Genomic DNA, 57,671 nt, shown 5'->3' on the forward strand with positions numbered 1-57,671 from the left:
GTTATTGATTTGATGTTTTCCATCTCGCCACGTACGGCATTTGATGTCAGAATCACTTGCTCAACAGTGGTATGTATCTTACTAACAAACTTGTTAAACGCTGCACTTAAACGAGCAATCTCATCAGAACCGTCAACTTTCATTCGCTGAGACAAGTTACCGTCGCCCGATGCGATCTCATTCATCGCTTTCTCTACGTTCTGGATTGGTTGGACGATAAAACGGTTAGATAACCACATCGCAAAAAGCGCAGCGAAAACAGCAACCGCCATACCCACCTCGATGATCACTTTGCTTTCTTCAATTGAATCATCAGCCTGCTGACGAAGCTCTTTTTGCTTCATTTCAATCACAGCTCTAACATCACGAAGTTGAGCGCGAATAATCGCAAACTCAGCTTCCAATATCGGCGCGTATTCGATGTTGTATTGAAGAGCGTTGGCAGGGTCAGCAAACATTGGTTCATGCAACGCTACCCACTTTTTCATCGCCTTCACCAGTTTCGCTAGCTCGTCTTGAGAAGATGAGTCTAAGACACCTGCGGTATATAGGGTTTGAACGCTTTCAAAGCGTGGAACGGCTTTGTAAGCGTTATCTTTAAATTCGAATTGTTGATATTCAATTGCCTCTTGATCTTTCGCAAGCAACAGACCTTGAGCAGATGCGATGACTTGATAAATGTCACGATACCCGTCTTCCAAATTATCAAGGACAGGCTGAAGCACATTATTGAGCTCATGGTTAATTGCGGCTTGGGCGTTAGATTTAATTACGTTGAGCACAGTAACCGTTGAGAAAACAATCACGATAACCATTAGCGGTATCGCAATCTTGCTTTTAATAGAAAGATTTTTGATATTCATAAAGACCAAATAACCACACATAAAATAAGGACGCGCGAATAATATACGGTATTATTGAAAAAGCCAGATAAAGCCTGTGAACCCAGTCGCATATTGAACTCAACCATCGAACAAGCGATTTGTATTTAACCAGACGTCAACCTGAAAAAGTTAAAGTGGACAATATTGAATTTATTTACCTTAGACATGTTCTATTACTGGAGAAGTCGTCGAAATAACACCATAATATAGGGCTCTAAAATAAGTAGGTAAGAACATGAAAATTTGTGGTGTTGAAATCAAAGGTAACGATGCAGTCATCTGTCTTCTATCTCTATCAGACGGTGTATTTAACATTCCTGATTGCCGAGTTTCTAAAGTTGCGATTAGTGACGCAAACGACACACAGAATATGAAAGATTTTCAATTTTCTTTTGCAAAGTTAATGGAAGATTACCAAGTAGAAAAAGTGGTAATTCGTCAACGCCAAACTAAAGGCAAATTTGCTGGCGGTGGCTTCGGCTTCAAACTAGAAGCGGCAATTCAGTTGATCGACGGCCTAGACGTAACCGTTGTATCTCCGAATGAAATCAAAGAAAGCCTTAAGCGCAACCCTCTTATGATGAAGTTCAAAGAAACAGGCCTTAAGCAATACCAAGAAGCACCGTTTACCACGGCTTACGCTTGTTTAATGCAGCGCTAATCAATAGTCGCTAGCCAATATTGATACAGAAAGAGCCTGAATATTCAGGCTCTTTTTTGTTTCTATCACTCGGCTTTAAACCCAGTTAATTTTGATGAAATACGCTTACCGCTCTAACGCTGTTTGCCTGCGAGCCTTAATCCATTCCGGCTTTTTCACCACCAGATAAACCGCAGCGGCAGACAAGGCGAAGCCCGTCGCGCCGTAGATATCGAATGACTCTCCAAAAATGAGCCACGCTTGAATGGCAGTTGTGGGTGGAACGAGGTAAAACACCGATGCCACACTTGAAGAAGCGCCATGCTCTACCATGTAAAGCAGCAATAAAATAGCAATGCACGATAGAACAATCACTAGCCAAGCCAGAATTAACGTGAACTCGATAGTCCAGTTCACCTGCATAGTTTCGTAACGCATTGCAAAAGGTAAGAACAATGCTGCTGCTGCCAAGTACTGCACCATCGCGCCACCGACCATATCTGTACCCTGGCAAAAGCGCTTCTGATACAAAGTACCGACCGTAATACCCACCAAAGAAACCAAACACAGCAAAGTTGCCAAGCCTTTTTGGTCGTCTGACTGCCACTCAATATTGCCCATTAGCACCAAGCTAATACCTGCGAAACCAAGGGCTAAGCCTAGCCATTGTGCGAAGTTAAAACGCTGCGAGGTACAGCTGATCATTATCAATGCCGTCAGAATCGGTTGTAAGCCAACAAGCAGAGAACTCAACCCGGCGGGCATACCCATATCAATCGCGAGATAAGTGCCACCAAGGTAGAAACCATGAATCAAGATACCCACCACACAAGCGTGGAAAAATGCTCGACCACGAGGAATACGACGCTTAAGGATTGAAATCAAAACCAAGAATAGCGCCACGTTGGCTACCATCCTAAGTGAAAGTAACGTTGCGGGTTCAGCGTATTCAACACCAAGACGGGCGCCAACAAAGCCTGACGACCACAATAGTACAAACACAAACGGAATCATTTTAATCAGCATTACAAACCTCTGGTCAACTCTTCATCAATGCTGTTACCTTAGTTGGGTACAGATAACTAATAAAGATACAGATATAACACTTTAAATGGTTACAGATTAAGTGTGAGTAACAAGGGGGAAACATGGAAGCAGAACTCAGCGGCAATAAATATCTCGCTATAGAACAACACATTAAGGCTCAGATCGATAAAGGGCTCTTTCACCCAGACGACCGCTTGCCTTCCATTCGTCAACTCAGTGAACAACTCGGTGTGAGCAAAAACACCGTGATTCGCGCTTATCAAGAATTGGAAGCGACGGGTTGGGTTTATTCTGTGCCTAAATCAGGCTATCGTGTGAAAGCACCGAACACCACCATCTGGGATGCACCGAGCCAGCCTCAAAAAGTCGATCTCTTGTCGGTCACCAAATCTGTACTCTCCCGTCCGAAAGGTCGCTTGAAACTGCTTGCTGGTTCTGCACACCCGAACATTAATAACCCTGCCATTCGTAGCTTGTATGCCGAAATCGGTCGCCATAGCCGTTTGCAAACTCAGCTTCCCGGTTATTACCAATTACCTCCCGGCGATGAGCAATTAGTAAAGCAGCTGTTAAAGATCACCCATGATCTAGGCGTACCTGCGGGATCGAATGAGATTGCGATTACACATGGTGCTCAACAGGCGATCAGTCTGGCTTTACGTGCATTAACCAAACCGGGAGACATCGTGGCGGTCGAATCGCCCTGTTACTTCGGCAATCTGCTTTTACTTGAATCGCTTGGTTTGCAAGCACTAGAAATTCCAAGCAGTGTGAGCCACGGCATTGATATTCCATCACTACAAAGTTCGTTGAACAAATGGGAAGTAAAAACCTTACTGCTAACACCAAACTTTACCAATCCAACGGGTTCACGAATGCCATTGGCTAATCGAAAGGCGTTACTGGAGATCACAGGATCTTTGCCGATTATCGAAGACGATGTATTCGGTAGCTTGGCATTCGACACACCCATTGCCAGCCTCAAAGAGCTTGATAACCAAGATCGAGTCATTTACGTCAACTCCTTGTCTAAAACCTTAGACTCACGTTTACGAATCGGTTGGTTACTGTCGGGGCGCTACCAACCTTTGGTCGAAAAGTACCTTTTATGCGACAACATGGGCAGTTCAAACCTGATGCAATCCGCGGTGGGTCAATTCCTCACCACAGGCAAATACCGCAGTCACTTATCCAAAATGAAACGACTCTACCAAACCAATCAAAAGCAGTTTCAAAGCTTGTTAATACAAGCATTGGACAGCTATCCTCATCTTGAAGGGCGTTATCATTTATCGAAGCCAGAAGGCTCTTTTTTAAACTGGATAACGTTGCCAGAGTCGGTCGATAGTTATGCCGTCTACCAAGATTGTTTAAAGCATAAATTGGGAATTTTACCCGGTACTGTGTTTGGGACGAATGACCAATATAAACACTGCTTGCGCTTCACTGTCGCCAATATTGAAGAGAGCAAAGAGTGGAAAGAAGGGGTTGTGACATTAGCGAAGATAATCGCTAAACATACACCTTAACCAGATTAGGCCCACATAGCCCAAACAACAAAGCCCTACTCAACTGAGCGGGGCTTTCATCATTATCAGGTTTTGATTTGGTTAACGGTAATTAACCTTGCCAAGCGAACTGTTCAAATATTTTGTCTACTGGCGTTTTGGCAACGTGGTTTACGTAGTTGCTGATCACTTTCTGAGACAAGCCAAGAATCACTTCTAACACCTGTTGCTGACCGTAGCCCGCTTCGAAAAATGCTGCCATTTCACTTTCAGGTACATTGCCGCGGTTACGCACCATGCTCAGCGTAAAGTCATGCAGTGCTTGCAGCTTTTCAGTAGGTAGAGCCGTGCGATTACGAAGTGCTTCGGTGATTGCAGGATCAACCTTCATAGAATGTGCAATGCCAGTGTGCGCAGGAACGCAGTAGTGGCATTCGTGTTCAACGTTGATGGTTTGCCAAACAACCGTCAGCTCTTCAGCATCGAAAGATGAGTCACTAAACGCCTGATGAAGCTGAGTGTAAGCCTTAAGTGTGTTTGGAGATTCAGCCAACACACCGAAAAGACCCGGTACTCTACCCATCTGCTTTTTAGCACCTTCAAGAATAGGTTGGCTTTGCTCTGGCGCTGATTCTACTGAATGAATTTTGAAGTTGATCATTGTTTTATCCCTATCAATTTATGATTCTAAAGTTATTCAATCACGGAGCAATTTATGACTATTCTCCGTTGGTGTGAAAACAATATAGAACAAACCAGAACGATCGTTCAAGTGTTATTTTGAACACTCGTTCAATTTGGTCGTATTTATCGAATCAACAATTAAGAAAAAACCGATTTTATTTTAGAGGGATCAGCGCTAACCCCATGATTAAAAGTAGAAAACCCGCCAGGTATCAACTGGCGGGCTCGCTTATAAGTCTGCATTCTTATTTCAATCAACGATCAATGCTAACGGAACAAGCCTTCAGAACATCTAATCTCATCACAAGGTTAGACACTTTTCCCTTCAAATTGATAAAGCTCTCTGAGCGTGTCTTTTAACCATAGAACGATGGGATTGTAAGCATTGCGTTTGTGCCAAATCATAGTGAACGGGATCAGCAGCTTTTTGACATTTTCTTCATCTAAAGGGATGGGTAGACAAGTAAGATTGGGGTGGAGTTGTTCAACGTAACGTCGACAGTAATTCGGCGCAACGGTAGTCATGGTGTGGTTTGATTGAGCTGTCATAAATAACGACTGCTCAAAACCAGCTAAAGTCAGTACGATATTTCGGTCTAGTTGTAGGTCAGTAAGCACTTCATCTAGCGCCCATGTTTCACTTTTCTCCCACACAATATTGATGTGGGGATATTTAAGGAAAGCCTCTAGATTCCACTCTTCTTTCAAGGCAGGATGATCTTTTCTCAAATACACAACCGGCAAGTCGTGAAACAGAACCTCGAAGTCGATGAAATAAGGTAGTGAGTCTAGGGATTCTTTCGAACGCGGATGGCTTTCTCTCCCTGAAAATCCAATATCCGATTCGCCACGTACGATGGAATCTATCGAATCGTAGTCCCAATTGCGCATTTTGATTTTCGCGTTGGGGTAACGTTGAGACACGCTTTGCGTCAACTCATTAAGCATGATCAGAGATAAAGGAGACTCCGCCTCTAAATTCAAACGCACATCTTTTGGCGCTTCGTCACCACGAGTCGTCAGTATTTGGCTTCCAATCTGCAGCCAGTCTTGAAGATCTTTTACCATGCTCAGTGCAAGTGGCGTTGGCGTTAATCCCCTTGGCGTTTTCACAAACAAAGGATCATCAAACCAATCTCTAAGCTTGGTCAGTGATTTACTCACCGTAGAAGGCGTGACGTTCAGCTTTTTCGCAGCTTTTGAAACACTCTGCTCCTGCAGAAGCAATTGCAGAGTGAACAACAGGTTCAGATCAAGACGGGCTAGTGGCTTCTTCATAATCACTTTTAACTTGAGAGGGACCTACCCATAGTATTAGAGCAATACTGATAACTCCACCAGCAGCCAGTATAAATACCAACATATTCAATGCACTGAGTCCGATCACGCCCATCAACCAGATAAACAGTGCCGAAGTGCACACCTGAGAAACGCCCAATATCGAGCTCGCAACGCCTGCTCGTTGTGAATAACAACTTAATGCTTGGCTCATCGCGACACCAAAACCGAGCGAGAAGCCACCACACACAAAAGCAAAGCCTAGCAGGGTTACATAATGCCCTAGCCCACCATCAATCGATGTAAACAACAAGATAGCCGCAATCACAAAGCACGTTTGAGATGTCAGCATGAGGCTTTTTTGTTTAAACACATTCAAGGCAAACGGCGCGGAGAACGACACCAGCATACTGACTAATGCTGTGAGAGCCATGGTATAGGAATATTGACCACGGTCGAAGCCAAGCTCAGTCATGATCAACATTGGAGAAACATTCACGTAAGTCAGAATCGCCGTCACACCCAAGCTGGTCATGATCACTCGGCTGATAAACAAGGGCTCCTTAAAAGTTTCAGTTGGAGTCGATTGAGATAAAGAAGCTTTTGTTACTTTCGAGCCTACGTTATTCGACTTGGTTTCTCTTAGCACTAACACCGACAGCAAACACACCACTACCCCCATACTTGCCATGGTCGTGAACAGACTCGGCCAAGGGTATACCGTCATGATTAAGTGGCCGATCACCGGTGCAAGTACTGGCACTATGCAGGTAATGCCATTCATCATCGACAACACCTTGGCGCGCTTTTGGTCATCTAACACATCTCGTAAGATGGCGAACGCCACCACATAACAAGATCCAGCACCAACACCTTGGAAAAAACGCACAATAAGAAACGGCTCAGCACTGCTCACAACCCCGCCCAAGGTCGACGAGAGAGTAAAAACAATTGCACCGAAAATGGCAACGGGCTTCCTCCCTACGCTATCGGCAAATTTACCCGCGAACAACATAGTCGTTGCCATACCGGCCAGATAGATAGAAAACGCGGCATGGAGCTGAGCCTCAGAGGCATTTAAGTCCGCGGCGATTTGAGGTAACCCAACCAAATACAGATCAATGGCCGTTGGATACAAAAGCACAAGTGCGAAACTACAAAATAGAAAACGATACATAACACCCCACATAATTGATGTGAGGATAATAAGAGCGAAATGCAAAACTACCGAGTGGCATCTACGACAACGGATCTTTCCATTTACGACAAACCATCAGTATGTGGCACAGGCGACATACAAGAATTAACGAAATAAGCAAGGTTTTGATCGTATTTCGATGAAATTAAGAGGCAGATTTGTCAGTCATAAACTGCAGGTTATTAAGCAGAGAATAATTTGTAAAAGTTATCAGAACGCTAAAACCAATCACTAAGTGAATACTTAAATCAACCACACATATACACCAGAAATTCCTGCTTAAATTTTTTAGAAAAATTCAAAATTTATTAGAAATTAACCCCTAACTTTACTGAGTAATTTGTTAGGCTTGGCAACAAATATTTACAATCCAAACAAAAATTAATTGGATCGCTAGAGGTTGTTTTTTTGAATATGAAATTATTCGGCAGTTCCCTAATCCTTTCAGGAACTGCATTAGGGGCAGGCATGCTTGCTATTCCCATGGTGTTGGCCCAGTTTGGCTTCATGATCAGCTCAGTGCTGATGCTACTCATCTTTATCGGCACCACCTACTCTGCACTCCTACTGGCAGAAGCGTGTACCAAAACGAAAGACAACAGTGGCATGAGCAGTGTTGCTTACCTAACTCTGGGCAGCAAAGGTAAACACTTTATCAATGCACTCTTTTACTTGCTGCTGGTATGCATGCTGATCGCCTATATCTTGGGTGTTGGCGACATCATTCATAAGCTATTGCTCGACGTCGGCGTAGACATCTCTGCATCCGCTGCTTATACCGTTTTCAGCCTATTGATGGGTGTGATTGTAGTCGCGGGTAAGTCTTATATCGATAAATTAAACCGTGGTCTATTCATCATGATGGTGGTAATGCTGTTTATTGTAATTGCCTCTCTGTTTAGCAATATCCGTCTAGATTACCTAACTCAAACTAGCCAATACACGGCCAATGACGTGGTGCAGTACAGCGCGGTTATCTTTACTAGCTTTGCCTCTATGGTGGTGGTCCCGTCACTGGTTATCTACAACCGTGAAGCGACTCAAAAGCAGATCCGTAATATGATTCTGCTAGGCTCGGTGATTCCACTAATCTGCTACCTAACTTGGTTGTTCGCGATTATCGGTAACCTTGGTACAGACGCGATCAGCCAGTTCCACAACATTTCAGAACTGATCTCTGCGTTTAGCGGACAATCTGCTTGGTTAAAAGTCGTGATTGCGCTGTTCTCAGCGCTGGCACTGGTGACCTCTTTCCTTGGTGTATCCATGGCGTTGTATGACCAAAACAAAGACGCAGTCACCAACAACAAAGCATTAGCTTATGCTCTGACCTTTGTATTGCCTTTGGTATTAGCAGAGCTGTTCGCAAGCCAGTTCGTGAGCATGCTGGACTATGCAGGCATGGTGTTGGTGTTCCTAGCTATCTGGGGACCACTCGCAATGGTGGTTAAGGTTCGTAGGCCTGACTTCCCTCACCTACAAACCGAAGGCAGCTATACAGCAGCCGGTGGCGATACGGCACTGATGGCAACATTCGGTTTTGGGGCTTTGATTTTCGTATCTTGGTTTATGGGATAAATCCCAATTGAATACACTATCTGCTGCCATTTAAACGACAGCAGATACAAAAAGCCCGTTAACCTTACTTGAATTAGCGATCGCAACTAATTAACAGTAGGGCTAACGGGCTTTCTTATTTTCTGATTACCATGGCCAAAAACTAAAAGTGCTTACTTGGTCAAATTGCCAAGCAATTGCTCACACTGTGCTTTTAGCGATTTAAGCTCATCTTCATTCATCTTAGAAAGACATAGCATTTCAACTGGCACGGTCTGCGCTTGCTCTTTGAGATCTACCCCTGCAGGCGTCAGTGTAATAACCCGAACTCGTTCATCTTCAGCACTGCGAGTTCTAAGCACGTAACCTTTCGTTTCCAAACGCTTGAGTAGTGGCGTCAACGTACCTGAATCCAAATGCGTTTTTGCGCCTAGGGCTTTGACATTTATCTCTTTTTCTTCCCACAGCACCATCATCACAATGTACTGCAAGTAAGTAAGGTCAAGCGCTTTTAGTAAAGGTTGATACGCTCTACTCATTGCATTCGATGCACTATACAGCGCAAAACACACCTGATTATCCAGCTTTAGATAGTCATCTTGGTCGCTCATGATCACCTCACCAATAAATTAAATTGCGCACAATATACTTGCGCGCTCGAATTTTATCAATTAAACTAGCTTTAAAATTAAGTTGCACGCAATTTAACTTTACACAATTTAAATAAGGACTAAACCAATGACAACACTCTACACAACTTCTGCTACAGCTACAGCAGGTCGTAACGGCCAAGTTTCTACTGATGACAATCTGCTTTCAGTGGCGTTGAGCTACCCTAAAGAAATGGGCGGAACAGGTGAAGCAACCAACCCTGAACAACTGTTTGCTGCGGGCTACTCGGCGTGTTTCTCAAATGCTCTGCTTCACGTTGCAAAAGAGATGAAAATCAAAATCGCATCGGCGCCAACGACTGCAACAGTGGGTATCGGACCAAATGAAAACGGTGGCTTTGCTTTAACTGTTGCTCTATCGATTGAACTGGCTCTAGAGCAAGAACAAGCTGTGACGCTTGTGAAAACGGCTCACCAAGTTTGTCCTTACTCAAATGCCGTTCGTGGCAACATTGATGTGAAATTGTCGGTTAACGGACAAGCGCTTTAGCCGCCTCATCTCCCTCACCAAAAAAAAGAAAAAGTACCCCGCTAAAAAAATGTCCCGCACTAGGCGGGACATTTCGTTATATAACTCTTAACTTCAAGCTCTTAGCTCTTAGCTCTTAAAGGTATTCGAAAGCTCTTTCAGTGACGTAGCCAGTTCTGCCTGCTCTTTAGCTGTTGCAGCAATTTGCGTCGCACCCGTCGTAGATTCTGTCGACTTCTGCTCTACCGCCACAACGTTCTGAGCAATATCTTGAGTTACTACTGCTTGCTCTTCAGTTGCGGTTGCGATCTGCTCTGCCATGCTGAATATTTCGCTCACCGACCCAGAAATATCTTGCAGGGTCTGTTCTACTCCTCGTGAGTCTTCAACCGCTCTTGAAGACATTTTCTTACTGTTATCAATCACGTTGAACGCGGTTTGCACATCCGACTGTAGCGAGTTAATGAAGCCTTCAATTTCAGAAGTGGACTGTTGCGTACGCTGAGCCAAAGTACGAACTTCATCGGCTACGACAGCAAAACCACGACCTTGTTCACCAGCACGAGCGGCTTCAATCGCAGCATTTAACGCTAACAAATTGGTTTGTTCGGCAACCGATTTAATTACATCAATCACACTGTTAATGTTGTTGCTGCTTTCGTGTAGATGAGTGATTTTTTCAGCGAGGCCGTTAATCTCAGAAGCCAAGGTTTCTATCGACTCATAAGATTGTTGAACCGTGCTTAAGCCTTGCTGTGATTGTTCATCAGCGATCTTCGCTGAGCTTGCCGTTTGCTGTGTTTTAGCCGCGACTTCATTCACCGTCGCTGATAGCTCTTCTGTTGCTGTCGCAATCAAGCCAATCTGGTCTTGCTGCTCAACTAAGGTGCTTGAGTTGTATTGGCAAGTTTGCGCCGTCTCTTCTGCTGCTGAAGCAAGTGTCAGGCTAGATTGAGATAGGTTATCGATAACTTGAGAAAACTTCTCTAATGTTTCATTAAGCGACGATGAGATTTGACCCAGCTCACTATTACCTTCGTAAGTCGCACGAACGGTTAAGTCATTGTCATTTCGGACTTTAGAAAGTACTCGCGTTAGATCTTTAACTCGAGTCGTTAAATCAGTAATGGCTTTGAAGCTAACAAAAGTTGCGAACAAAGTGATCACAACAAACATCACAATGCTGCCCATCATTGCTGATTGAGCTTGCTGAGTTTTCTGATCCGTCAGTGTAATAAGAGACTCTGCTAACTGATTTTCGGTCTTCTTCAGCTGAACAATTCGTGCCGTCGATTGAGCAAACCAATAAACAGGATCGACATCAAAACCACTCATTTTCGATTCAGCCACATCACGAAGTTTTTCCACTTCAGCCACCGAGCGATCATTCAGTTGCTGTTTAAAGAAATCAACGTTATCTGGGTTACCCAAAACTTCAAAGTTCGCAAAATATGTATTTTGCTCGGTTACCAAAGAGATGAATTTAACCAGCATACCCGGGCCAAATTCATTTTTAGAAAAGGTGTTGTTGAGAACCGCACGTTCGATACCCGCACGCTCTTTGCCTTGTAGAAAGTTATAGTAGGCGATGGTTTCTGTCGTGATGGTGGCATCAGTACTTAGCTCAGCAATTAATGCAGATACACTCAATAACTTAGCATTAAGTTTGGTGTAGTAACCTAATGCTTCAGAAAGCGGAATTGATTGAGAATCCACTCTATTGCGAATCGAAGTAATTTGGTTGAGGCTTTGGCTGATTTCAGTATTCAGACGCGTGATCTGCGATAGATCGATTTCTTCAGACTGCCAGTACTCGGTTCTTTGATTGCGTTTGCTGTCTGCGTTAATTCTTTGTGCTTTTAGCTCACTGCCAAACTTGTTTCCCTGTGAGCCAATAAAGCCAGCCGTCATACCACGTTCTTTCTGTAACTCGTGCACCAACTCACTGTACACAACCGACAAACGCGTAAGTTGGTTTAATGACGACATTTCACTGGTGGTTTCTACGCCTTTTGAAATGGCAGAAACACTAAGCCATAAAAACCCTAAGATCGGTAAGATAAGCAAAGCGATGATTTTTTGCTTAAATGACATATCGGTTAAATTCATTATTATTTCCCCAACAACTAACAAATCTTTTTCAGTCACGAACTAGGCTTGTTCTAACGAACACGCCTTAATTGTGACTCTATAATTATTCGAAATGATCCATGTCAATCATGAGCTAACCACACTGATCACATGAGAGAACGGTAACATTTAAACCTATAAAACTCATTGATTTATCAATAAAACTGTTAACTATCTGACTTAACCTGACTAAAAATACGTGTAACAACATTTCTCTGACGTAGTGACTAAAAATTGACAGCACTTGCATAATCATAAAGTGGTAGGCCAGTATTCACTGAGTGACCCTTACCAAGCTGTTAACTCACGATCATCTATATATTCAGTATCAAATATGTATACTGCCGAGCCCTTAAATAGAGACTCGCTGTAAATATGCGATAACCACTGAGAGATATTTTTATGGATTGCCCCGTTTGCGAAGAACACATTGGTTGGGAATGGGTAGAAGAAGCCGCAATAGAACCCAATGAAGAATTCGATTGCCCAGAGTGCAAAGAAACGCTGATGTACACCATCGATGAAGGTACCTATTACGGCGCACAACATAAAACCGTCGAAGTTGTTGATGATTAGAGTTTTTATTACCGATTAATGCTATCGATCTTTGCGAGATTGCCAGAGTAACCAGACACTCCTTTACTAGAACGAGTGTTCATCTTAAAATATTGAACATATGTTCAGATTAATGAAGTAGATGTTATGGCCAAGACAGCGAAGTTCGATAGACAAGACGTAGTAGATAAAGCGACTAACCTGTATTGGGAAAAGGGCTTTCACGCAACTTCTATGCGCAATCTACAGGACGTGATTGATATGCGTCCGGGCAGTATTTATGCGGCTTTTGGCAGCAAAGAAGGCTTGTTTAAAGAAACATTAGCTCGTTATACCGAACTCGGCATCCTCAATTTGAACCGCTTTCGCAGCGAAACAGATTCTCCAATCGAAGCGCTCGAAAACTTCGTAAAACGTGCCGTTGTCGAATCGAAACAAAGCGCGCCTAACGGTATGTGTATGCTGGCTAAAACAGTAGCTGAACTGACGGATGAGCACGCTGAACTATTAGAAGAAGCAAAGAAATCACTGAAGATCATGGAAAGTGAGTTCGCTAAGTTGATTGCAGAAGCGCAAGAACTTGGTGAGATAAGCAAAGAGCGTGAACCCACTCAACTTGCTCGACATGTTCAAGTTCAGATCGCAGGCCTGCGTACCTACGCGAAAACCTGTGACGACATCGATTTGCTTAACTCAATGGTTGAAGACATATTTAAGTACCACCCTTTTTAGGTCTGAGCTTATATAAGCTCAGACCTAAAAAGACGCCCAAGTATTACTACCAATACTTGGGCGTCTTTTTATTTATCGTTTTTCAGCCAATCACAAAAGCCGATTGCTTTTATACTTTCCTCATGATCAATGCCTGAGCATTGAGCATCGCCTCTTTGGTGCTGACGTCTAAGGTTTTCACGTTCGCAAAGCGTTCGATCTCTTTAATTGCCACATCATGAGCAAAAATCACCAACCTCGCTCTTTCAATGTCTTTTGGGGTGATGCGATTGCCGATTCCGTTGGCACCCTGCGTTTCGACTTTAATCCGAACCCCAAGATGATGAGCCGCCTTTTCCAAAGACCTAGCCGCAAGAAACGTATGAGCAACACCAGATGGACAAGAAGTGATCGCCAATACATCCGCTTGTCCTTCTTCCGTTATCGAGCCACCCATGAACTGATTAGAATTTGCTTCGCCTTCGACCACGTTCTTTTTCAGTAGTATCACGATCAGAGCCGTCGTCAGTGCTCCTGCTAATGTCCCGACGATATAGCCAATTTTGCCATCAACCACTGGCAACACTATCCAACCACCCCATGGTGCATGGTTGATGACATGGAACATAAAGCCAACCACGTTACCGACAATGCCACCAGCAACAACAGCGGGCAGAACACGTGCGGGATCAGCTGCTGCAAATGGAATCGCACCTTCACTGATGCCGATCATGCCCATAATACCCGCTGCTTTTCCGGCTTCGCGTTCGTCTCGTTTGAATTTCTTAGGTGATATGAAAGTGGCAAGCGCCATGCCTAATGGTGGCGTACAAATGGCAATACCGACGCCCCCCATTAGCCAAGGTTGAGTGTTCACCTGCGTTTGAGCAAACAGCGTCGCCACTTTGTTGATTGGGCCGCCCATATCAAAGGCCGTCATCGCCCCTAAAATACTGCCCAACACCACTTTTCCTGAGCCCGCCATGCCAGTCAGCATTTGGTTCATCTCAAGCATCACATACGCGATAGGAGAACCAATCACCCACATCACCACCCCACAGGTTACAAAGGTGCCGACTAATGGATAGATGAAGATCGAACTCAGCGAGATCATACTGTCTGGCAGTTTGATCTTCTTGAGCACATTAACCACAAAGCCAGCGAAGAATCCGACCACAATTGCACCAAGGAAGCCGGTACTGTACTGATTCACTGCGAGCCAAGAACCAATCATGCCCGGTGCTAAGCCCGGTTTGTCGGCCATTGAATACGCAATGTAACCACCGAGCACAGCGGTAAACAGGGTTAGCCCCGCGATACCCATTTGTGCTATGTCAGCCAGAACACCGCTCTCAGGCACAGCGCCATGGCCAGACATCATTACCGACAAAGACAAAAGTACCCCACCCGCGACCACGAATGGGATCATGTGCGAAGTACCGTACAACAAGTGTTCTTTAAGACGATTAAGAGATTGTGCCCAAGGGCTTAATGGTTCGCTGTAAACTTCATGATGACTAGAAGCGTAGCTATCGAAAGATTCAGAATTCGCTTCGAGAAACAGCTTTTGAGCTTCCTCGACCGACTCTACCGCCTTTAATTTTGTAACAAAGCCATCTTCGATCAATCGAGTTGAGATCTGAGCCAGAACCTCAATATGATGATCATCGCTATTGTCTGGCGACGCGAGCATAAAAAACACATCCGACAGTTCGCCGCCGTCTGCGCCATAATCGATACCCGTTCGGCTAATACCTACCGCCACAGCAGGTTTAGCTACAGCAGTGCTTTTCGCGTGTGGAATCGCAATACCATCATCAAAGCCCGTATTGCCGATGGCCTCACGCTTCCAGATATCATCAAGGAATTCACTTTTATTGGAGAGCTTGCCCGCACGGTCAAGCAGTTCGACAAGCTCTTCAAATACCGCCTGTTTTGAGTCTGCCTTTAAATCCAGACAGATAATCTCCGGATCTATAATGTCAGTGATGTCCATGTGCTGCCTCGTCCGAGTACCAATTTAAGTAAATGAGATAAAGAGGTTAATAATATGAAAAGACTAACGAGGCAAGGCCGCTCGATATATAGGACGAAAGGTGCATTAACTGGATAATTGTAACCAAGAAGCAAGAGTGTGACGTTCACCTTTGAATTAAAAACGGGAATCCATAAACTTCCTAGATTCAGATAGTCCCATCGATCCAAGTAAACTGTCGATCTAAGCACACCGAGAATAATAATGAGAATTGTAGCGGTAACTGCGTGCCCTACAGGCATTGCGCACACCTATATGGCAGCTGATGCACTAAATAAAACAGCCCCAAAATTCAATGTTTCAATCAAGGTTGAGACTCAAGGCGCTATGGGGATTGAAAACTTACTGACAGGCCAGGATATTACCCTCGCAGACAAAGTGTTGATCGTCTCTGATATCGACATCGAACAACCAAGCCGATTTGACCCCGCGAAAACCGTCTTCATTCCCATGGAAGAAGTGTTATTGAGTGTCGATAAAGTCTTTATCAAGCATTGTCGAACTTAAACCTTTCATGAATGAATATCAGATCACCTTCTTCGTTGACGATCCTGCCGCGAACTCACACGTCGCGCAGCCGTTGACTCGTTTAGCGAAGAAGTTCAAAAGCAACATCCGCATTATCAACATCACTCAAAATCGAACCGCTGATCTCTCCAAATCTGTCGCGATGTTACAAGTGGGTTTACTCCGGGGGGATTTGTGTCAGATAACCGCGGTAGGGATTGATGCTGAACTCGCATGTTTTGTAATAAAAGACGTGATTGCTGAGCATTACGACATGGTTGGCTCACAAGTGAATCATGAGTTCTCGAACGACTTAATCCAGCGTATGCCTCAGATATGCCCGCCTTGTGACATCAAGTGGCACCACGCTAAGGCGCAAACTCAACTGACAAAATTTGAGTGCTTGAAAGGGCTCGCTCACCTCGTTTATCCAGAAGATCCAGATGAGCTGATTTTGGCTTTCATTAAGCGAGAAGAACGCTCTTCAACCTGCGTGTCACCAGGTATCGCACTGCCCCATGTGATGTTTGAATCTACTCAAGATCTCTCGATCGCGGTGATCGTCAGTGACAACCCGATTGACTGGGCATCTCAAATTGGCCAAGTACACGTAGCTATCGCTTTAGTACTGCCAACCAAGCCGCAACGTGAACACATTGTGGCGGCTACCAACCTAACTAGAAACCTACTTCACGATCAGGTCAACGAGCGTTTGCAAAAGACTCGAAGCAGTGTCGATTTACAAGCCTTGCTGATGTATATCTCATCTCGCCTGCTGTAAGGCTACTCACTCCAAAAGACGGCTCAACAAAAAAATACGCTCCGACTTAAAAAGACGGCTTAACTAAATAGAACCACGATATTCAGTCGGCGTTCTACCGGTGCGATTCTTAAATACTCGACAGAAGTAGTTCACATCCTTAAAGCCGCAACGTACAGCCACTTCATTGAGCTTGAAGTTGTACTTCTTGAGCATGAACTTGGCACGGTCGACACGAACACGGGTAATGTACTCAGCCAGCGTCATGTGGCCTTGTTGGCGGAACATTCGCGACAAGTGGTTCGATGAAATGCTAAAGCGCGAGGCAATGCTGTCTCGGGTGATTTGGCGGTGGAAGTTCTCTTGAATGTAGATACAAATCCCCTGATACACATCCTGTACTCGGCTATGAGATTTTTCTACGGGCGCTTCCAGCATGGTTTTACTGTATTGCAGTAGAGCTTGCAGCAATAACTCATCCATCGGCTGCTTGTTACTCTCTCTCGCTAACGAGCTGAGCGCCTCCAAAATGTTATCAATCGCAAACCCAGAACGAGTCTGAATACTGTGTTTTTGGATATCGTAAAAGCTCTCCTCGCCTTTGCGCTTACTCACCAAACTTAAACCAAGCTGACGACGACCAAACAACATGCTCAACACCGAGCAGTCTGTATCCCAGTTAGGTTTATTCCAACAGTTGGGTGGGATGAAAATCGCGTCTCCGGCTTTGGCAATAACGTTAGTGATCTTGCGGTCATGACTCTCCATTTCATTTATATACTCCCCGTCTAGCACTAACTCTAAGCGCGGAAAGTTCACCTGATAACTGCATGCTGAAGGCGTGTGAAAATCTCCAGCAAACCAGATGTTATGAAACGGTTCTCGCTCATTTAATACAGACGAGATTAAGTCATGAAATATCATTATTCGAACTCTAGTGGGCAGCAATAAGGCTACGGGAATAGATATACCCCTTAGTGAAACATAGCGCTATTGAGCAAAATCACAATTTGAGATCTAGGTTACAAAAATCTAGGGCGTGTTGATCTTTCGTGAGTGTTTTTTGAACAGCATGGTAAAGAGTTATAATTTGCTTCGCCAAAAGTAAAACCATAACCAATACCATGCCAAGAACAATGCTAACTGATATTCGCTGGGAACTGCTACTCCAAGTTATGAAAAGTACAGGTCGTATTTACGATAAAACTGAACATCGAATGACATTTGAAGGAATACTTTATCGAATGAGAACAGGTATTCCTTGGCGAGATCTACCCTCTGAGTTCGGAGAGTGGAGTACCGTTTACAGACGATTTAATCTTTGGTCAAAGAAAGGGATTTTAGATAAACTTTTCAAAAGCTTATCTAGCATGGCTGATTTTGAATGGGTCTTTCTTGATGGCTCTATAGTTCGAGCGCATCAGCATAGTACAGGTGCAGCTACTGAAAGCTCAGAGCAAATAGGAAAAAGTCGCGGGGGCAACTCAACCAAAATTCACTTAGCCGTAGATAGTGGTGGTCTGCCGATTTGCTTTGATTTATCAGAAGGACAACGCCACGATATAGTGCATGCCGAAAGCTTAGTTGAACAACTCGATGAAGTTAATACTATCGTTTGTGATAAAGGATATGACAGCGAACCTTTCCGTACTTTTGTTAAGGAACGTGGCGGAGAAACGGTAATTGCTAAACGCAATTACGGACAAGATATAGACAAAGACAGTATGGATTGGTGTCTATACAAGTATCGTCACTTGGTCGAAAATGCCTTTGGGAGAATTAAGCATTATCGAGCTATTTCAAGTAGATATGACAAGCTAGAAAGGAATTATGCCAGCATGTTATCGCTGGCATTCATGTTAATGTGGCTACCGATGTATTGTTGAACACAAAATGTACAGCAAAGATCAACACGCCCTAGTCACGGAAATAAATTTCCAGTAACAAAACTGACCTAGCACGTTCCTGTCCTGATAAACAAATACGCTACAGCCCTTATAAATAAAAGCCTCAACACATCTTTAACTCTGTCAACATCGTCCTAAAAGCGACCACTCGACCGATCAAAATCACACTCCACTTATAACGCAACAATGATCCAGTAAATGCATTTTTTCTTCACTACAGAAGGTAAGCCGTAGATTCCAGAATACCCCTAACAAAATAAAAACAGAGTAGGGGTTCATTATGATAACGACATTGATCAATCAAGATTTGATTAAGCTTTCGCTTAGCGCTAATTCAAAAGAAGACGTATTTAAAGAGCTGATAGACGTGCTGTACGCACAAGGCAGAATCTCAGACAAAGCACAGTTTCTTGCCGACATTAAGGCGCGTGAAGAACAAGGTAATACCGGGTTTGAAGAAGGTATTGCTCTGCCACACGCGAAAAGCAGCGCGGTGATCAAACCCGCGGTTGTTATCGGTGTCCATCAACAGGGCATCGAGTACGGCGCCGATGACGGTCAGCCATCAAAACTGTTCTTCATGATTGCCTCTCCTGATGGCGGTGATGATCACCACATCGAAGTATTAGCAGAGCTTTCTTCAAAACTGATTGAAGAAGGCTTTATCGAAAGCTTCATGAATGCTCAATCTGAACAAGAAGCATTAGAACTACTGCTTACCAAACCTGAGCCTTCAGAAACGGAAACAAACGTTGAGAAACAAGGCTTCATCATTGGTGTGACAGGCTGCCCAGCAGGCGTTGCACACACTTATTTGGCCGCTGAAGCACTAGAGAAAGGCGCGGCGGCTCTTGGCTATGACATCAAGGTCGAAACCAATGGTTCTATTGGTGTTAAAAACAGCCCGACTCAAGAAGAGATCGAACGTGCAGACGCGATTGTCGTCGCTTGTGATAAACAGGTCGACATGGCTCGCTTTGCCGGAAAACGCGTTATCAGCACCAACGTAAAAGCGCCAATCAAAGACGCGCAAGGCTTGATTAAACAAGCTCTCAATGCACCTAGTTACCAAGCTGAACAAACACCGACCAACCAGTCTGTTGTAGAAAAAGCCTCACAAGCGCGTTCAGACCTTTATCGTTACCTGATGAATGGCGTATCACACATGATCCCATTCGTAGTGACAGGCGGTCTTTTGATTGCCCTAGCCCTAGCCATTGGCGGTGAGCCAAGCGAATCTGGCATGGCAATTCCTGCTGGCAGCATGTGGAACCAAATCCTAGAAGTGGGCGTGGTTGCCTTCACATTGATGATCCCAATCTTGGCTGGCTACATTGCTTACGCGATTGCTGACCGCCCTGCTCTAACCCCAGGTTTGATTGGCGGTTGGATTGCTAACAACGGCTCTTTCTACGGCGCTGACGCAGGCACAGGCTTCATTGGCGCAATCATCGCAGGTCTATTAGTGGGTTACTTCGTTAAATGGATTACCTCGTTTAACTACCACAAGTTCGTTCAACCGCTTGTGCCTATCATGATCGCTCCGATCACTGGCTCTTTGTTCATCGCAGGTCTGTTCATTTTTGTTATCGGTGCACCTATCGCTGGGCTGATGGATGCTCTTACTGCACTACTAACGAGCATGAGCACAGGCAACGTGGTTCTGCTTGGCATCGTCCTTGGTGGCATGGCCGGTTTCGATATGGGCGGTCCATTCAACAAGGTGGCATTCCTTTTCTCGGTCGGCATGATTGCCAGCGGTCAAACTCAATTCATGGGTGCGATGGCGTGTGCAATTCCTGTCGCTCCACTGGGTATGGCTATCGCAACCAGACTTGGCCGTAAGTTCGACCTGTTCGAATCTTCTGAAATTGAAGCAGGTAAAGCAGCAGGCGCAATGGGCTTGGTGGGTATATCTGAAGGTGCGATTCCTTTCGCGGCTCAAGATCCGATGTCGGTTATCCCTGCCAACGTACTTGGTTCAATGACTGCCGCTGTTATGGCGTTCTCATTCGGTATCACCAACAGCGTGGCTCACGGTGGTCCAGTAGTCGCTCTACTTGGCGCAATGAACTACCCAATGCTGGCACTGCTGTGCATGGCGTCTGGTGCGGGCGTGACTGCGGTTACTTGTATTGCGCTTAAGAATCTACGCAAAGCCAAGCTAACGACAGCAGCGGCTTAAGCCATTTCAACTCCAATGGCTTGAGCCCTTCGACCCTACTGTTTTTAGTAACTAATACTTTAGTTGCTAGTTTTTTACTAATGAATAAGTCGAGTAGAGCTCAAGCCATGTTTCCCTTCATGGTGATTTCGATGTCTGATTTTTCTTTAGCGAACGACTCGTTCGTACAACGCTTTTTCTACCCTATGACTAACGTGATTCAAAACTACGCATGGGGTAGCCCTTCTTCGTTTAGCCAACTGTTTGGTATTGATAACCAATCAGGTGAGCCACAAGCGGAGATCTGGATGGGCGCTCACCCGAATGGCTGCTCAATGGTGAACGACAACGGGCAGCAGACCACATTGTCTAGCTTGATTTCTAAGAACCTAAACCTGTTTCTAAGTGAGAAAGTCGCGAGCCGTTTTGGTGAACTTCCGTATCTGTTTAAGGTGTTAGCGGCGGAGAAAGCACTGTCTGTTCAAGTACACCCGAACAAGCAGCAAGCCGAATCTGGCTATGCTCTTGAAGAACAGCAAGGCATTCCGATGACGGCTGGCAACCGCAACTACAAGGATGCCAACCACAAGCCAGAACTGGTGTATGCCCTAACTGACTACACCGCGATGAATGGTTTTAGATCAATCAGCGAGATTCTTGAGCACTTCCATTACCTTGATATTCCAGAGCTGCATTCGATGGTCAATGACCTAGAGGGCGACCAAACTCCCAATGGATTAGCGAGCTTCTTCGCGAGCTTATTGTCTTTGCAAGGAGAACAAAAAGGCATGGCGCTGACCATGTTGCTGATGAAGGCGAAGCTTTCAGATACACCTGTGTTCCAGTTGATTTCAGAACTGGAAGAGCAATACCCGGGTGATGTCGGGTTGTTTGCTCCACTGCTATTGAACGTGATCACTCTAAAGCCGGGGCAAGCCATGTATCTAGACGCTGAGACTCCCCACGCCTACATCAAAGGAACTGGATTAGAGATAATGGCGAACTCTGACAACGTGCTCCGCGCAGGATTGACGCCTAAATACATGGACGTGAATGAACTGGTTTCTTGTACGAGATTTAATGAAAAGCCTGCGGATAGATTACTGCTAAGCCCGATAGAGCAAGGTGATGTGATGGAATACCAAATTCCAGTCGAGGATTTTAAGTTCTCAATCGTGCAAAACTCACATCAGCGACAGATCACTACCGGAGGTGCCGAGATCCTACTACCTCTCGACGAATCTATGGTGCTGACTCACCAGTGCGGCGAAACCTGTGTGATAGAGAAAGGCCAATCGGTGTTCATTCCTGCTTACGCAGAGAGCTACAAACTCGATTGCGTTGGACGCGTGGCGCGTGCTTACAGCTAGCTCTATCGAATAAGTAGTTCTCCCGAGTAAATACAAACACTGATCATGCCCTGCTTTGCGGGGCATTTTTGTTTCTGACGAAGCTTATTAGCGTGTCAAAAACATAATCAAGACGCCATCAAATATGACCCATCTCACACTGCATTAATGATGCAAATCACACTTAATTTTGCTGGATACAAATGTACAGTGAAGGGCTTTTATTTGCTATTTCGCGAATCGGGTTAATCCATTAATTTTAATTCAAGAACTTCAATCGTGAATGAGTTAATAAATGATCACACAGCTAACTAACGTCAACTTAATTAATAACAATCTTCAAGCGAATAATAAAAAAGAACTGTTTGAAGAATTGGCGGGCATGTTATTTGAGAACAACCGAATCAATTGCAAAGATACTTTCCTATCAGGTATTGAAATTCGTGAATCTCAAAGTATCACCTCAATGGATGGCATCGCTTACCCTCACTCCAAAAACCAAGCGGTTACTGAGCCTGCCATTGCTGTCGGTGTAAAACGTGAAGGTATTGAGTATGGCGATGAAGACGGCATTAACCCAACGGTATTTTTTATGATTGCATCACCAGATAACGGTGCTGACCATCATATTTATGTACTACAAGAACTGTTTGGAAAATTCAGCGATGAATTTATTCAAGATATCCATAACGCAAAAGATGAACATCAAATCCTTAATATTTTAATTAATTCATAAGGCGTAGAAAATTATGAGCACCCTAATAACTCAAGCTACGAATACCAGTAGTAACTCAAATAATAAAAATAGTAGTAGCGACTTTAAAAAAATCCTTAGTACCATGAAAGGCCACCTGCTTTTCGGAACCTCACACATGCTACCTTTCATCGTAGCCGGTGGTGTTCTGTTGGCGTTAGCGGTCATGGCATCAGGCAAAGGTGCGGTTCCGGCCGACGGCTTGCTGGCAGACATCTCTAATATCGGTATCAAAGGCCTTGTTCTTTTCCCAATCATTCTTGGCGGCTTTATTGGTTACTCAATTGCAGATAAACCGGCACTGGCACCTGCGATGATCTCTTCTGGCATCATGGCTGATATGGGCGGCGGCTTCCTTGGTTGTATCGTGGCAGGCTTTATCGCCGGTGGCGTGGTGTTCCAGCTTAAGAAAATCCCACTTTCTACCAACATGACCGCGCTAGGTGCTTATTTCATCTACCCGCTTCTAGGCACGTTAATCTCTGCCGGCATCGTACTGTGGGGCATTGGTGAGCCAATCAAACTGTTCATGTCTTCAATGAACGAGTTCCTAGCTTCAATGGCTGGCGCGTCTAAGATGGTTCTGGGCACAATCCTTGGTGGTATGACGGCGTTTGATATGGGCGGCCCTATCAACAAAGTCGCGACTCTATTTGCTCAAACTCAAGTAGACACACAACCATGGCTAATGGGCGGCGTAGGCATCGCGATTTGTACACCACCTCTAGGTATGGCATTGGCGACGTTCCTATTCAAAAACAAGTTCTCTAAACAAGAGCAAGAAGCAGGTAAAGCAGCAGCAATCATGGGTTCTATTGGTATCTCTGAGGGTGCTATCCCATTCGCAGCAAATGACCCAATGCGCGTACTTCCTTCAATCGTTGCCGGTGGTATCGTGGGCTGTGTATTCGGCTTCATGACAGACGTTCTACTACACGCACCTTGGGGCGGCCTAATCACTGCGCCAGTATCAAGTAACATTCCAATGTACGTGGTCGGTATTGTACTTGGCTCACTAACCACAGCCGTTATCGTTGGCTTCTGGAAACCTGTCGCGGTAGAAACAGAAGAAGACATGGTTGAAGCGCCAGTACAAGCTCAAACAGCTCCTGTAGCCGGCGAAGGCGAGTACGACATCGTAGCCGTAACATGTTGCCCTTCTGGTGTTGCACACACCTTCATGGCAGCGAAAGCACTGGAAAAAGCAGGCTTAGCAGCAGGCCTTAAGATTAAGGTAGAAACTCAAGGTCAAAACGGTATTCAGAACCGCATCAGCGACCTAGATGTAGCGAACGCGAGACTGGTTATTTTGGCACACGATATTCAAGTGAAAGACGCTCACCGCTTTGCTAACGCGAACGTGATTGAGTGTTCAACGAAAGAAGCGATGAAGAAAGCCGCGGACATGGTGGCTATTTAAAACCTGAAACAAGTTAGAAGATAAAATTACTACCCCCTAGTAACTAAAATCCCCATTCGCCTTGTCAGCGAATGGGGATTTTTATTTATATAATGTTCAAAGCTTTTTACTGCTTGATATAAAGATCCTTAGAATAGATGCGGCCTTCTACGTTGTGCTTCGCAAAGCCACCGACACTTGGTCGCACTAGGCGAGCTTGCATGTAGTAGTAGATTGGCGCGATCGGCATATCTTCAGCCAGTAACTGCTCCGCTTGGTCATAGAAACCTTGGCGTTCTTGCTCATTAGTTGCAGCCAATGCGCTATCCATTGCTGAGTCGTACTTTTCGTTGTTGTAACGAGCAAAGTTGCCTGAAGATTCAGAACGCAGAAGGCTTAAGAAGGTCGACGCTTCATTGTAATCACCACACCAAGATGCTCGCATCACATCAAAATCACCTTGGCGACGTGATACTAAGTAAGACTTCCACTCTTGGTTTTCCAACTCAACTTGCGCGCCTAGATTACTTTTCAGCATGGATGCAATCGCCACCGCAATCGACTTATTCGATTCACTGGTGTTGTAAAGCAATTTAAAATCTAGCGGGTTAGAAGCATCGTATCCGGCTTCTTTCAGCAACTCTTTCGCCTTTTGGTCACGCTCCCTTTGAATCCATGTACTGTACTCAGGTTGAGTAGCATCAAAACCTGCCGTGTATTCATGAGCAAAGGTATAAGCCGGTAAGTTACCTACTTGAGTCACTCCATTAATAATCACATTACGCATCATGGAATAAGACACCGCTTTACGCACTCGCGCATCATCAAACGGAGGGCGCGTGGTATTGAACGCGTAATAGTATGTACACAATAAAGGTACCGCTGTATACGCGTCTTGATATTTCATTTTTAGCTGCTGCGCCATATGTGTCGGCACATCAGACGTGATATCGACCTCGCCCACCGCATAGCGATTAATCGACGCATTCTGGTTCTCAAACGGAATGTAAGTCACTTGGGTTAAGTGCGTATCTGAACTGTCCCAATAGTTAGGGTTCTTCTCCAGTTCAATGCGTTCGTTCACCACCCACTCGCCTAAAACAAACGCACCATTGCCAACAAACTGCTTCGGATCGCTCCACGGCTTATCGCTGTTTTCTAGCGTTGCCTTATGAACGGGCATCATTGAAGTGTGGCCTGTCATCGCCACAAAGTATGGCACTTTGCTATCGAGTTCGAATTTCACCGTGTGCTTATCAACCGCCGAGATACCGAGCTCTTCAACGGGCTTCTTACCTTCTGCCACATCAGCAATGTTTTTGATTTGAGTGAGCTTGAGATACCAAACATTTGGCGAAGCAAGCTTTGGGTCGACCGCGCGTCTTATCGCATACACGAAATCATCGGCCGTCACCGGATCGCCATTCGACCATTTAGCATCTTTACGAAGGTGGAATACAAACGTCTGGTTGTCTTCGGTTTCCCAAGATTCCGCGACACCTGGAGTGATGTTGCCATCGCGATCTTGGATCACTAAACCTTCAAACAGGTCACGTAGAATGTGCATTTCAGGCAAGCCTTCTGCCTTTGCCGGATCGAGTGTCGCAGCTTCTGCATCATTAGCACGTACCAAGTGTTGCTCTTTCGCCAGAGAAGTTCCGGCAGGCAATGTGTCAGCAACGGCAGTCACTGAGATAAAAGGGGTCAATAAAGATGAAATGATTAAAGCCGTTGAATGTTTCTTAAAATCCATGTTTTTTTGCTCTCCTAGCCTATCTTTGAAGCAAAGTAATAAAATTAACAATGCGACGGTTGACGAGTTTTGACGCTATGGTTTATTTAATAGAAGTCATCTAAATAGTAGTTATACCAATCACAGTAAGTAAGTGTTCAAAAATAGCGCAGGAAAAAAGCTAGAGAACAAGGCAGATTTTTTCGATAAGTAGTTATTCTACAATCAAAAAATCTAACGACGTTATCGAGATTTTTAACAAGCTAGAGTGAACAGTTATTTACTACGATTGGTATTACTATTTGATACTACTTGATCAATCAGGAGATTAAGGTGAGTTTAATTCCAAGAACGGAAAGAGCTGCGTTTTCGATAAAGCCGCTGTCATATGGAAAGTCAGTATTGGGTGCACCCTTGCTCTATTTCCCCGCGCAAATAGAAAGCGAATCTCGCGGGCTGATTTTAGCGGGCACACACGGCGATGAAACGGCTTCTATCGCGGGTTTATCTTGCGCGCTAAGAAGTTTGCCTGCCGCCAACTTACGACACGATGTAATCCTGTCGATGAACCCAGATGGCAACCAGCTTGGCACTCGCGCTAACGCAAACCAAGTCGATCTGAACCGCGCCTTTCCAACTCAAAACTGGACTAAAAACGGCACCGTCTATCGCTGGAGTTCTCACACCCCTGTCAGAGATGTAAAAGTAAAAACGGGGCAAGCCGATCAGCTTGAACCGGAAGTGCAGTCGCTCATCAACCTCATTGAGCAACGCCAACCCAAGTTCGTCATATCTTTCCACGAACCACTCGCGATGGTCGACGACCCAACCCAATCTGAACTCGCCATTTGGCTAGGCAAGCAGTTCCACCTACCACTCGTTGAAGACGTCGATTACGAAACCCCAGGCTCATTCGGTACATGGTGCCAAGAAAGAAACCTGCCTTGTATTACCGTAGAGCTGCCGCCCGTTTCTGCGGATTTGACTATAGAGCAGTATTTGGATGCATTTTTGGCGGTGTTGGGGTATGAGGGGGTTGTTTAAAGATTGCTAACTCATTTTTGGACATAAGTGAGCTAGAATCTTTAATCTAATTCAGTCGATTGAGATTACAAAAAGTAAGTTAGAGCATTACTGAACTAGGGCATTATTTTTCAGAGAGTAGCCCTTTTTAATTTTAGATAATGCTCGATATCTTCAGGCCCTAATTTCTGTTTTCTACGACCATCGCGAACGTAGAAATGTTCTCTATTCTTCTTCTCTCGAAAAAAGAACAAGTGGTCTTTTGATGGCTTAACTTTAACCCAAGCGACAGTATGCCCATTGAGCGAAACTAAGATAGTAGACAATAGTTCGCTTGGCTTTGATATTGTTTTTGATTGTTCATCATTGATAGTACGCATAGAGATCTTATCTCGAAAGAGAGAAGCTAGTTGCATCATGAACTTGTCTTCTGAATAATTGTGATAGTGCTCTAATTCTTCTTCAATCCCATGTATCGACATATCATCATCAACGCCAATGAATAAATTGCCACCATTTGAGTTTAAAAAAGCTACTACAGAGGCTATTCGTTGTTCGTTCAAATCGTTTTTATCATAGTTCCGTATAGTATTAGAAGATGAATAACATGATTTAAACTCAACGTGTTGTCCCTCATCACTTCTAATTATCTCTAACGCTTCCTTATGTACAGGTGGTACATAGTCCAAGTTAAGTTCTTGAAACTTCTCTAAAGGTCTAACTCCGCCTTTAGGGCAGTTTGAAATGTCGGCCATTAGATCCAATGCATTTTTAAGTTCGTTAGGTAATGGAGTTGCGTATAGCAAATAGTCAGCAAATTTCACATGAGCTTCAACTGCTTCAATGTAATAGCGTAGAGTTGGAGGGAAGCATTTTAGTGAGGCCGCTGTTCTTATGTATTTTTCACGATCTTCAACTCTTCCATTTAACCTAATTTGGAAAGCTAGCTTACTTAGTTCATATAGCTTTGCTTGAATTAATGAGGGAGCTGCAACTTCGAGTGGTTGCTCAAGGGTCGGTCGTATTATTTGAAGAATAGAATGCAATTCAGGAAAAAGAATTGCTCTTTCATATACATAAGACCACCAATATGGAGAGTGAATTCTAAGTTTATCCCATAAGAATGATTCTTTATATAAGGTAGACCAAGGCCCAACCCCATTGATTTTACCGCTATTAACCCTATAAAATGTATCGCATATACTCTGAAGTTGGGTATCTACATCTCGAATCATTAGTGCATCTGTCATAAAAGAGTCCGATCAAGTTTTTCAGTTGAAACAGTAAGCATACTATGTATTAATTATCCTAATAAAATCAGCAGTATACAAGTGTAAGCTTAGCTCGCATAGATTGCGGGCATTATTCAAATTACTTCAGACAGTTGTATATAACTTTGCTATAAGCAACACTTGAGATGAGTGGCGGAAATGCAAAAATCCTTCAACTTCCCACAGTATTCGTAGTCAATTAGTCATTCTGTTGAAGTTTTCGAAAATAGCTTTTTCATCGGCAACCAAATCCTCGAATTCTCCAATTTTTATGTGATTACAACCTTCATTAGTTAATACCAAGGCTATAATCTCCCCCCCAATATATACTCTCTCATTATGTGGCTTTTCTGCTTCGTTCTTTCTCTGTTCAACCATCATATCAGGAATGATATCTAGCAGATTACCTTCTAGCACTGTGCAAGCTGGCTTTACCCCTGTACCAAATTGCAATGGTTCGGACTGGAAGTTATTTGTTGAGCGGTAAGCGAATGAAACGACCTCTCCACTTTCTTCACTGATACCAAATTGATAAACAGTAGTTGTACTATCATCGGTCAGAGAATACTCCTTCTTATAAGTCTCCCAAAGCTCCCCAAGTCCTTTTGGTGTGTGGAAGTCTAAATTATGAATTCCGTGCACTACCATGCGTGTAGAAGCATGCAACAGCCATTGACTTGAAAACCCACCCGCTCCAGTTCCTGCAATGATTGTCTTTAAATGTGGGATGTACCCTGCTTTTGTGCAGAAACTAAACGGTGAGCCATCAGAAGAAACTGCAAGGGTATCTGTGGCTACAACAGCAGCATCTGGTTGGGTATAGAAGATTAACGATGACATACTAGTTCCTTAACAACGTCTTAAATAGGCATACTACATCATATCAAAAGGTATTAGAAAAACTAACTCAATGAGCGCTTTTCGAGAATGCGTCGGACATCTGAATTAACACACAAAGGGGCAGAGGCGTGTTACAAACTTTAAGCTCCCCCGTAATGACAAACTTCAGTAGATAGTTAGATTTCGGATAATCACTACTAACTGAGTTTGAAAGGTTTACATTGCGTACCTTGATGATACCTGAGCTTCCAACAAGTGCCCGTAAATGTCCAAATTGAACAGCGTTTGGCATAGTCACTAACTTCTCCAGATTCACTTACAAGAGCAGACTCATACTTTAAAAGCTGTATAGAAGGCTCAAGTTGAATACATTCATACTTTTGAGAATGAACGCGGATATCTGAAGGCTCTTCCAAATCCATCATTTGAATAATGGATGTAAAGTCGTAGCTATCTCCTGACTTACCAACTTCAGTAAAACTAGGGTGTATTAAACGATCAAGATCAGCCTTGTTCTGACGAGTTTGGTATTGATGGAGTTCTATTTCTTGTTCGATCAAAATGTCCATTTTACCTCCTAAACTGATATGGCATATAAGGCCTTTTATAATCCATTTAAACCACTTGCAACATGGTCGCCCCACGCAAGCCAATTAAGTTGCCAAACGGGTCTTCGATTTGACACATAAAAAAGCCCATTTTCAATTGCCATTGGGCCTCTATACAGTTTTGCACCAAGCTCTTCAAAATGATCCAGTGCTTTATCCAAGTTGTTTACCGACCAATATAAAACTGTCCCACATTTACACGAGCCTACTTTTTCGTCTGCTTGTACTATCTCAAGAGAAAAACCGTTCAAATTGAGCATGGTAAAGTCGAAACTAGGATGATAAACAGATACAGCTGTAGGAAAGGCTTTTTGATACTAATCGATGCCCAATGCGACATTTTGAACATGAATAAGAATCGCTGTTGGAATCATAGTCTCCCTCCTACTACTTAACAGTCACTAGTATGGTGTGCCGTTCTTTCTAGAGGGAGTCCATTCACCAGAACTTTCAACAACCCATTTGAAATCATCATCTGGATAATGGGCTTCGTCTTTTGCAACTCGGCTCCCTATAACTATAAATTTAGCTTGTTCGCTACTACGGTTTATTAAATGATGTCCATTTTCGACCCTAGCAGGGAAGCCAATACACATTCCTGCAAATAATGTCTGCTCACCGTCATCACTGACTAAACATAGCTCACCATCGAGTACATAAAGAAACTCATCTGACCTTGTGTGCCAATGGCGAAGAGCCGACTGCGCATTCGGTTCTAATACTTCCAGATTCACACCGAACTGAGTGAGCCCAAAAGAATCACCTAAACTTCTGCATTCAGATTGACCAAGGCGAGATTTAAATGGCTCTGGAAATGGGTTAAACGTATAACCTTTTATGCTTAAAGCTTGTTTCGCTTTCGTCATTAATTGCCCCTGTGCATAACGCTTTTCAGTCGGGATATAGTCATTTAATTCTGTCCATCTTGCTCAACCTTTTTAAGCAACTCAAGTCATATATTATGGTTATGTGATTTTTGTACGCACACGAGTGATGGGTTACGAAAAAAACACCTGCACTCTAGGGTTGTTAGTTAGCATATGTATTACAAAATCAACTCACCATTAATTAGTCAATCATCGGTTGTGATACACTTTGGGGCAGATCTGAGCTAGTTGGCACTTTTTGAGAAAAGTGCCACGAGTAAAACTTCAGGTCTATGAAGCCTCTGGACAATTATTTGTCAGTGCTTTTGCTAAATTAGCAAACCATCAATAATTACAGGTATGGCAATTTACTTGTGAATAGCTAGTGCGATGAGTAACATCGCACCAGAAAAAGTGTTGGTTTGCGTTTGTTAGTTTATAACTTCCAACGCTTATATAACTTCAAACATACCATTAAAACTAAAAGGCTAATTGCATATCCAAGCATTGCCCAACTATTTTCAGGTGATTCGGATATAGTATAAAAAGCTGCTGCAGCAATGGCTAACATTAGTGGTTCAATGGTCTCATCGGGACCATCAGTAAACAGCATGTAACTCAACTCTATACCTGCTGAGATTGCTAATGCATTACCTATATAAACAAAAGATTCGATACCTAGTATATGCTTATAGAGTTCATCTGCAGTAAACAATCGATTATCCGCAAAGTACAAATTATCTAATAAATTGAATGTTTCCGCTACTTCAAGCAAACCTTTGCTTGCTAATGTCCCTATAAGAAAAAAACCAATTAAAAATTGAATCCCTGTTTTAAAAAACTTCATCACTTTCGGGATTTTTGTTTCGTATAAATCAAAATCACATTCTGGTTCAAGAAAATCTTTTCTATCATCTAAAGCCAACTGAAATTTTTCTCTTGCATCGGCTAAACTACTTTGATGTACAGCTATTATTTCTTTCCGAAGATCTTCTTTTATTCTTGCTAATTGCTTTTCCATTTCTATTTATCACACCAAAAAATTAAAATTTTTAATATATGAACTAACGCCTGAATCTTGCGAATCCCCTCATAATCAGGCGTAAAAACAATGAGGTAGACGCGCATCGCCGTCTTTGATCCTAATGAATATCGCTGAACACACATTTCGAACAAGTGGGTTAACAATGCGCGACATTCAGATTCTACAACAAACCATACAAAACCAATGCCCCTCCATTCACAAAAAACGCGTTAGTTCTCTGATACTTGCTACAAAAAGTGTACTTGACGGTTCAGACTTAACGCTGACTAAACTAGGTCGCAAACTGGACACTAATACCACGGTAAAACATGCGATCAAACGCGTTGATAGACTGCTTGGAAATCGCCAACTACATCGTGGAAAAGACCTAATTTATAAATGGCATGCCTACTTAATAACGGGCGCCAACTCATGCCCTGTGATCCTCGTGGATTGGTCTGATGTTCGTGAACAACTTCGTTATATGACGTTAAGAGCATCCGTTGCACTTGATGGTCGAGCCATCACAATCTTTGAACAAGTTTTTGAGTATGACCAATACAATTCACCGAAAAGTCACCAAACATTCCTCGATAAATTGCAGAGTATTTTGCCGAATAAAGTCAGTCCGATCATCGTTTCTGATGCGGGTTTTAGAAATACTTGGTTCCGCCAAGTACAGGAGAAAAGTTGGTTTTGGTTAGGTCGTGTCCGAGGTGAAGTATCAATCAAACTGATCTGCTCCAGTCAGACTGGACACTTAGCTAAGCGACATTTCGCTTTTCAAAGTTCATTGGGCTTAGGTACCCAAGAGCACTGTGCCTTCTCGTTCGATTATAATCAACTTCTATGTACTCGAAGATCGTTTGGCGCATCTGCTCTCTCGTCATAATTGGCTCATATTGAATTGCTTCAACTTTCAGTGAATGGAAGAAGCTCTCAACACATGCGTTATCCCAACAGTTCCCTTTTCTACTCATACTTTGTTTTAAATTATAAGTGCTTATGAGGTCTCGATAGTCTTTCGAACAGTACTGACTACCTCGATCGCTATGAGTTATGACATGCTCAGGGAACCCTCGACGGAATAAAGCCATCGACAAAGCATCACAGACCAGTGAGGCCGTCATTCTCGTATCCATAGACCAACCAATAACTTGCCTTGAATAAAGGTCAATAATGACAGCTAAGTACAGCCAGCCTTCGCTTGTGGCAACATAAGTGATGTCTCCTGCCCATTTTTGATTCGGAGCCGTTGCGTTAAAATCTTGAGCGAGCAAGTTCGGAGCAACGGGCATTTTATGCTTACTGTCCGTTGTACACTTAAACTTGCGAGCTGCTTTCGCTACTAAATCCTGACGTTTCATACTGGCGGCAATGGTCTTAACATTATGGTTATCACCGCTCTCTGCCAGTTCTTTCTGAATGCGTCTTGAGCCATCTCGCTCTTTGCTAACGTCAAAGGCTTCTTTTACCTTGGTATCAAGCTTTTGGCGCTCTGTCTCACGTTGAATCGCCTTGTGGCGGTTCTCAACCCAATAATAAAACCCACTTCGAGAAACTCTGAACACCTTAGCCATACGGGAAAGACTGAAACTCAGCAGGTGTTCGAGCATAAATTCATAGCAATTTACTTTAGATTTTTCGCGAAGTAGGTGGCGGCCTTTTTTACGATTCCTAGCTCTTCTGCTTGCTCTGCCAACTGCCTCTTTAGCTTAGCGACTTCAACGGCCAATTCTTGTTCTCGTTGGCTAATACTAGAATTCTTCTTTGTGGCTTTTCGCCAACCGTAGATCTGAGATTCATGTAACGAGAGCTGTCTTGCGGCTGCAGCGACTCCCACTTTCTCTGCCAGCTTCAGGGTTTCTGCTTTAAATTCAGGAGAATGGATAATACGTTTCTTCTTACTTGTCATGGTTCACCTCATTAGTGATTGTACTCACTTAACTCAGTGTCCAAAACTGCTGGTGCGGATCAACTGTCGTGAAGTCGGTAAAACAGCACAGTATTTCATGACTTTTCGACAAATGGGAATGGAATACAACACGATGGAAGAAACCCTAAAAGGAGCCACAAAAAGTGTTGATGAGTACACCAGAGGTAAAATTATTATTGGGGACGTATTTGAATACCCAATTGTTCAAGGAAAAGAAGAAAAACAACAAATGGCCACGCATTATTCAGAATATAAAGCAGGTGAGTGTTTAATGGGTTATATCAAGTAACATTGTCCAATTCTTGTCACTAAGGTGTAATTTTGAGTCACCAACGTTTAAGGCAATAAATCTAAGGCGCTTTTGTCCCCATTTAATTCGATGCACACTGAGTCTCGTTTAAAAAAGTATTAAGAAGCATCGAACAAACATTATGATTGGTAAGTTTTGGAACCACAGAAAGTGAAAAGCCCCAATCAAAAGATTGGGGCTTTTCTCCGATAAACGGTTGCTTATGTAGTGGCTTGAATCAGTGGTCATCTACAAGCTGATACATGTATACTATGCAACATCAGAGCCACTGTCAACTAAATCCAAAAGTTCGAGAATGCCAAATAGAATTACATACAGCGCCCTTACCAATGTGTTGCCATATCAAAGATTGGCGATGTATGAAAAAGTTTTTGCAACCACATCACCAGTAGAGTTACATGGTGCATATATCTGGTCAGTAAAAGCCGCGGCCAGTTTACAACCACTGCTTAGCACTTTAGAAGTAGCCTTAAGAAACTCAATCCATAACAACGCAACAACGCTGATTGCACCGGACTGGTATGACAAACTCAATACCAAACAAAGAAAGAGTTGGAAGGTTGCTCAACGCGATAAGAACAACATTACTTGGCACAAGTCAGAAGTTGCCAGAGTCAAGAAAAAACTAGCATCAAAAATGCCACCTAAAGGACTAACTAGGCATGACTTGCTTGTTGCTAAGATGGATTTTGGATTCTGGGATAATCTTCTCAGAGAGTGTTTCTCAATTAATGGAGACAAACACGCCCTATGGCCTCAATGCATCCCTACAATATTTCCAAACCTGCCTAAAGGGCATACTAATGCATCCATTCAGCGTGAAATATCCTCACTGAGGGAGCTACGTAATGATATCGCACATAACTCTCCGATCTGGAAGCATAAGACCGTTATAGATCAACAAACTGCCATTCAATACATTAACCATCAACTTGATAAAATAGTTGAGATCATTAGCTGGCTATCCTCTGAAAAAGTAGACTGGCTAGAAGTGCACATGCTTCAATCTGAAGCTAGACGCGTCGCATCTATAAAGTATTTGCACCTGTGCCAACGTAAAAATACAAACGAATTTACGGAACCACTTTCGAGCTACAAGCGGAGTTTACGCGGTAAGTTAAAACAACTTGATAAAGATGAATTCGATGTCATCGAGACATTTAACAACCAACTCTATTTGGTGGCAAAACTCACGGTACAATAGATTACAAGAGCATTAAATTCGAGAAATTCAGATACTATAACTTCAATCTGGCAGAAAAAATTTCAACTTTAACCCTAAGGCGCTTTTGTCCCAATGAGTGCTATCACCGTAGAGGTCAAGCACGTCTCTGGACAGAAATGAGTTAGAGATCCTAGTGACATACAAACCTCGAAAACAAGTTGATGACCACCACACCAAATCACATAGACTATTAACTCACGCCCCATTTGTTTCCTATTAGTGTCTTTCATAGAAAGCTACTCAGAATGTTCTTACATTTTCTGAGTAACTACCCCTCTCCGAATCCTTCTGAATATACCCATTATTACAAATAAGTAATAATCATTTTCCATTTAGGGGGATTATCAAGATCTAGAGTCGCCCCTATACTAGCTCCAACAAAACGAGAGAGCGGAAACAATTAAGCTCAACTACGCTTAACGGGTTGAATTTAATTGCACGGTTATCCGCTGTACTGACATATATAGGAAACATCCAATGACAATCGAAATTAAACCTGGTCAAACGCATATCAAATCAAAAGCAATGGTTGCATGGGCAGCTGGCGAGCCACTAAAAATGGAAGAAGTTGATGTACAACTTCCTAAAGCTGGTGAGGTTCTAGTTCGCATCGTTGCTACTGGTGTTTGTCACACTGACGCATTCACATTATCAGGTGACGATCCAGAAGGTATCTTCCCTTCTATTCTTGGTCACGAAGGTGGCGGTATCGTTGAGATGATCGGCGAAGGCGTTACAAGTGTTGAGATTGGCGACCACGTTATCCCACTTTACACAGCAGAATGTGGCGAATGTAAATTCTGTAAATCTGGTAAAACTAACCTATGCCAAGCGGTTCGTGAAACGCAAGGTAAAGGCCTAATGCCAGACGGTTCAAGCCGCTTCTCTATCAATGGCGAAACGATTTTCCATTACATGGGTTGCTCGACTTTCTCTGAGTACACAGTGCTTCCTGAAATCTCTCTAGCGAAAGTAAGCAAAGAAGCACCACTTGAAGAAGTTTGTCTTCTAGGTTGTGGTGTAACAACAGGTATGGGCGCGGTACTGAACACAGCTAAAGTTGAAAAAGGCGACAACGTTGCTGTATTCGGCCTAGGTGGTATCGGTCTATCTGCAATCATTGGTGCTCGCATGGCTGGTGCTGACCGCATCATCGGTGTTGATATCAACGAGAGCAAATTCGAGCTAGCAAAACAGCTTGGCGCAACTGATTGCATCAACCCAACTAAATTCGACAAACCAATCCAAGACGTTATCGTTGAGATGACAGACGGCGGTGTTGAGTACTCGTTCGAGTGTATCGGTAACGTAAACGTGATGCGTCAAGCACTTGAGTGCTGCCACAAAGGTTGGGGCGAATCAGTCATCATTGGTGTTGCGGGTGCAGGTCAAGAGATCGCAACTCGTCCATTCCAACTAGTGACTGGTCGTGTATGGCGTGGTTCTGCTTTCGGTGGTGTTAAAGGCCGCTCTGAGCTTCCAGAAATCGTTAACCGTTACATGGCGGGTGAGTTTGGTCTTCAAGAGTTCATCACTCACACTATGGGTCTGCAAGACGTAAACGAAGCATTCGACCTAATGCACAAAGGTGAATCTATCCGTACTGTTCTACACATGGACAGATAATTCTCCTTGGTCTCGATACTTAGGTGTCGAGACCACAGTTCTGACTTAAACATCAGAGCGAAACTGTCTTCACCACCTCCTGCCCGGTGGGTGGTGAAACTTTAAATGACATAGACAAGTTACTCCCAAAACCATCAACCTAACGGAGCACAATAGATGACAATCGAAAACATTAGCCAAGCAAAGGTTGCTGGTGGTTGGCACAAACAATACACCCACTTTTCTGCAACGCTTGACTGCAACATGCGTTTTGCGATTTTCTTGCCGCCTAACGCAAGCAAAGAAAACCCAGTTCCTGTTTTGTATTGGTTATCAGGCTTAACCTGTACCGATGAAAACTTCATGCAAAAAGCCGGCGCGTTCAAAGCCGCGGCTGAGCGAGGCATTGCGATTGTTGCACCTGATACAAGCCCACGCGGCGAAGGCGTTGCCGACGATGAAAGCTACGATCTCGGCCAAGGTGCAGGCTTCTATGTGAATGCCACTCAAACACCATGGGACAGCCATTACCACATGTACGATTACGTGGTAACAGAGCTCCCAGCTTTGATTGAATCTTTCTTCCCAGTGACATCAGTGAAATCGATTTCTGGTCACAGCATGGGCGGACACGGTGCCCTAACGATTGGTATTAAAAACGAAGATAGCTACCGTTCTATCTCGGCATTCAGCCCAATCACCAACCCAATGCAATGCCCTTGGGGACAAAAAGCATTCAACCAATATCTAGGGTTAGATATTGAAGAGTGGAAGCAATACGATGCCTCTGAGCTTCTAAAAACCAAAGGCACTAAGCTGCCAATGTTGGTTGACCAAGGCGAAGCGGACAACTTCCTGATTGAGCAGCTTAAGCCAGAGCAATTAGTCGAAGCGGCTAAGGTAACCAATGCCGATTTAGAGCTACGTATGCAGCCAGGTTACGACCACAGCTACTACTTCATCTCTAGCTTTATTGATGAGCATATTGAGTTCCACGCTGCTTACCTAAACAAGTAGTCACACCGATTTAGCCCACACCTTGCAAAAGCGTGAGGTGTGGGCTTTTTATGCCTGCTGTTTGGGCAAATACGCTGTTGCTAAAGAGCAGCAACAACGATTAACACTTTCAAATACCCCGCTATACCAACAAAAAACAATACAACTAAAAGGTACGACTATGAGCTGGTTTTTCTTAATGATGGGCGTGATGGCGGAAGCACTTTCTCACGTAGCACTTAAAGCAACCGACGGTTTCAGTTTGTCTAAACCCATCCCTGCTCTATTGGTGATTTCAGGACACTTGGCGGCATTTCTATTTTTGAGCCAAGCAATGAAAGGGATGCCTGTAGGTGTGGTTCACTCTTTATGGGCGGGCTTGGCTATCGTAACCGTGAGCTTGATTTCTACATTTGTTTACCGTCAGCACCTCGATACTATGGTGTGGGTTGGTATGTTATTTGTGGCAGCAGGTGTTGTGATGATCAACCTATCTCAAGGTCACTCGCACTAGTGTAGATAGTGACTTATGAACAGTGTGTCAATTCGTTCAAGTTTCCTAACAGACAGTGTCGCCTTCACTTATTCATACTCTTACAATCGGCAAATCAAACCTGTTACCATAGCGTCTTCTACATCACCTATTTTGAAGGTTGCTATGAAAGCAATTAAGACTCTTTTCTTCCTGATGGTTTTATTAAGCGGTCTGTTTACCGCTTGGCTGTTTATCCCGATTCCAGCGACCATGGACAAGCAAACGCTCGACCTTCCATTAACGGAACCATTCAAGCTTGTGGCGTACCGCAGCAACCCGAATGATGCGAGCAAGCCGCTGACTTACCACTACTATGTGATTTCAGATGTGGTTGGCGTGGACGACATGGACCCGTTCCTGGTTACCACAGACCAGTTCGTGAAGCTTGGCGAATTCGACGAGAACACGTTCAGTTTAACGGTTAACGGCAAGATTGAGAGCTACACCAACGATTTGTGGATCAAAAAATCTGACGGCAAGCTTCAGCACTGGTACGTAAGTGTTGATGCAAACTATATTCGTTAGAGTCGAATTCAAATAAACCCTATTTTAAAACTGCGCTTTGGCTTCCAAGCGCAGTTTTTGTTTCTAGCGTAATTTTTGTTTCAAGCCGCCCGCTTTACACTCTCCCTTAGTTTTTACCCATCACTGCCGTGCTCTTAAAAACGCTACAAGCAGAGCAGGTTTTATAAGCCCTTAAGATGTTATAAGCTCCACCTATGCTCGACTCCATATAAATCAAAAATAATAAAGGATCACCCGTGGAATTTACGCTCGACAAATTTAACGGCATCATCATCGACCCAGCAACAGCCCCTCACGATGCTGGCTCTTTCAATGCCGAACTCAGCGAGATCACCGAATTTTCAAAGCAGAATAACAAAGGCATAATTTGGATTAGCTTGCCTATTTCGCTCTCGCACCTTATTCCTGTGGCGACTGAGCTTGGCTTTGTGTTTCACAACTGTTTGGAAGACGAAATTACACTGATCCATAAATCCGAAATTGTCGAGTTCGTGCCTTTCATTCCGACCCACACCTTGGGCGCAGGCGCATTGATCACCAACGAACATAATCAAGTGCTGATGATTAAAGAGCACGGTATGACAGGCTACAAATTACCGGGCGGCCATATTGAGTTGGGTGAAGGCATTGAAGAATCGGTTGTTCGTGAAACCTTGGAAGAGACTGGTATCAAAGCCACATTCATTTCTGTAGTTGGCATGGCGACGAGACATCCGTATCAGTTTGGCAAATCGAACCTCTACTTTATTTGCCACCTTATCGCTCAAACCCAAGAGATTGCGATTCAAGACACCGATGAAATTGCAGAGGCTAAATGGGTTGATATTGAAGAGTATATTAACAACCCCGACAGCTACCCGTTTAACCGCCAATTGGTCGGTTCTCTGATAGGAAAGCAAGGTTTGGAACTCACTCAGCTAGAAGGTAATTCAGGCCCAACCCACAAGCCCGAGATCTTCTTTTCGAAAAGCTAGAGTGCTTCAGATATAAAAACGCCCAACTCAATTGAATTGGGCGTTTTGATTTCTAGCTTTTGTTCTTAATTAAGCCGACTGCGTTGTTAGTTATTCTTTGTACCCATGATTCATTCTCATACTTTTAGAACGAACCTGTATTAGAAGAAGCCCAACGGATTAGTATCGTAGCTGATCAACAGGTTCTTAGTATTTTGGTAGTGGTCGAGCATCATCTTGTGTGTCTCACGGCCAATGCCCGATTTTTTGTAACCACCAAACGCGGCATGAGCTGGGTAAGCGTGGTAACAGTTCACCCAAATACGCCCCGCTTCAATGTTACGACCCATGCGATACGCTAGGTTTGCATCACGCGTCCATACGCCTGCACCTAAGCCATACTCGGTATCGTTAGCGATTTCTAGCGCTTCTGCTTCGTCTTTAAACGTCGTCACCGCGATAACAGGGCCGAAGATCTCCTCTTGGAATACACGCATCTTGTTGTGCCCTTCCAGCATGGTTGGCTGAATGTAGTAACCGTTGCCGAGATCATCTGGTTGCTGCGCGATTTCACCGCCTGTTAGCACTTTCGCACCCTCTTGACGACCGATTTCTAGGTAGCTCAAGATCTTATCAAACTGCTCTTTTGAAGCTTGTGCGCCAACCTGCGTATCAGTATCTAACGGGTTACCTTGTTTAATAGTTTGAGCACGCTCGACCACCTTGGCGATGAACTTGTCGTATACCGATTCATGAATCAACACACGTGATGGACAGGTACACACTTCACCTTGGTTGAAGAACGCCAGCAACATGCCTTCGACACACTTATCAAGGTATTCGTCTTCATGGTTAAAGATGTCTGGGAAGTAGATATTTGGAGACTTACCGCCAAGCTCTACTGTTGATGGAATCAAACTTTCAGCCGCACATTTCAATATATGATGGCCGACTTCTGTCGAACCGGTAAAAGCCAGCTTTGCCAAACGATCGCTGGTTGCTAACGCTTGACCCGCTTCGCTACCAAAACCATTCACAATGTTGACTACGCCTGCAGGCAGAAGATCGGCGATCTTCTCCATCATCACCAAAATCGATGTCGGTGTTTGCTCCGCGGGCTTCATCACCACACAACAGCCCGCAGCCAGTGCAGGTGCCAATTTCCAAGCCGCCATTAAAATCGGGAAGTTCCAAGGAATGATCTGCCCCACCACACCAATAGGTTCTGGGAAGTGGTAGCTTGCGGTGTTTGAATCGAGCTCTGCTGCGCTGCCTTCTTGCGCACGAATACAACCCGCGAAATAACGGAAGTGATCGACAACCAAAGGAATGTCTGCTGCCAAAGTTTCACGCACAGGCTTGCCGTTTTCCCACGTCTCGGCGACTGCGATTTCTTCTAGGTTCGCTTCAATGCGGTCGGCAATTTTAAGCAGGATGTTCGAACGCTCAGTCACACTGGTCGAAGCCCAACTTGCACGAGCAGCATGCGCCGCATCAAGTGCCAAGCTAATGTCCGCCTCGGTTGAACCTGCCACTTGGCAATACACCTGACCATTCACTGGGGAAGTGTTATCAAAATACTCGCCGCTAACAGGCTTCACCCATTCGCCACCGATAAAGTTATCGTATTGCGCTTTAAAGTTCACCACTGCGTTATCACTACCCGGCTGTGCGTAAATCATAGTTAGATCCTTCTTAGATTTTTAGTCGTTGTTCATTCGTTATTGAGCTTATGTTGTCGAGCTAGCATGGCGGCTTCCCTTGAGAAAATAGCTCTAAAAAAGAGTGTCACCATGTTTATGCTTTCTGTTTAAAACACTGATACTTCGTGTTTTCTTCACAACAGTAACAACGCAAATCACACGCCAGAACTTCAAAACTTGTTGTTAATAAATTGTAAAACTATGATTACCAAACGTTTACAACCCAAAGTGAGTTGGCATTGAACGGACGTCTGAAAAGCACTCCAGTGTTCAACTGTTCCAAATTGGTACACCCTCACTGTTACGACATGGGACAGTCATGCATCTTCAACAAGCAAACACCTCAGATTGGCTTTCATCCTCTTGGCACCGCAGCACAGAAGCGGGTCTAAAACAGAGACGACTTCCCGAAGACATTCGCCTGCCACAATCGATCCTTAAACAGCGACGTCATCAATCGTCCGACTTGATTCATATCGTCGAACGTAATGCTCTCCCTCTGTTTAATCAGATGTTTGCACGCACTGACAGCCGTTTGATTCTGACGGATATTGAAGGGGTAATTCTGGCAAGTTGGGGACAGGAGCGGTTTAAAGAGAAGCTGACGTCAATTGCACTCAGTTCGGGAGCATGTTGGCAGGAACAACTTAAAGGCACCAACGCGATTGGCACCGCCATCGTTGAAGCGAAACCAGTATCTATCATTGGTGAACAGCACTTCATCCACCAGCATCGGTTTATCAGTTGTTCCGCAAGCCCGGTGTTTGATCATCAAGGGCAGATGGTTGGCGTATTGGATATTACCAGTGAGCAGCAACAACACGACAGTTCGGTGCAGTTACTGGTTCAAAATATGGTTCAGCTTGTAGAAAATCAACTTCTGAGTCATATCCCACAAGGCACCACTCGAATCGACCTCGCGTGTGAGAAATCTCTATTACACAGCGGCTGGCAAGGAATTGTGATAGCCAATGAAGCTGGTGAGGTTGTGGCGCACAATCAGGTCGCCTCTCAACTGCTGGATCAAACCTCGATCGTCGGCGAATGCATCGAGACTCTCTTCAATCGAGCCTCATTTGATGCACCTTTTGTGTTTGAGAAACAGCACCTCAAGCAACCAACCGCAAAACGCACTAGATCTATTTCGGCATCGTGTGATTTGCACCATGGTGAACAACAAATTGAACATGCTTGGCAGCAAGCCAACAAGTTAATCGACAAAGGGATCAGCCTATTAATCTTAGGAGAAACGGGCGTTGGCAAAGGCGAATTTGTAAAGGCGTTGCACAAACAAAGCCAACGTAAATCTTCGCCCCTAGTAGCAGTAAATTGCGGTGCGCTGCCGAAAGATCTTATCGAATCAGAACTGTTTGGCTACGCGCCGGGCGCTTTTACTGGCGCAAGCCACAAAGGATTCCAAGGTAAGATCCGCCAAGCAGATAAGGGAATTCTGTTTCTCGATGAGATCGCCGACATGCCATTGGAGGCTCAGTGTCGATTGCTGCATGTTCTACAAGATAAGTCGGTAGTGCCTGTTGGCTCAAATCAGAGCTATCAAGTCGATTGTCAGATCATCGCCGCAACTCATAAAAACCTAGAACAATTGGTCGCTACGGGGGAATTTCGACAAGATCTCTTTTACCGCCTGAATGGCTTGGCCTTTACTCTGCCAAGCTTGCAACACCGACAAGACAAGCACGCCTTAATCGAGCACATTCATCGTAAATATGCCGAAGACGAACAGACAATCTGCCCGCACTTAATGAGCTTACTGTGCGCCTATTCTTGGCCAGGCAATATTCGCGAGTTAGACAATTTACTTAAGGTCGCCGCCCTACTCGCGAGTGATGAAGCACAACTCACACTCGAGCATGTGCCCAGCCACCTTGCTCAACATCTCACGTTATTAGCGCAAGATAATCAGCATCAACTGACGACTCAAAATACCACCAAAGGCACAACGAATAACGATTTAAGAAGTACCGTTGAGGAAACTTTGCTACAAACCTATCAAGCGAACCAAGGCAACATCAGCAAGACTTCGAGAATACTGGGGATCAGCCGCAATACCATTTATCGAAAGCTAAAGAGCTTGGGGATTCTTTAATAATCAAGATGATCAATGGTCCAGTTACTTGAATTTAGTCTGCAAAGTATAAATGCATACTTTTTAAGTGGGTATTCAATACTTCGGATGAAATTAAAATGTGACTGATGTCATATAATGAGTAATATATATCCACAACACCCTCAAACTACAACCTCCTGATTTACCAGGGAATTAAAAACGGCATCAAGTATAAAATATCAACAAATACAATTAGATAATAGAATAAAAACAGCCATACACCTATCTTATTGTTCCTCTCTAAAAGACATAATCCGGAGCGTTATACCATCCTATTTATATTTTTAATCACCCTATTCTTATTGTGTTCATTATTTAGAATTTTCCATTCACGTATCTTGTTTAAAATCTCTGAAAAACTACCACTATTTGGTTAGAGAGATAATATGTTTAACAGTATACGAACGCGAATTGCGGTGAGTGCGGGCGGAGCGATGGCTTTCACTCTGTTAATCGCCATGGGAATGACGACCAACGCATTTACCGATGTGAATAAACAAGTCACTGAAAAAGTAAAAACGCAGCTGACAGAGGCCACTGCTACGGATTTACAAAACACGGCACTTCAACAAGGTTTGAACATCGCTAACCAGCTTAACCCCGTATTAGCGAACCTTAAGCAAGTGCGCTCAATCATCGAATTAAGTTCAGAAACCGACGCAAGTGCAGAGCTTATCGTGAAACAGTTTACTGCGGCACTGGAAGCACAAAACAAAGCTGTATTTGCGGGTTACATGGTTTGGGAAGATAAGACATGGTCACAACAGTCTGTCTTGAAGAACGAGCTCAACGTGAACAGCGAAAATAGCTCAGATACGTCGCTGATTTCAGATAACCAACAAGACTCGAACACCGAACTGAGCATTAACACAGAATCAGACTCGAATATCGAATCTGGCTCAAACATCGAGTTAAGCTCAAACACTGAGTTAGGTTTTAACAGTCAAGGCTACCTTGCGCCTTTCTTCTCTCCCAATGACCAGAACAGCTTTGATGCTGTCGCAATGGAAAGCTTTAGCAATACCGATCTCAACAGCAACGGTGAGCGCAAAGATGACTGGCACTTAATGCCATATCAAACAGGTAAAACGTTTGTGATGGAACCGTATTTTTATTCAGTGCGCGGCAAACAAGAGCTCATTACCACCATCAGCCAACCAATCAAACATGACGGAAAAATCATCGGCTCGCTAGGCTTTGATTTATCCCTACATGAACTCCAAAGCCAAAGTGAGTTACTTGCGCGTAACCTGTTTGATGGCCAAGGAAAAATCCTAATCACTTCATGGAAAGGCATTACACTGGCCAACAGCCGAGCTGGAAATATGGTGGGTAAAAAAGTCTCTTCTGAATTGGAATCTGAATGGTCAAAGATTCAGTCTATCGCTAACAGAGAAGGCGCCGGTCTTGTGACTTTCGGCGGCGATGAGTACGCGATTACTGCCATTGATACCAGTGATGCGCCATGGGTAGTCATGGTGTCTGTTCCTAGTAGTCACCTAGCCAAAAGCGTCAATGACTACACCGAGTGGAGTGATGCTCAGAATTCAAAAGCACTTGAAAAAGGTGTGTGGGCGGGAATCATCGCCGCTCTTCTAGGCATTGCCTCAATGGCATTCATTGCTAACTCTTTGGGCAAGGTTTTGAACAACTTAGTGGAACGCTTTAAAGATGCCGCACAGGGTGAAGGTGACTTAACTTATCGCATTGAAGTGAAAGGTAAGGATGAAACCGCTCAGCTTGCACACTGGTTCAATACCTTCCTATCTCGCATACAAGAGATGCTACTTACCGTGATGCTAACGGCTGACCAAGTGGATAAAAACGCGACAGAAGGCCAAGCTCGTGCTGAAGTTTCACGTGACCAGCTGAATTCTCAAGTTAACGAAGTGAACTCACTTGCCACCGCTATCAATGAAATGAGTGCAACAGCGCAAGAAGTGGCGAACTCAGCGGTTCAAGCAGCGGCAGCAGCAAGCCAAGTGCAGAGCAACAGTCTCAATGGTATGACGCGCATGGACAATGCCGCCAGTGCTGTAGACAGCTTAGCTGTGCAGGTTAACGATGCGCAGCAACAAACACAGAACTTAGTCGATTCGAGCACCGCTATTCAGGGTATCTTGAGCGAGATTGGTGGCATTGCAGAGCAAACTAACTTACTTGCACTGAATGCAGCGATTGAGGCAGCTCGTGCAGGAGAGGCTGGTCGAGGCTTTGCAGTGGTTGCTGATGAGGTTCGTAACCTAGCGAATCGAACTCAAGGTTCAACAGAAGAGATTCGCTCTATGTTGGCTCGCTTAGAACAAGAGACTCAATCTATTGTGGTACTGATGGAGCAAAGCCAGAACCAAGCGAACAACACAAAAAGTGAAACCGAAGCTGCACATCAAGCCTTGTCTGAAATCAACCAAGCGATTGAAGTGATTAATGACATGAACAATCAGATCGCTTCCGCGGCTGAAGAGCAAAGCTCTGTGTCAGAAGAGATTAACCGCAATGTCGTTATCATCAATGACACAGCAGTGGAAGTGATGGACACCATGACATCATCAGTGGCAATCAGTAATGAGCTGACAGTGAAAGCCGGTGATTTACACGGCGAACTGAGTAAGTTCAAGCTTTCTTAATTACCAACAACGTCTAACAATAACTAGGCCGAGAAACACTATGTTTTAGGAGAAACGCAACGTTCTCCGCGAAACAGCATGTTCTCGGCCTATCTATTTTAGCTCCGCACTCAACATTACCCTCACCGAGAAAAAATCTAATTGGAGTCCGACTCCACAAGTTGATTGAGCACTTCTTTGTCTAACACTGGGTGATGTTTGCTCGCTAAAATCAGCACAATATCCACCGAAGGCAGTGGTGGCATATCTTCCAGAATGTTCAGATCAGAAGTCACACTCAGCTTACCCATCGCGCCAATCGCTAAACCTGCTTTAACAATGGCACGTTGCGCCGAAGCGGTATTACTGCACGCCAACAACTGATAAGGCGTACCCTGTTTAGTTAGGCCATTCACTGCCGCTGCGTGATACTTACAATCGGTCTGAAACAAGGCTAGTGGGACGGGTTTAGAATCATCGAACACATAGTCTGGGCTGCTTATCCATACTCCCACATCACTGGTAAGCCAATAGCCCTCTTCACTGTCAGGCGCTCGGGTGACAATTGCAGCATCAAGCCTGCCATCATCCAACCACTCTCTGAGCGTAATGCTTGGCAGGCTGAATACTTGAATAGAACAGGTGGGTTCTGCTTTCTGCAACAGGCGAATCACTTTTGGCAGAATAGTGTCATTGTAGTCTTCAGGGCAACCGAGTCTTAAAGGTTGTTTGTCTTCGTAACGCTTTACTTGCTTGAGGGCGGTATTGTGGAGGGCGACCAACTGCTCCGCATGAGAACGCAGCGCTAAGCCAGCCTCTGTCAGCACGAGATTACGGCCTTCTTTCTGGAAAAGGGTCACGTTGAGTTCTTCTTCCAGTTTGCGCATCTGCGCACTGAATGCCGATTGGGTGCGATTGATCTGTTTCGCTGCACGAGTAAAGCTACTGGTTTCTACAAACGCGAGAAAGCCTCGCAAAGCATCAATATCCATATTGAAATCACCACCCATCGTTTTTATTAATGTATTGCATCAAAATTATCCGTTAGTGCGCCGCAATACAATCCCCTAAGCTCAAATGAATTCCCCTAAGGCTCAATACCTTACCCTAAGTCTCAAAGCATCCACACTAAACGCAAGGAAGCAACTATGCAGCTTTATATTGGAAACCAGAACTACTCAACTTGGTCATTGCGCGCATGGCTAATATTCGACAACTACAACCTCAATGCGGAAGTCATCAAGCTCAAGCTATTCACTTCTGATTTTTACGACACACTAGCTTCAGTGACACCAACAGCCAAAGTTCCAACCCTGGTTGACGGTGACGTTGCGGTGTGGGATTCACTGGCGATTCTCGAATACGTTAACGAAGCTTACTTGGACGGCGCAGCATGGCCTAAATCAGTGAAAGAACGCGCCCATGCCCGAGCAATTTCGGCAGAGATGCACTCTGGATTTTTTGCCGTAAGAAATGAAATGCCGATGAACTGCCGCGCTCAACGAAAGCTTGCTTTGAGTGAAGAAGCATTGAAAGACATAGCCCGTATTGATGCCATATGGTCGACGCAAATGGAACAATATCCAGAAGGTTGGTTATTTGGTGAATGGTCGATTGCCGATGCGATGTTTGCACCCCTTGCATTGCGCGTAGAAACCTATGGCATCCAACTTTCAGAGAAGGCATCACAGTATCAACAACGTGTGCTCAACAGTCCATCAGTAAAAAAATGGCTAGCAGAGGCAAGCTTAGAAACCGATGTGGTTGAAGAGGACGAGGCAGGCGACCAAGTATAAAATACAAAACACCCTTTCAAGGCTCACTAGGGCGTGTTGATCTTTCGTGAGTGTTTTTTGAACAGCATGGTAAAGAGTTATAATTTGCTTCGCCAAAAGTAAAACCATAACCAATACCATGCCAAGAACAATGCTAACTGATATTCGCTGGGAACTGCTACTCCAAGTTATGAAAAGTACAGGTCGTATTTACGATAAAACTGAACATCGAATGACATTTGAAGGAATACTTTATCGAATGAGAACAGGTATTCCTTGGCGAGATCTACCCTCTGAGTTCGGAGAGTGGAGTACCGTTTACAGACGATTTAATCTTTGGTCAAAGAAAGGGATTTTAGATAAACTTTTCAAAAGCTTATCTAGCATGGCTGATTTTGAATGGGTCTTTCTTGATGGCTCTATAGTTCGAGCGCATCAGCATAGTACAGGTGCAGCTACTGAAAGCTCAGAGCAAATAGGAAAAAGTCGCGGGGGCAACTCAACCAAAATTCACTTAGCCGTAGATAGTGGTGGTCTGCCGATTTGCTTTGATTTATCAGAAGGACAACGCCACGATATAGTGCATGCCGAAAGCTTAGTTGAACAACTCGATGAAGTTAATACTATCGTTTGTGATAAAGGATATGACAGCGAACCTTTCCGTACTTTTGTTAAGGAACGTGGCGGAGAAACGGTAATTGCTAAACGCAATTACGGACAAGATATAGACAAAGACAGTATGGATTGGTGTCTATACAAGTATCGTCACTTGGTCGAAAATGCCTTTGGGAGAATTAAGCATTATCGAGCTATTTCAAGTAGATATGACAAGCTAGAAAGGAATTATGCCAGCATGTTATCGCTGGCATTCATGTTAATGTGGCTACCGATGTATTGTTGAACACAAAATGTACAGCAAAGATCAACACGCCCTAGTCTGTGAGCCTTTATTTAAACCTTAATAATTTGATCGATTGTGATCGCCTAATCACAATGTGCAGATGTGATTGTTTATATTCAACTAAATTCAAATAGTTAAGATAAACGTTATGTTACGAGCAACCATCGCATTACTCAGTGTCACTAGCTTGGCCGTATCTGCCAATGTCACCCTTCCCTCTGGAGAAGACTGGATCAATCATGCTTCTGAAGGGCTCGCACCTTACTGGCTTATGCCGAGCGCACAGGGAGAACCGATAGGCAACTTCCCGACATTTCGTTGTGATGATGGCACCTTGCTCGATGTATCTGATGTGTGTCCTGAATTGAACAGAGGCTGGATCACTCCGCACTTTGGCAAGGAGTTTACGCGTATGAAATCACGCCAAACCTATGCCTATGGCGTGCTCTATCACCTTACTGGAGACAAACAAGCTTTAGCGCTTGCCAAGCAAGGTGCCTACTACCTCATTGATCAACTAAAAGATAAGAAAAATGGTGGCTTTATTGGCTACACAAAAGAGGGAAAAGCGGGTCAAGATTGGCAGCAACGTACCTCTCAAGATCAAGCGTATGCGCTGGTTGGACTCGCGATGTACTACTACCTGACCCAAGACAAAAAGGTAGAAGAAGCACTCATCGCCCAACAAGCTTTTATCTTTGATAAATATCGACTTAGCGACAACAGCGGTCTTGCTTGGGTACTCGCCGACGGTGAAGATGGCAGTGCAAAACGACGTGAACTGGTCGCGCAACTTGATCAAATAAACGGCTACCTGTTGTTAGTCGCTCCTCTGCTCAAAGAGCCCGTCAAAGCCAAATGGCTTGATGACTTAAACTGGCTCACGCAAGCCATGATTGATCACTACCACTCTGAAGATGAACAACGCTTCTACGGCGCAATTCACGACAAAGCGGCAATGATGCCGAATGCCAATCACAATGATTTTGGGCACACCATTAAAGCGTATTGGATGACCTATCTAACTGGTCATGCATTAAAAAATTCCGATTGGTCTGAGTTTGGTTTAGACGGTATGAAACACACTTTGGCTCAGGCGCAATATCAAAAAGATTTTGCCAATGTATCTAACTACTTTGGCGAGCGACTTCAGAAGATGTGGCAAGGGCAAGATATCACGGGCTGGCAAAGCAGACCGTACAGCCAATGGGCGTCATCATGGGAATGGGCTGAGCTTGATCAAGCTGCGATGACGGTATCGCTTATCGATGGTTCAATGAAAGACGTACTGCAATACACCCTGCCCACCTTTCATGATGTATGGGTAGATCATAAATACGGTGGCGTTGGGCTTGAGCCTAAGCGTACTAAAGCGTTCCATTGGGGCAATGGCTATCACCAATTTGAACATGCGCTGATTGGCTATTTATATGCTCGACAAGAGGAAGGTAAACCCGCTGTACTTCACTACGCAAGGCCAACCAACAGCAAGATGCCAATGGAACCTTATTACTATCAAGGAGATGTAATTAAATTAGAGAATCAGAGTGATGGAACGCAAAAGGTCAGTTTCAACAACATTCGACCTTGATACCTGATATTCACTCATCGGTACTTTTAGACGTGGTTAACGACTAAGACGGAACTGATGAGTGGCTAGCTGTTGACAAAGCCTGAAAAGAAGATCTTCAGGCTTTTGAAATACCGTTGAGCAACATTTATTGGTAGGAATTTAAATGAATACATAAGCAAGTGAATCTTGTCGGATCTTCAGTTAAACCATATACGGCATCACGAAATCACTTCTTATTATTCTGCTCAACCAACTTTTCATTCCACGCTTCGTTGCCGTCTCGCTTACTGACATCATATTCAGAGCAGAACTGCGATATAGTCATATTGTTGTCGCCAGTTGCTAACTTTAATGCCAATTGAACTTGTTGAAGTTTGCTTTGCAGACGAAGGTTTTGACCTGCCTTTGGGCTTTTTTCTTTAGCAAACTTTAAAGCAGCATGTTTACGTTCGGCAGCTCCCGCTCGGCGATCCGCTTCTGATAATAGATATTTTAGCTGCGCGACACTCTTGCCCTTCTTAAAGGCAGGCTCAAGCAACTCAACGCATTCATCAAATGATGGATTTATAACATATGGATCAATTCTATGCGCTTGTTGGCGCATCCACTCTAGCGCGAGCTTTTCATCTGACATAATTACATCTTTACCAAAGAAATAGCCGTACATGGTATCGCTCAATAGCAAACCGCTGCAACAACAAATTAAGCTACAGTGTCACATTTAATTTCAAGGAAATTGCAGTTTTCTAAAAGAATCCTCCTTTCACTACCACTTATTCAAACTGGATGATCGGAATAAAGTGATGCTGCGTAGATATGTTTTAGTTTGGTTAGTAAACAAGTCGTCGAAAACAAAAGTGAGAAGAAGAGAAGATATGAAGGCAATGACCCTTTCAAGACAAGATATCCAAGCAATGGACCAGCGTGAACGCGCTCGTTTAATTAACTCCTTATCGGGGTTTAAAAGCGCAAACCTTATTGGCACCTGTGACAAGCAAGGGCTAGAAAATCTTGCAGTAGTGAGCTCCGTGGTTCATTTGGGGTCGAATCCACCTTTACTCGGCTTCATCATCCGGCCTGCGGAAAGTCGCCGTCATACACTAGAAAATATCCTAGAAACTCAACACTTCACTATCAATAGTATCGGGGCGGGCTTTGTTCAAAAAGCTCATCAAACCTCCGCTCGTTATCCTAAATCAGTCTCAGAATTTAACGCGGTCGGCCTCACGCCCTATTACGATGATGTGTTCCCTGCTCCGTTTGTTTTGGAAAGCCCTCTGAAAATAGGCTTAGCCTTCAAAGAGCAGATAACAATTGAAAGTAACCAAACTCAAATGTTGATTGGTGAAGTTGTTACGGTTCACGCGCCAAAACGAGCTGTGATGCCGGACGGCTACCTAGATTTAGAAGCGTTAGATTTGGTCACGATTTCAGGGCTAGACAGTTATCATGTCACGCAGAGGCTACATCGTTTAAGCTATGCAAAACCAAATAGGTCACTATTTCCACTGACCCACGAAGGTAACCCAACCTCATGGGAGGCTTTCGAACACAATCTCACTCATTTTGCTCGGTAATTTACGGACAAAGGTGCTAACTTTCCCAACTTAACCCTGTGCACCACACAACAGCGCTAAACTACATCTATTTCCAAGGACCCTTTTGAAGTTAACTCACTTTAAATACAAGACACGCAAAGGCCCAGACTACCGACATGGCGATCAGGTGTCATTCATGGACATCAAACAGACCTTCGGTATGGGCAGCATTCGTGTGGGCGCTTGGGTAACGAAAGAAGAGAAAGAGCTCGCTGCAAATCTGATATTCGACTCGTTAGCAGACTTGGCTTACATCTTGGCTCTGCCACCAGAAGCGATTGGCCTTCGCGGCACATTAGGCTTAGCTTTCGGCAGTGGTGGCAGAAAGGGTGTACAAGCACACTATGCGCCAAACCAAAGAGAATTAGCCCTCGCTAAAAACGCAGGGGCTGGTGCGTTAGCGCATGAGTTCTGGCATGCATTTGACCACTACATTGCCGAAAAGGCGTTTGAGATTGGTGATACCTCCGGTCCTCGCAAGCAAATCTTGTTCGCCAGTGACTGTTGGCTACACGATAGAAAGGTGCGACCTCATCCATTAAACGAGAGTTTGATGTCACTGTTCGATGCCACACTACTCAGCGACAATAACCTAGACAAACACGATTACGTGGCGCGAAGTGTTATTGCCGACAAAGCGATGTCGGCCCGTTACTTCTCACTACCAACAGAGATGACGGCGCGTGCCTTTGAGTCAGTAATTGAATCCTGTTCTGATATCAAAAACGTTTATTTGGTAGATGGCACAACCAAACCGGATATGTACCCTGTGTACCCTGATATGGCGCATCGAGAAGAGATTTTCCAAGCCCTGCAAGGTTACTTCGCGCCACTAGGCCGATCTTTAAGTAAATAGCATTTTGAATCAGTAACACTTTGCAGATTTACAGTGAGTGACATGTACCATAAGTTGATCATGTGTAATCTCTGAGATAACATGTCAACAAGCGGAACATGTACAATAGTTAATTCATGAATGATTAACTATTCTGTGTATATTGAAAGAGTAAACATATCCAAAAACAACAGGGTAAATAAGTGATGAATATTGTTTCTTTTACTGAGGCCAGAAATAGCCTTAAGTCTGTGCTCGATAGAGTGGTAGACGATTCTGATGTTACGGTAATAACCAGACGAGATTCAGAAGATGCCGTGGTAATGTCTCTTGATCATTTTAATTCAATGCAAGAAACCTTGTACCTAATGAGCTCGCCTAAAAACGCTGAAAGATTGGCTGAATCCATTGCTCAACTCGAAGCCGGAAATACAACCGTTCGAGAATTGAATAATGACGAATGATCGAAAGATTGTATTTACAGATAATGCTTGGGAAGATTACCTATACTGGCAAACCCAAGACAAGAAAACGCTCAAGAAACTAAATAAGTTGATTGAAGCTGCCAAAAGAACGCCCTTTGAAGGGATTGGAAAGCCGGAGCCACTAGTCGGCAACCTCTCTGGCTTTTGGTCAAGACGAATCGATGACAAGAATCGATTAGTGTATAAAGCAGATGACGATAACTTTTACATAATTGCTTGTCGTCACCACTATTAAAAGCAGTAAGCAGCACATAGAAAGGGCAGTAATGATCAGTTGGCCATCTTTGGTAAAACTCGACGGTGACGATGAGCTTATTTACGTCGCGTCAGAACAAGATTTTCAGGCTGAATGCTCAGACATGATCTTGGGCGATGATGATCACCTCATCGACTCAGAGGGAGACAGCTACTCGCTTAAATCGCACTCGAACCAACTGTCTCTAGCTAAACGAGCAGACCAATATTCGGTTGAAAGCGTGACCAAACTGATTCGAAACCACGAGTTTCAGAAAGCTGAAGTGTGCCTGATGAAGATCCACTTCCTGACTATCGAAGAAGCAATTCAGTCACTGGCTTTTGAGCGACGTTAATAGCTCTCCTTAAAGCTAATAAACTAAACCTGTTAAAACAAAAACAGCGCCAAAATAGGCGCTGTTTTTGTTTGTTATTTCGCTATCGCTTAATTAAGCGATAAAAATCTGTGCCAGTGCGTAGCCTAAACAACATGCACCGACCACACCGATTAAACCCACCGACATGAATGAGTGGTTGAAGTACCACTTACCAATCTTGGTAGTGCCAGACACATCGAAGTTCACCGTTGCGATATCTGATGGGTAGTTCGGGATGAAGAAGTAGCCGTAAACCGCTGGCATCAAGCCGATAAGCAGTGCTGGGTCTAATCCTAAGCCAAGGCCAACTGGTAGCATCATACGTGCAGTAGCGGCTTGAGAGTTCACCACAACTGATACGATGAACAGCGCTAGTGCGAACGTCCATGGGTAGTTGGTCACCATTTCCACGATGCCAGATTTGAACTGAGGCATTGCGTATTGGAAGTAAGTATCCGACATCCAAGCGATACCGAAGATAGCAATCGCCGCCACCATACCCGATTTGAATACCACACCGTTTGGCACATCACGCGGGTCAGTTTTGGTTGCCAGCAAGATGATACCGCCGAAACAGAGCATCATCATTTGGATGATCACCGACATCTTGATTGGCTTGTCGCCGTCTACGATGGTTCTGATCTCTGGCACCATCGCCACGATAACAATCACCACAATTGAAAGTAAGAAAATCAATACTGCATTACGAGCCGAAGTTGGCAGTACTTCATCCAAAGACGTCGCAGTGGTGCTTTCGATGCGCTTTTTCCACTCAGGATCTTTTAGACGCGCTTGGTATTCAGGATCGTCGTTCAGTTCTTTGCCACGTTTCAAGCTATACAGAGAAAGTAAAAGTGTGCCGAACAGCGTTGCAGGAACCGTCACCATCAAAATAGAAAGCAGAGTAATAGAGTGTTGGATATCAGAAAGTTGCGCGAGGTAATAAACCACTGCTGCCGAGATTGGAGATGCAGTAATCGCCAGTTGAGATGCAACAGATGCAGCCGCCATTGGGCGCTCAGGACGAATACCATTCTTCAATGCAACATCGCCGATGATAGGCATGATGGAGTAAACCGCATGGCCAGTGCCCAATAGGAAAGTCATCGAGTAAGTCACGAACGGTGCTATCAAAGTGACGCGTTTCGGGTTCTTTCTCAGTACCCTTTCGGCCACTTGCAGCATGTATTTCAAGCCACCAGCCGCTTCAAGAATAGAAGCACAGGTAACAACAGCGAGGATGATCAGCATTACGGTGACAGGTGGAGACGTTGGTGGCATCTTGAAGACAAACACCTCGATAACCAAACCAATACCAGAAACAACACCTAACCCAATACCGCCATACCGAGACCCGATATAAAGAACGACTAATAAAAATAGAAACTCAAAATACAACATAAGCAACCCTGCTAAAAATATGGACTAATGATATTTTGTCCCTAAGTTCCGCTATTTACTTATCGCTTGGTCACACTATGATTGCAGACTCTCGCAAATTGTTTTTTCTAAGATTATGGTCACGCTAACTGAACCGTAAGTTTATGAAATGTAATAGGAAGACAGACTCTAAATCTAAATTTGTTATGTACGATAACCATTATTGTGACTGTTAGATCTGTATGGCCTATAAAGTGCCAGATTCATAACTTAACGATATTATTTCATTCATAATCAATCATATACAAAGTCATTCAGAAGCATATTTCCGATCTAACTAAGCATATTCTTACTGAACACTAACTCGCCTATCCCGAGACACTATGTCAAAATACTCGCCCTCACGATGACAACACATAAAGAACCACAGATATGAATTTTCAAGCTGCTATTTTTGATATGGATGGACTGTTACTCGACACCGAGAGACTTTGTATGCAGATTTTTGAAGAAGCATGTCACGCGCAAGATGTTCCGTTCTTGCAAGATGTTTACTTAGGCATCATTGGTTGTAACGCAAAAACCATCGAACAGATTTTTAGAAAGGGCTACGGCGAAGGGTTAGATTACCCGGCGCTGAACACCGAATGGCGCACTCGCTACAATGCGGTTGTTAAGCACCAAGCAATCCCAGTTAAAGATGGTGTTATCGAACTACTTGAATGGCTCAAAGAAAACGACATTCCAATCGCGGTAGCGACCTCCACCCAGCTTGATATCGCGAAAAAGAAGCTTGAACTGGCTGGCCTAGATTCTTACTTCACCTCATTAAGCACAGGCTGTGAAGTCACCAATGGTAAGCCTCACCCAGAGATCTACTTGCTAACGGCAGAGCGCTTAGGTGTTGCACCTGAAAATTGCCTAGCGTTTGAAGATTCAAACAACGGTATTCGCGCATCTATGGCAGCCAACATGATCAGCTTCCAGATCCCAGATTTGGTAGAACCATGTGACGAAGTGAAAGCGCTTGGTCACACGATCAGCCCTTCCCTACATCATGTGTTAGCGCAGCTTCAACAAGCTGCAGCTTAAGCTCTAATTATCGTTGATAATGCTTTAATCAACGTAGAAGAGCCTCTCTATTAAACCGACTCACTGAGTCGGTTTTTTTGTTTATATTCCTTTTATAAAAGATAAAATATCGCGCAAGAAACTGTTACAGTCGATATGAAACTATACTAATCGATAAGCAACATTAATAACGTCTAGAGACGGAGAAAGGGACGCGTGATTAAAAGATTTGAAAGCCAACTGCTTGATTTTGCTCAGCAAGAGATGACACAGGATGCCGCGCACGACATTAGCCATATCAAGCGAGTAGTCAAAACTGCTGAGGTTTTGTGTACTCAAGAACAAGCTAAGCTTGAGGTCGTTCTGCCTGCCGCTTACCTTCATGATTGCTTCACCTTCCCTAAGAACCACCCAGACAGAGCCCAAAGCTCACAAATGGCGGCAGACAAGGCGGTCTCTTTCCTCAAATCTATCGAGTATCCCGCGTTCTATCTCGACGAAATCCATCACGCTATTGTCACTCACAGTTACAGCGCCAACATCACACCAGAAACCTTGGAAGCACAGATTGTTCAAGATGCAGATCGCCTAGATTCTCTCGGTGCGATTGGCATTGCTCGCTGCCTATACGTGGGTCAAAGCTTTAACGCAGAGCTGTATAACCATGAAGACCCATTCGCGAAGCAGCGTGACTTGGATGACAAGCATTACAGCGTCGACCATTTCTACGTGAAACTGTTCAAGCTCGCTGAAACCATGAATACAGAATCCGCCAAGTTAGAAGCCAACAAGCGCACTGACTATATGCGTGGCTTTCTTGAGCAGTTGAGTACGGAAGTTTAATGGTTTAGAAAAAGAGACACACGACAAGGAAGAGACAAGGATATGGAAATAAACCGCTTTAAAGCATCCGACGCCGACGAGATCGTCACTTGGTTCACATCCCTCGAAGACTACGTACTGTGGGGAGGACGAACCTTTGGTTGGCCGTTAGAAGCCTCTTCCATCATCGAACGTTCTCAAGAGCCACATGTCGAGCTTTACACATTCTCCACGTCTAGCACTAACTCGAATACCAATGACTTGCTCGGTTTTATGGAGTTTCAACGCATGTCAGACAATGAGCTTCGCTTTTGCCGAGTCTCGATTCACCCAAACCAACGAGGCAAAGGGCTTGGGCAATCCATGCTTGAAAGTGCATTAGAAGCGGCGAAACAGATCCCTGATGTCACAACCATCTCCTTGGCCGTATTTAAGCAAAACCACGGTGCAAAACGCTGCTACGACAAAGCGGGCTTTCAGGTGGTAGACAAAGAGCCGAGCGTAAAAGAGTTCAATGGTAAAACATG

Annotated in this window: 54 protein-coding genes and 2 pseudogenes (2 of these 56 cut by a window edge); 35 read left to right on the top strand and 21 right to left on the bottom strand. The window is 44.2% G+C overall.

Going from position 1 to position 57,671, the window contains the following annotated elements; all coding sequences use genetic code 11:
- Window positions 1-863, bottom strand: the 5' portion of a protein-coding gene (locus OCV30_RS15975) for a methyl-accepting chemotaxis protein (protein ID WP_065678961.1). Its footprint begins 775 nt before the window's first position; 863 of the gene's 1,638 nt are visible here — the first part of the coding sequence; its start codon is at window positions 861-863; the stop codon falls past the left edge of the window.
- A 256-nt stretch (window positions 864-1,119) separates the two neighbouring features.
- On the opposite strand from OCV30_RS15975, the gene OCV30_RS15980 reads away from it, so the two are divergent.
- A complete protein-coding gene (locus OCV30_RS15980; RefSeq protein WP_009846243.1) occupies window positions 1,120-1,545 on the top strand; it encodes a DUF3010 family protein in 426 nt (141 codons plus the stop codon).
- Window positions 1,546-1,650: 105 nt separating this feature from the next.
- Here OCV30_RS15980 and OCV30_RS15985 read toward each other — a convergent pair whose 3' ends face one another.
- A complete protein-coding gene (locus OCV30_RS15985; protein ID WP_065678962.1) occupies window positions 1,651-2,550 on the bottom strand; it encodes a DMT family transporter in 900 nt (299 codons plus the stop codon).
- Window positions 2,551-2,672: 122 nt separating this feature from the next.
- On the opposite strand from OCV30_RS15985, the gene OCV30_RS15990 reads away from it, so the two are divergent.
- Complete coding sequence (locus tag OCV30_RS15990; RefSeq protein WP_065678963.1) at window positions 2,673-4,100, top strand: aminotransferase-like domain-containing protein; 1,428 nt, start codon at window positions 2,673-2,675, stop codon at window positions 4,098-4,100.
- 91 nt (window positions 4,101-4,191) lie between these two features.
- On the opposite strand, the gene OCV30_RS15995 is transcribed toward OCV30_RS15990, so the two are convergent.
- The 3 genes from OCV30_RS15995 to OCV30_RS16005 form a co-directional block, all read right to left on the bottom strand.
- Window positions 4,192-4,740, bottom strand: coding sequence for a carboxymuconolactone decarboxylase family protein (locus tag OCV30_RS15995; RefSeq protein ID WP_065678964.1), 549 nt, complete (start codon window positions 4,738-4,740; stop codon window positions 4,192-4,194).
- A 332-nt stretch (window positions 4,741-5,072) separates the two neighbouring features.
- On the bottom strand, window positions 5,073-6,041 hold the full coding sequence (gene yidZ, locus OCV30_RS16000; protein ID WP_004732954.1) for an HTH-type transcriptional regulator YidZ: 969 nt from the start codon (window positions 6,039-6,041) through the stop codon (window positions 5,073-5,075).
- A complete protein-coding gene (locus OCV30_RS16005) occupies window positions 6,016-7,218 on the bottom strand; it encodes an MFS transporter (RefSeq protein ID WP_065678965.1) in 1,203 nt (400 codons plus the stop codon). Before OCV30_RS16005 ends, yidZ begins: the two co-directional genes overlap by 26 nt.
- A 435-nt stretch (window positions 7,219-7,653) precedes the next feature.
- Here OCV30_RS16005 and OCV30_RS16010 point away from each other — a divergent pair, with 435 nt between their 5' ends.
- Window positions 7,654-8,817, top strand: coding sequence for an amino acid permease (locus OCV30_RS16010; RefSeq protein ID WP_065678966.1), 1,164 nt, complete (start codon window positions 7,654-7,656; stop codon window positions 8,815-8,817).
- 152 nt (window positions 8,818-8,969) lie between these two features.
- On the opposite strand, the gene ohrR is transcribed toward OCV30_RS16010, so the two are convergent.
- Complete coding sequence (gene ohrR, locus OCV30_RS16015) at window positions 8,970-9,407, bottom strand: transcriptional regulator OhrR (protein ID WP_065678967.1); 438 nt, start codon at window positions 9,405-9,407, stop codon at window positions 8,970-8,972.
- 127 nt (window positions 9,408-9,534) lie between these two features.
- Between ohrR and ohr the strand changes: the two genes are divergently transcribed.
- Window positions 9,535-9,957 (top strand): organic hydroperoxide reductase Ohr, encoded by a 423-nt coding sequence (ohr, locus tag OCV30_RS16020; protein ID WP_065678968.1) that lies wholly within the window; start codon window positions 9,535-9,537, stop codon window positions 9,955-9,957.
- Between the two features lie 108 nt (window positions 9,958-10,065).
- On the opposite strand, the gene OCV30_RS16025 is transcribed toward ohr, so the two are convergent.
- The gene (locus OCV30_RS16025) at window positions 10,066-12,045 is read right to left on the bottom strand and encodes a methyl-accepting chemotaxis protein (protein WP_065678969.1); all 1,980 of its coding nucleotides are present in this window, start codon (window positions 12,043-12,045) and stop codon (window positions 10,066-10,068) included.
- Between the two features lie 423 nt (window positions 12,046-12,468).
- Between OCV30_RS16025 and OCV30_RS16030 the strand changes: the two genes are divergently transcribed.
- Together OCV30_RS16030 and OCV30_RS16035 are read left to right on the top strand one after the other, a co-directional pair.
- Complete coding sequence (locus tag OCV30_RS16030; RefSeq protein WP_167351950.1) at window positions 12,469-12,642, top strand: hypothetical protein; 174 nt, start codon at window positions 12,469-12,471, stop codon at window positions 12,640-12,642.
- Window positions 12,643-12,768: 126 nt separating this feature from the next.
- The gene (locus tag OCV30_RS16035; protein ID WP_065678970.1) at window positions 12,769-13,353 is read left to right on the top strand and encodes a TetR/AcrR family transcriptional regulator; all 585 of its coding nucleotides are present in this window, start codon (window positions 12,769-12,771) and stop codon (window positions 13,351-13,353) included.
- 109 nt (window positions 13,354-13,462) lie between these two features.
- On the opposite strand, the gene OCV30_RS16040 is transcribed toward OCV30_RS16035, so the two are convergent.
- The gene (locus tag OCV30_RS16040; RefSeq protein ID WP_065678971.1) at window positions 13,463-15,328 is read right to left on the bottom strand and encodes a fructose-specific PTS transporter subunit EIIC; all 1,866 of its coding nucleotides are present in this window, start codon (window positions 15,326-15,328) and stop codon (window positions 13,463-13,465) included.
- Between the two features lie 243 nt (window positions 15,329-15,571).
- Here OCV30_RS16040 and OCV30_RS16045 point away from each other — a divergent pair, with 243 nt between their 5' ends.
- Complete coding sequence (locus OCV30_RS16045; protein WP_009846233.1) at window positions 15,572-15,874, top strand: PTS fructose transporter subunit IIB; 303 nt, start codon at window positions 15,572-15,574, stop codon at window positions 15,872-15,874.
- Window positions 15,875-15,881: 7 nt separating this feature from the next.
- Window positions 15,882-16,655, top strand: a complete 774-nt coding sequence (locus OCV30_RS16050) for a PTS sugar transporter subunit IIA (protein ID WP_009846232.1) — start codon at window positions 15,882-15,884, stop codon at window positions 16,653-16,655.
- Between the two features lie 63 nt (window positions 16,656-16,718).
- Here the strand turns inward: OCV30_RS16050 and OCV30_RS16055 are convergent, their stop codons facing one another.
- Entirely contained in the window at window positions 16,719-17,558 is an 840-nt protein-coding gene (locus OCV30_RS16055; protein WP_029223612.1) for a helix-turn-helix transcriptional regulator, read from the bottom strand.
- Between the two features lie 200 nt (window positions 17,559-17,758).
- Here OCV30_RS16055 and OCV30_RS16060 point away from each other — a divergent pair, with 200 nt between their 5' ends.
- From OCV30_RS16060 to OCV30_RS16080, 5 genes are all read left to right on the top strand, one after another.
- Window positions 17,759-18,520: an IS5 family transposase gene (locus OCV30_RS16060; RefSeq protein WP_102552608.1), complete on the top strand. Its 762-nt coding sequence runs from the start codon at window positions 17,759-17,761 to the stop codon at window positions 18,518-18,520.
- Between the two features lie 301 nt (window positions 18,521-18,821).
- The gene (locus OCV30_RS16065; protein ID WP_065679777.1) at window positions 18,822-20,726 is read left to right on the top strand and encodes a PTS fructose transporter subunit IIABC; all 1,905 of its coding nucleotides are present in this window, start codon (window positions 18,822-18,824) and stop codon (window positions 20,724-20,726) included.
- A gap of 131 nt (window positions 20,727-20,857) precedes the next feature.
- Complete coding sequence (gene manA, locus OCV30_RS16070; protein ID WP_065679776.1) at window positions 20,858-22,075, top strand: mannose-6-phosphate isomerase, class I; 1,218 nt, start codon at window positions 20,858-20,860, stop codon at window positions 22,073-22,075.
- A gap of 274 nt (window positions 22,076-22,349) precedes the next feature.
- Window positions 22,350-22,790, top strand: coding sequence for a PTS sugar transporter subunit IIA (locus OCV30_RS16075; protein WP_065679775.1), 441 nt, complete (start codon window positions 22,350-22,352; stop codon window positions 22,788-22,790).
- Window positions 22,791-22,803: 13 nt separating this feature from the next.
- Window positions 22,804-24,228 (top strand): PTS fructose transporter subunit IIBC, encoded by a 1,425-nt coding sequence (locus OCV30_RS16080; RefSeq protein ID WP_065679774.1) that lies wholly within the window; start codon window positions 22,804-22,806, stop codon window positions 24,226-24,228.
- 106 nt (window positions 24,229-24,334) lie between these two features.
- Here OCV30_RS16080 and OCV30_RS16085 read toward each other — a convergent pair whose 3' ends face one another.
- A complete protein-coding gene (locus OCV30_RS16085; RefSeq protein WP_065679773.1) occupies window positions 24,335-25,960 on the bottom strand; it encodes an ABC transporter substrate-binding protein in 1,626 nt (541 codons plus the stop codon).
- A gap of 312 nt (window positions 25,961-26,272) precedes the next feature.
- On the opposite strand from OCV30_RS16085, the gene mpaA reads away from it, so the two are divergent.
- Window positions 26,273-26,983, top strand: a complete 711-nt coding sequence (gene mpaA, locus OCV30_RS16090) for a murein tripeptide amidase MpaA (RefSeq protein WP_065679772.1) — start codon at window positions 26,273-26,275, stop codon at window positions 26,981-26,983.
- 110 nt (window positions 26,984-27,093) lie between these two features.
- Here the strand turns inward: mpaA and OCV30_RS16095 are convergent, their stop codons facing one another.
- The 6 genes and pseudogenes from OCV30_RS16095 to OCV30_RS16120 form a co-directional block, all read right to left on the bottom strand.
- Window positions 27,094-28,212 carry an AlbA family DNA-binding domain-containing protein gene (locus OCV30_RS16095; protein ID WP_065679771.1) on the bottom strand — a complete coding sequence of 373 codons (1,119 nt, stop codon included), beginning with the start codon at window positions 28,210-28,212 and terminating at the stop codon, window positions 27,094-27,096.
- A gap of 216 nt (window positions 28,213-28,428) precedes the next feature.
- Window positions 28,429-29,073: a hypothetical protein gene (locus OCV30_RS16100; RefSeq protein ID WP_065679770.1), complete on the bottom strand. Its 645-nt coding sequence runs from the start codon at window positions 29,071-29,073 to the stop codon at window positions 28,429-28,431.
- A gap of 197 nt (window positions 29,074-29,270) precedes the next feature.
- Window positions 29,271-29,642: a nuclear transport factor 2 family protein gene (locus tag OCV30_RS16105; RefSeq protein WP_017097735.1), complete on the bottom strand. Its 372-nt coding sequence runs from the start codon at window positions 29,640-29,642 to the stop codon at window positions 29,271-29,273.
- A 46-nt stretch (window positions 29,643-29,688) separates the two neighbouring features.
- A pseudogene (locus OCV30_RS16110) lies at window positions 29,689-30,055 on the bottom strand (VOC family protein).
- A gap of 27 nt (window positions 30,056-30,082) precedes the next feature.
- Window positions 30,083-30,547, bottom strand: coding sequence for a cupin domain-containing protein (locus OCV30_RS16115; RefSeq protein ID WP_065679769.1), 465 nt, complete (start codon window positions 30,545-30,547; stop codon window positions 30,083-30,085).
- Between the two features lie 436 nt (window positions 30,548-30,983).
- A complete protein-coding gene (locus OCV30_RS16120; RefSeq protein WP_048664398.1) occupies window positions 30,984-31,568 on the bottom strand; it encodes a hypothetical protein in 585 nt (194 codons plus the stop codon).
- Between the two features lie 166 nt (window positions 31,569-31,734).
- Between OCV30_RS16120 and OCV30_RS16125 the strand changes: the two are divergent.
- Window positions 31,735-32,304 (top strand): annotated as a pseudogene (locus OCV30_RS16125) (IS4 family transposase); the annotation flags it as partial.
- Between the two features lie 31 nt (window positions 32,305-32,335).
- On the opposite strand, the gene OCV30_RS16130 reads toward OCV30_RS16125, so the two are convergent.
- Window positions 32,336-33,486 (bottom strand): IS3 family transposase gene (locus OCV30_RS16130; protein ID WP_141678301.1). Its coding sequence is split into 2 segments (ribosomal slippage): window positions 32,336-33,243 and window positions 33,243-33,486, totalling 1,152 coding nucleotides; the frame shifts between segments, so codons are not numbered across the junction.
- Window positions 33,487-33,619: 133 nt separating this feature from the next.
- On the opposite strand from OCV30_RS16130, the gene OCV30_RS16135 reads away from it, so the two are divergent.
- The 7 genes from OCV30_RS16135 to OCV30_RS16165 all read left to right on the top strand — a co-directional run bounded on the left by OCV30_RS16135 (window position 33,620) and on the right by OCV30_RS16165 (window position 39,677).
- Window positions 33,620-33,796 (top strand): hypothetical protein, encoded by a 177-nt coding sequence (locus OCV30_RS16135; protein WP_244499050.1) that lies wholly within the window; start codon window positions 33,620-33,622, stop codon window positions 33,794-33,796.
- A 316-nt stretch (window positions 33,797-34,112) separates the two neighbouring features.
- The gene (locus tag OCV30_RS16140) at window positions 34,113-35,021 is read left to right on the top strand and encodes an Abi family protein (protein WP_261879045.1); all 909 of its coding nucleotides are present in this window, start codon (window positions 34,113-34,115) and stop codon (window positions 35,019-35,021) included.
- A gap of 498 nt (window positions 35,022-35,519) precedes the next feature.
- Window positions 35,520-36,668, top strand: coding sequence for an S-(hydroxymethyl)glutathione dehydrogenase/class III alcohol dehydrogenase (locus OCV30_RS16145; RefSeq protein WP_065679766.1), 1,149 nt, complete (start codon window positions 35,520-35,522; stop codon window positions 36,666-36,668).
- Between the two features lie 156 nt (window positions 36,669-36,824).
- Window positions 36,825-37,664: an S-formylglutathione hydrolase gene (gene fghA, locus OCV30_RS16150; RefSeq protein WP_065679765.1), complete on the top strand. Its 840-nt coding sequence runs from the start codon at window positions 36,825-36,827 to the stop codon at window positions 37,662-37,664.
- Between the two features lie 160 nt (window positions 37,665-37,824).
- A complete protein-coding gene (locus OCV30_RS16155) occupies window positions 37,825-38,157 on the top strand; it encodes a DMT family transporter (protein WP_012601126.1) in 333 nt (110 codons plus the stop codon).
- A 144-nt stretch (window positions 38,158-38,301) separates the two neighbouring features.
- Complete coding sequence (locus OCV30_RS16160; RefSeq protein ID WP_065679764.1) at window positions 38,302-38,703, top strand: hypothetical protein; 402 nt, start codon at window positions 38,302-38,304, stop codon at window positions 38,701-38,703.
- A gap of 236 nt (window positions 38,704-38,939) precedes the next feature.
- Entirely contained in the window at window positions 38,940-39,677 is a 738-nt protein-coding gene (locus OCV30_RS16165) for an NUDIX domain-containing protein (protein WP_065679763.1), read from the top strand.
- Between the two features lie 140 nt (window positions 39,678-39,817).
- Here OCV30_RS16165 and exaC read toward each other — a convergent pair whose 3' ends face one another.
- Window positions 39,818-41,338 carry an acetaldehyde dehydrogenase ExaC gene (exaC, locus tag OCV30_RS16170; RefSeq protein ID WP_065679762.1) on the bottom strand — a complete coding sequence of 507 codons (1,521 nt, stop codon included), beginning with the start codon at window positions 41,336-41,338 and terminating at the stop codon, window positions 39,818-39,820.
- A 340-nt stretch (window positions 41,339-41,678) separates the two neighbouring features.
- On the opposite strand from exaC, the gene OCV30_RS16175 reads away from it, so the two are divergent.
- Both OCV30_RS16175 and OCV30_RS16180 read left to right on the top strand, forming a co-directional pair.
- Entirely contained in the window at window positions 41,679-43,466 is a 1,788-nt protein-coding gene (locus OCV30_RS16175; protein ID WP_065679761.1) for a sigma-54-dependent Fis family transcriptional regulator, read from the top strand.
- Window positions 43,467-43,873: 407 nt separating this feature from the next.
- Entirely contained in the window at window positions 43,874-46,114 is a 2,241-nt protein-coding gene (locus OCV30_RS16180; RefSeq protein ID WP_065679760.1) for a methyl-accepting chemotaxis protein, read from the top strand.
- Between the two features lie 137 nt (window positions 46,115-46,251).
- Here the strand turns inward: OCV30_RS16180 and OCV30_RS16185 are convergent, their stop codons facing one another.
- Window positions 46,252-47,103, bottom strand: a complete 852-nt coding sequence (locus tag OCV30_RS16185; RefSeq protein ID WP_065679759.1) for a LysR family transcriptional regulator — start codon at window positions 47,101-47,103, stop codon at window positions 46,252-46,254.
- Between the two features lie 138 nt (window positions 47,104-47,241).
- On the opposite strand from OCV30_RS16185, the gene OCV30_RS16190 reads away from it, so the two are divergent.
- The 3 genes from OCV30_RS16190 to OCV30_RS16200 all read left to right on the top strand — a co-directional run bounded on the left by OCV30_RS16190 (window position 47,242) and on the right by OCV30_RS16200 (window position 50,360).
- Window positions 47,242-47,889, top strand: a complete 648-nt coding sequence (locus tag OCV30_RS16190) for a glutathione S-transferase family protein (RefSeq protein WP_065679758.1) — start codon at window positions 47,242-47,244, stop codon at window positions 47,887-47,889.
- Between the two features lie 118 nt (window positions 47,890-48,007).
- Window positions 48,008-48,769 (top strand): IS5 family transposase, encoded by a 762-nt coding sequence (locus tag OCV30_RS16195; RefSeq protein WP_102552608.1) that lies wholly within the window; start codon window positions 48,008-48,010, stop codon window positions 48,767-48,769.
- A 148-nt stretch (window positions 48,770-48,917) separates the two neighbouring features.
- On the top strand, window positions 48,918-50,360 hold the full coding sequence (locus OCV30_RS16200) for an AGE family epimerase/isomerase (protein WP_065680219.1): 1,443 nt from the start codon (window positions 48,918-48,920) through the stop codon (window positions 50,358-50,360).
- A gap of 208 nt (window positions 50,361-50,568) precedes the next feature.
- On the opposite strand, the gene OCV30_RS16205 is transcribed toward OCV30_RS16200, so the two are convergent.
- The gene (locus OCV30_RS16205) at window positions 50,569-50,976 is read right to left on the bottom strand and encodes a hypothetical protein (protein WP_026012354.1); all 408 of its coding nucleotides are present in this window, start codon (window positions 50,974-50,976) and stop codon (window positions 50,569-50,571) included.
- Window positions 50,977-51,217: 241 nt separating this feature from the next.
- Between OCV30_RS16205 and OCV30_RS16210 the strand changes: the two genes are divergently transcribed.
- The 5 genes from OCV30_RS16210 to OCV30_RS16230 all read left to right on the top strand — a co-directional run bounded on the left by OCV30_RS16210 (window position 51,218) and on the right by OCV30_RS16230 (window position 53,850).
- Window positions 51,218-51,919, top strand: a complete 702-nt coding sequence (locus OCV30_RS16210; protein WP_065680218.1) for a flavin reductase family protein — start codon at window positions 51,218-51,220, stop codon at window positions 51,917-51,919.
- An 85-nt stretch (window positions 51,920-52,004) separates the two neighbouring features.
- Window positions 52,005-52,796, top strand: a complete 792-nt coding sequence (locus OCV30_RS16215; protein WP_065680217.1) for a CLCA_X family protein — start codon at window positions 52,005-52,007, stop codon at window positions 52,794-52,796.
- Window positions 52,797-52,981: 185 nt separating this feature from the next.
- On the top strand, window positions 52,982-53,239 hold the full coding sequence (locus OCV30_RS16220; RefSeq protein ID WP_017061616.1) for a type II toxin-antitoxin system Phd/YefM family antitoxin: 258 nt from the start codon (window positions 52,982-52,984) through the stop codon (window positions 53,237-53,239).
- Window positions 53,229-53,495: a Txe/YoeB family addiction module toxin gene (locus OCV30_RS16225; RefSeq protein WP_017069754.1), complete on the top strand. Its 267-nt coding sequence runs from the start codon at window positions 53,229-53,231 to the stop codon at window positions 53,493-53,495. The genes OCV30_RS16220 and OCV30_RS16225 overlap by 11 nt, the downstream gene beginning before the upstream one ends.
- A 31-nt stretch (window positions 53,496-53,526) precedes the next feature.
- Window positions 53,527-53,850 (top strand): DUF4144 domain-containing protein, encoded by a 324-nt coding sequence (locus tag OCV30_RS16230; RefSeq protein ID WP_065680216.1) that lies wholly within the window; start codon window positions 53,527-53,529, stop codon window positions 53,848-53,850.
- A 93-nt stretch (window positions 53,851-53,943) separates the two neighbouring features.
- Here the strand turns inward: OCV30_RS16230 and OCV30_RS16235 are convergent, their stop codons facing one another.
- The gene (locus tag OCV30_RS16235; protein WP_004732879.1) at window positions 53,944-55,272 is read right to left on the bottom strand and encodes an anaerobic C4-dicarboxylate transporter; all 1,329 of its coding nucleotides are present in this window, start codon (window positions 55,270-55,272) and stop codon (window positions 53,944-53,946) included.
- Between the two features lie 411 nt (window positions 55,273-55,683).
- On the opposite strand from OCV30_RS16235, the gene OCV30_RS16240 reads away from it, so the two are divergent.
- The 3 genes from OCV30_RS16240 to OCV30_RS16250 form a co-directional block, all read left to right on the top strand.
- Window positions 55,684-56,343 (top strand): HAD family hydrolase, encoded by a 660-nt coding sequence (locus tag OCV30_RS16240; RefSeq protein ID WP_065680215.1) that lies wholly within the window; start codon window positions 55,684-55,686, stop codon window positions 56,341-56,343.
- Between the two features lie 195 nt (window positions 56,344-56,538).
- Window positions 56,539-57,165 carry an HD domain-containing protein gene (locus OCV30_RS16245; RefSeq protein ID WP_065680214.1) on the top strand — a complete coding sequence of 209 codons (627 nt, stop codon included), beginning with the start codon at window positions 56,539-56,541 and terminating at the stop codon, window positions 57,163-57,165.
- Window positions 57,166-57,207: 42 nt separating this feature from the next.
- Window positions 57,208-57,671, top strand: partial view of a GNAT family N-acetyltransferase gene (locus tag OCV30_RS16250; protein WP_065680213.1) — the 5' portion only. It continues 34 nt past the right edge of the window; 464 of the gene's 498 nt are visible here — the first part of the coding sequence; the start codon lies at window positions 57,208-57,210; its stop codon lies beyond the right edge, outside the window.

The organism is Vibrio atlanticus (genome assembly GCF_024347315.1).
Taxonomy (GTDB): Bacteria; Pseudomonadota; Gammaproteobacteria; order Enterobacterales; family Vibrionaceae; genus Vibrio; species Vibrio atlanticus.

Bases quoted from the DNA above. Each gene is read 5' to 3' on its own strand.
- ohr (WP_065678968.1), top strand. From the start codon at position 9,535: ATGACAACACTCTACACAACTTCTGCTACAGCTACAGCAGGTCGTAAC.
- OCV30_RS16200 (WP_065680219.1), top strand. From the start codon at position 48,918: ATGTTACGAGCAACCATCGCATTACTCAGTGTCACTAGCTTGGCCGTA.
- OCV30_RS16120 (WP_048664398.1), bottom strand. From the start codon at position 31,568: ATGGAAAAGCAATTAGCAAGAATAAAAGAAGATCTTCGGAAAGAAATA.
- ohrR (WP_065678967.1), bottom strand. From the start codon at position 9,407: ATGAGCGACCAAGATGACTATCTAAAGCTGGATAATCAGGTGTGTTTT.
- OCV30_RS16035 (WP_065678970.1), top strand. From the start codon at position 12,769: ATGGCCAAGACAGCGAAGTTCGATAGACAAGACGTAGTAGATAAAGCG.
- OCV30_RS16010 (WP_065678966.1), top strand. From the start codon at position 7,654: ATGAAATTATTCGGCAGTTCCCTAATCCTTTCAGGAACTGCATTAGGG.
- OCV30_RS16050 (WP_009846232.1), top strand. From the start codon at position 15,882: ATGAATGAATATCAGATCACCTTCTTCGTTGACGATCCTGCCGCGAAC.
- OCV30_RS15985 (WP_065678962.1), bottom strand. From the start codon at position 2,550: ATGCTGATTAAAATGATTCCGTTTGTGTTTGTACTATTGTGGTCGTCA.
- OCV30_RS16075 (WP_065679775.1), top strand. From the start codon at position 22,350: ATGATCACACAGCTAACTAACGTCAACTTAATTAATAACAATCTTCAA.
- OCV30_RS16230 (WP_065680216.1), top strand. From the start codon at position 53,527: ATGATCAGTTGGCCATCTTTGGTAAAACTCGACGGTGACGATGAGCTT.
- OCV30_RS16100 (WP_065679770.1), bottom strand. From the start codon at position 29,073: ATGTCATCGTTAATCTTCTATACCCAACCAGATGCTGCTGTTGTAGCC.
- OCV30_RS16190 (WP_065679758.1), top strand. From the start codon at position 47,242: ATGCAGCTTTATATTGGAAACCAGAACTACTCAACTTGGTCATTGCGC.
- OCV30_RS16030 (WP_167351950.1), top strand. From the start codon at position 12,469: ATGGATTGCCCCGTTTGCGAAGAACACATTGGTTGGGAATGGGTAGAA.
- OCV30_RS16205 (WP_026012354.1), bottom strand. From the start codon at position 50,976: ATGTCAGATGAAAAGCTCGCGCTAGAGTGGATGCGCCAACAAGCGCAT.
- OCV30_RS16210 (WP_065680218.1), top strand. From the start codon at position 51,218: ATGAAGGCAATGACCCTTTCAAGACAAGATATCCAAGCAATGGACCAG.
- OCV30_RS16025 (WP_065678969.1), bottom strand. From the start codon at position 12,045: ATGAATTTAACCGATATGTCATTTAAGCAAAAAATCATCGCTTTGCTT.
- OCV30_RS16065 (WP_065679777.1), top strand. From the start codon at position 18,822: ATGATAACGACATTGATCAATCAAGATTTGATTAAGCTTTCGCTTAGC.
- OCV30_RS16180 (WP_065679760.1), top strand. From the start codon at position 43,874: ATGTTTAACAGTATACGAACGCGAATTGCGGTGAGTGCGGGCGGAGCG.
- OCV30_RS16155 (WP_012601126.1), top strand. From the start codon at position 37,825: ATGAGCTGGTTTTTCTTAATGATGGGCGTGATGGCGGAAGCACTTTCT.
- OCV30_RS16225 (WP_017069754.1), top strand. From the start codon at position 53,229: ATGACGAATGATCGAAAGATTGTATTTACAGATAATGCTTGGGAAGAT.
- OCV30_RS16095 (WP_065679771.1), bottom strand. From the start codon at position 28,212: ATGACAGATGCACTAATGATTCGAGATGTAGATACCCAACTTCAGAGT.
- OCV30_RS16060 (WP_102552608.1), top strand. From the start codon at position 17,759: ATGCCAAGAACAATGCTAACTGATATTCGCTGGGAACTGCTACTCCAA.
- OCV30_RS16220 (WP_017061616.1), top strand. From the start codon at position 52,982: ATGAATATTGTTTCTTTTACTGAGGCCAGAAATAGCCTTAAGTCTGTG.
- OCV30_RS15980 (WP_009846243.1), top strand. From the start codon at position 1,120: ATGAAAATTTGTGGTGTTGAAATCAAAGGTAACGATGCAGTCATCTGT.
- exaC (WP_065679762.1), bottom strand. From the start codon at position 41,338: ATGATTTACGCACAGCCGGGTAGTGATAACGCAGTGGTGAACTTTAAA.
- manA (WP_065679776.1), top strand. From the start codon at position 20,858: ATGTCTGATTTTTCTTTAGCGAACGACTCGTTCGTACAACGCTTTTTC.
- OCV30_RS16195 (WP_102552608.1), top strand. From the start codon at position 48,008: ATGCCAAGAACAATGCTAACTGATATTCGCTGGGAACTGCTACTCCAA.
- OCV30_RS16235 (WP_004732879.1), bottom strand. From the start codon at position 55,272: ATGTTGTATTTTGAGTTTCTATTTTTATTAGTCGTTCTTTATATCGGG.
- OCV30_RS15990 (WP_065678963.1), top strand. From the start codon at position 2,673: ATGGAAGCAGAACTCAGCGGCAATAAATATCTCGCTATAGAACAACAC.
- yidZ (WP_004732954.1), bottom strand. From the start codon at position 6,041: ATGAAGAAGCCACTAGCCCGTCTTGATCTGAACCTGTTGTTCACTCTG.
- OCV30_RS16175 (WP_065679761.1), top strand. From the start codon at position 41,679: ATGCATCTTCAACAAGCAAACACCTCAGATTGGCTTTCATCCTCTTGG.
- OCV30_RS16055 (WP_029223612.1), bottom strand. From the start codon at position 17,558: ATGATATTTCATGACTTAATCTCGTCTGTATTAAATGAGCGAGAACCG.
- OCV30_RS16045 (WP_009846233.1), top strand. From the start codon at position 15,572: ATGAGAATTGTAGCGGTAACTGCGTGCCCTACAGGCATTGCGCACACC.
- OCV30_RS16105 (WP_017097735.1), bottom strand. From the start codon at position 29,642: ATGGACATTTTGATCGAACAAGAAATAGAACTCCATCAATACCAAACT.
- OCV30_RS16085 (WP_065679773.1), bottom strand. From the start codon at position 25,960: ATGGATTTTAAGAAACATTCAACGGCTTTAATCATTTCATCTTTATTG.
- OCV30_RS16185 (WP_065679759.1), bottom strand. From the start codon at position 47,103: ATGGGTGGTGATTTCAATATGGATATTGATGCTTTGCGAGGCTTTCTC.
- OCV30_RS15995 (WP_065678964.1), bottom strand. From the start codon at position 4,740: ATGATCAACTTCAAAATTCATTCAGTAGAATCAGCGCCAGAGCAAAGC.
- OCV30_RS16040 (WP_065678971.1), bottom strand. From the start codon at position 15,328: ATGGACATCACTGACATTATAGATCCGGAGATTATCTGTCTGGATTTA.
- OCV30_RS16160 (WP_065679764.1), top strand. From the start codon at position 38,302: ATGAAAGCAATTAAGACTCTTTTCTTCCTGATGGTTTTATTAAGCGGT.
- OCV30_RS16240 (WP_065680215.1), top strand. From the start codon at position 55,684: ATGAATTTTCAAGCTGCTATTTTTGATATGGATGGACTGTTACTCGAC.
- OCV30_RS16115 (WP_065679769.1), bottom strand. From the start codon at position 30,547: ATGACGAAAGCGAAACAAGCTTTAAGCATAAAAGGTTATACGTTTAAC.
- OCV30_RS16135 (WP_244499050.1), top strand. From the start codon at position 33,620: ATGGAAGAAACCCTAAAAGGAGCCACAAAAAGTGTTGATGAGTACACC.
- OCV30_RS16005 (WP_065678965.1), bottom strand. From the start codon at position 7,218: ATGTATCGTTTTCTATTTTGTAGTTTCGCACTTGTGCTTTTGTATCCA.
- OCV30_RS16080 (WP_065679774.1), top strand. From the start codon at position 22,804: ATGAGCACCCTAATAACTCAAGCTACGAATACCAGTAGTAACTCAAAT.
- fghA (WP_065679765.1), top strand. From the start codon at position 36,825: ATGACAATCGAAAACATTAGCCAAGCAAAGGTTGCTGGTGGTTGGCAC.
- OCV30_RS16145 (WP_065679766.1), top strand. From the start codon at position 35,520: ATGACAATCGAAATTAAACCTGGTCAAACGCATATCAAATCAAAAGCA.
- OCV30_RS16140 (WP_261879045.1), top strand. From the start codon at position 34,113: ATGCCAAATAGAATTACATACAGCGCCCTTACCAATGTGTTGCCATAT.